General features: G+C 65.6%; 50 protein-coding genes, 1 tRNA gene, 1 pseudogene and 1 riboswitch (1 of these 53 cut by a window edge). Of the genes and pseudogenes, 37 read left to right on the top strand and 15 right to left on the bottom strand.

What is annotated here, in order from left to right; genetic code table 11:
• The 8 genes from J0L98_RS07360 to J0L98_RS07325 form a co-directional block, all read left to right on the top strand.
• Positions 1-864, top strand: the 3' portion of a protein-coding gene (locus J0L98_RS07360; protein WP_296410990.1) for a toll/interleukin-1 receptor domain-containing protein. Its footprint begins 33 nt before the window's first position; 864 of the gene's 897 nt are visible here — the last part of the coding sequence; its start codon lies off the left edge, out of view; it ends in the stop codon at positions 862-864.
• A gap of 26 nt (positions 865-890) precedes the next feature.
• Positions 891-1,583: an N-acetylmuramoyl-L-alanine amidase gene (locus J0L98_RS07355; RefSeq protein ID WP_296410989.1), complete on the top strand. Its 693-nt coding sequence runs from the start codon at positions 891-893 to the stop codon at positions 1,581-1,583.
• 58 nt (positions 1,584-1,641) lie between these two features.
• The gene (locus J0L98_RS07350; RefSeq protein ID WP_296410988.1) at positions 1,642-2,385 is read left to right on the top strand and encodes an EI24 domain-containing protein; all 744 of its coding nucleotides are present in this window, start codon (positions 1,642-1,644) and stop codon (positions 2,383-2,385) included.
• Positions 2,386-3,159 (top strand): molybdopterin-binding protein, encoded by a 774-nt coding sequence (locus J0L98_RS07345; RefSeq protein WP_296410987.1) that lies wholly within the window; start codon positions 2,386-2,388, stop codon positions 3,157-3,159.
• Entirely contained in the window at positions 3,160-3,540 is a 381-nt protein-coding gene (locus tag J0L98_RS07340; RefSeq protein WP_296410986.1) for a hypothetical protein, read from the top strand.
• A gap of 176 nt (positions 3,541-3,716) precedes the next feature.
• On the top strand, positions 3,717-4,223 hold the full coding sequence (locus J0L98_RS07335) for a hypothetical protein (RefSeq protein WP_296410985.1): 507 nt from the start codon (positions 3,717-3,719) through the stop codon (positions 4,221-4,223).
• A 288-nt stretch (positions 4,224-4,511) separates the two neighbouring features.
• Complete coding sequence (locus tag J0L98_RS07330; protein ID WP_296410984.1) at positions 4,512-5,489, top strand: TerC family protein; 978 nt, start codon at positions 4,512-4,514, stop codon at positions 5,487-5,489.
• Between the two features lie 67 nt (positions 5,490-5,556).
• A complete protein-coding gene (locus J0L98_RS07325) occupies positions 5,557-6,072 on the top strand; it encodes an N-acetyltransferase (protein ID WP_296410983.1) in 516 nt (171 codons plus the stop codon).
• Here the strand turns inward: J0L98_RS07325 and J0L98_RS07320 are convergent.
• From J0L98_RS07320 to J0L98_RS07305, 4 genes are all read right to left on the bottom strand, one after another.
• Entirely contained in the window at positions 6,069-6,968 is a 900-nt protein-coding gene (locus J0L98_RS07320) for a DMT family transporter (protein ID WP_296410982.1), read from the bottom strand. The two genes, J0L98_RS07325 and J0L98_RS07320, sit on opposite strands and share 4 nt — an antisense overlap.
• A gap of 214 nt (positions 6,969-7,182) precedes the next feature.
• Complete coding sequence (locus J0L98_RS07315) at positions 7,183-8,616, bottom strand: efflux transporter outer membrane subunit (RefSeq protein WP_296410981.1); 1,434 nt, start codon at positions 8,614-8,616, stop codon at positions 7,183-7,185.
• Positions 8,613-11,735: a multidrug efflux RND transporter permease subunit gene (locus tag J0L98_RS07310; protein WP_296410980.1), complete on the bottom strand. Its 3,123-nt coding sequence runs from the start codon at positions 11,733-11,735 to the stop codon at positions 8,613-8,615. Before J0L98_RS07310 ends, J0L98_RS07315 begins: the two co-directional genes overlap by 4 nt.
• 13 nt (positions 11,736-11,748) lie before the next feature.
• A complete protein-coding gene (locus J0L98_RS07305) occupies positions 11,749-12,969 on the bottom strand; it encodes an efflux RND transporter periplasmic adaptor subunit (RefSeq protein ID WP_296410979.1) in 1,221 nt (406 codons plus the stop codon).
• Positions 12,970-13,078: 109 nt separating this feature from the next.
• Here J0L98_RS07305 and J0L98_RS07300 point away from each other — a divergent pair, with 109 nt between their 5' ends.
• Positions 13,079-13,684 (top strand): TetR family transcriptional regulator, encoded by a 606-nt coding sequence (locus J0L98_RS07300; RefSeq protein ID WP_296410978.1) that lies wholly within the window; start codon positions 13,079-13,081, stop codon positions 13,682-13,684.
• A gap of 14 nt (positions 13,685-13,698) precedes the next feature.
• On the opposite strand, the gene J0L98_RS07295 is transcribed toward J0L98_RS07300, so the two are convergent.
• The 3 genes from J0L98_RS07295 to J0L98_RS07285 all read right to left on the bottom strand — a co-directional run bounded on the left by J0L98_RS07295 (position 13,699) and on the right by J0L98_RS07285 (position 17,620).
• On the bottom strand, positions 13,699-15,660 hold the full coding sequence (locus J0L98_RS07295) for a response regulator (protein WP_296410977.1): 1,962 nt from the start codon (positions 15,658-15,660) through the stop codon (positions 13,699-13,701).
• Positions 15,657-16,625, bottom strand: coding sequence for a TRAP transporter substrate-binding protein (locus tag J0L98_RS07290; RefSeq protein ID WP_296410975.1), 969 nt, complete (start codon positions 16,623-16,625; stop codon positions 15,657-15,659). Before J0L98_RS07290 ends, J0L98_RS07295 begins: the two co-directional genes overlap by 4 nt.
• Positions 16,626-16,771: 146 nt before the next feature.
• Positions 16,772-17,620 (bottom strand): 3-hydroxybutyryl-CoA dehydrogenase, encoded by an 849-nt coding sequence (locus J0L98_RS07285; RefSeq protein ID WP_296410974.1) that lies wholly within the window; start codon positions 17,618-17,620, stop codon positions 16,772-16,774.
• 249 nt (positions 17,621-17,869) lie between these two features.
• On the opposite strand from J0L98_RS07285, the gene J0L98_RS07280 reads away from it, so the two are divergent.
• The 6 genes from J0L98_RS07280 (at position 17,870) to chrA (ending at position 25,198) form a co-directional block, all read left to right on the top strand.
• Positions 17,870-17,946, top strand: a tRNA-Met gene (locus tag J0L98_RS07280).
• Positions 17,947-18,053: 107 nt separating this feature from the next.
• Positions 18,054-19,547, top strand: a complete 1,494-nt coding sequence (locus J0L98_RS07275) for a hypothetical protein (RefSeq protein WP_296410973.1) — start codon at positions 18,054-18,056, stop codon at positions 19,545-19,547.
• A gap of 335 nt (positions 19,548-19,882) precedes the next feature.
• On the top strand, positions 19,883-20,953 hold the full coding sequence (locus J0L98_RS07270; RefSeq protein WP_296410971.1) for a hypothetical protein: 1,071 nt from the start codon (positions 19,883-19,885) through the stop codon (positions 20,951-20,953).
• A 29-nt stretch (positions 20,954-20,982) separates the two neighbouring features.
• Entirely contained in the window at positions 20,983-21,498 is a 516-nt protein-coding gene (locus J0L98_RS07265) for a hypothetical protein (protein WP_296410969.1), read from the top strand.
• Between the two features lie 152 nt (positions 21,499-21,650).
• Positions 21,651-23,708, top strand: a complete 2,058-nt coding sequence (locus J0L98_RS07260; protein ID WP_296410968.1) for a bifunctional 2',3'-cyclic-nucleotide 2'-phosphodiesterase/3'-nucleotidase — start codon at positions 21,651-21,653, stop codon at positions 23,706-23,708.
• A gap of 119 nt (positions 23,709-23,827) precedes the next feature.
• Positions 23,828-25,198 (top strand): chromate efflux transporter, encoded by a 1,371-nt coding sequence (chrA, locus tag J0L98_RS07255; protein WP_296410966.1) that lies wholly within the window; start codon positions 23,828-23,830, stop codon positions 25,196-25,198.
• 184 nt (positions 25,199-25,382) lie between these two features.
• Here chrA and J0L98_RS07250 read toward each other — a convergent pair whose 3' ends face one another.
• Both J0L98_RS07250 and J0L98_RS07245 read right to left on the bottom strand, forming a co-directional pair.
• Positions 25,383-26,531: a glycerophosphodiester phosphodiesterase gene (locus tag J0L98_RS07250; protein WP_296410965.1), complete on the bottom strand. Its 1,149-nt coding sequence runs from the start codon at positions 26,529-26,531 to the stop codon at positions 25,383-25,385.
• 108 nt (positions 26,532-26,639) lie between these two features.
• Positions 26,640-27,530, bottom strand: a complete 891-nt coding sequence (locus J0L98_RS07245; protein WP_296410963.1) for a LysR substrate-binding domain-containing protein — start codon at positions 27,528-27,530, stop codon at positions 26,640-26,642.
• 260 nt (positions 27,531-27,790) lie between these two features.
• On the opposite strand from J0L98_RS07245, the gene J0L98_RS07240 reads away from it, so the two are divergent.
• The 6 genes from J0L98_RS07240 (at position 27,791) to J0L98_RS07215 (ending at position 37,336) form a co-directional block, all read left to right on the top strand.
• Positions 27,791-29,416, top strand: a complete 1,626-nt coding sequence (locus tag J0L98_RS07240; protein WP_296410995.1) for a DUF1302 domain-containing protein — start codon at positions 27,791-27,793, stop codon at positions 29,414-29,416.
• A gap of 29 nt (positions 29,417-29,445) precedes the next feature.
• Complete coding sequence (locus tag J0L98_RS07235; RefSeq protein ID WP_296410962.1) at positions 29,446-30,792, top strand: DUF1329 domain-containing protein; 1,347 nt, start codon at positions 29,446-29,448, stop codon at positions 30,790-30,792.
• 48 nt (positions 30,793-30,840) lie between these two features.
• Positions 30,841-31,959 (top strand): YCF48-related protein, encoded by a 1,119-nt coding sequence (locus tag J0L98_RS07230; RefSeq protein WP_296410960.1) that lies wholly within the window; start codon positions 30,841-30,843, stop codon positions 31,957-31,959.
• A complete protein-coding gene (locus J0L98_RS07225) occupies positions 31,956-34,340 on the top strand; it encodes an MMPL family transporter (RefSeq protein ID WP_296410959.1) in 2,385 nt (794 codons plus the stop codon). The genes J0L98_RS07230 and J0L98_RS07225 overlap by 4 nt, the downstream gene beginning before the upstream one ends.
• Before the next feature lie 118 nt (positions 34,341-34,458).
• The gene (locus tag J0L98_RS07220) at positions 34,459-35,475 is read left to right on the top strand and encodes a universal stress protein (RefSeq protein WP_296410958.1); all 1,017 of its coding nucleotides are present in this window, start codon (positions 34,459-34,461) and stop codon (positions 35,473-35,475) included.
• A 190-nt stretch (positions 35,476-35,665) separates the two neighbouring features.
• Positions 35,666-37,336 carry a sigma-54-dependent Fis family transcriptional regulator gene (locus J0L98_RS07215; protein ID WP_296410957.1) on the top strand — a complete coding sequence of 557 codons (1,671 nt, stop codon included), beginning with the start codon at positions 35,666-35,668 and terminating at the stop codon, positions 37,334-37,336.
• A gap of 257 nt (positions 37,337-37,593) precedes the next feature.
• On the opposite strand, the gene J0L98_RS07210 is transcribed toward J0L98_RS07215, so the two are convergent.
• Together J0L98_RS07210 and J0L98_RS07205 are read right to left on the bottom strand one after the other, a co-directional pair.
• On the bottom strand, positions 37,594-39,297 hold the full coding sequence (locus J0L98_RS07210; RefSeq protein WP_296410956.1) for a cation:proton antiporter: 1,704 nt from the start codon (positions 39,295-39,297) through the stop codon (positions 37,594-37,596).
• Positions 39,298-39,432: 135 nt separating this feature from the next.
• The gene (locus J0L98_RS07205) at positions 39,433-39,939 is read right to left on the bottom strand and encodes an NAD(P)H-dependent oxidoreductase (RefSeq protein WP_296410955.1); all 507 of its coding nucleotides are present in this window, start codon (positions 39,937-39,939) and stop codon (positions 39,433-39,435) included.
• 158 nt (positions 39,940-40,097) lie between these two features.
• Between J0L98_RS07205 and J0L98_RS07200 the strand changes: the two genes are divergently transcribed.
• From J0L98_RS07200 to J0L98_RS07190, 3 genes are all read left to right on the top strand, one after another.
• Positions 40,098-40,835 carry a hypothetical protein gene (locus J0L98_RS07200; protein ID WP_296410954.1) on the top strand — a complete coding sequence of 246 codons (738 nt, stop codon included), beginning with the start codon at positions 40,098-40,100 and terminating at the stop codon, positions 40,833-40,835.
• Between the two features lie 223 nt (positions 40,836-41,058).
• Positions 41,059-44,628: a pyruvate:ferredoxin (flavodoxin) oxidoreductase gene (gene nifJ / locus J0L98_RS07195; RefSeq protein ID WP_296410952.1), complete on the top strand. Its 3,570-nt coding sequence runs from the start codon at positions 41,059-41,061 to the stop codon at positions 44,626-44,628.
• Positions 44,629-44,637: 9 nt separating this feature from the next.
• On the top strand, positions 44,638-45,651 hold the full coding sequence (locus J0L98_RS07190; protein ID WP_296410951.1) for a dihydroorotate dehydrogenase-like protein: 1,014 nt from the start codon (positions 44,638-44,640) through the stop codon (positions 45,649-45,651).
• A 3-nt stretch (positions 45,652-45,654) separates the two neighbouring features.
• Here the strand turns inward: J0L98_RS07190 and J0L98_RS07185 are convergent, their stop codons facing one another.
• Positions 45,655-46,257, bottom strand: a complete 603-nt coding sequence (locus J0L98_RS07185; protein WP_296410950.1) for a DUF4189 domain-containing protein — start codon at positions 46,255-46,257, stop codon at positions 45,655-45,657.
• Positions 46,258-46,344: 87 nt separating this feature from the next.
• Positions 46,345-46,424: riboswitch (cyclic di-GMP riboswitch) on the bottom strand.
• Positions 46,425-46,705: 281 nt separating this feature from the next.
• Here J0L98_RS07185 and nifE point away from each other — a divergent pair.
• The 7 genes from nifE to J0L98_RS07150 all read left to right on the top strand — a co-directional run bounded on the left by nifE (position 46,706) and on the right by J0L98_RS07150 (position 51,629).
• Complete coding sequence (gene nifE, locus J0L98_RS07180; protein WP_296410948.1) at positions 46,706-48,112, top strand: nitrogenase iron-molybdenum cofactor biosynthesis protein NifE; 1,407 nt, start codon at positions 46,706-46,708, stop codon at positions 48,110-48,112.
• 1 nt (position 48,113) lies between these two features.
• On the top strand, positions 48,114-49,544 hold the full coding sequence (gene nifN, locus J0L98_RS07175) for a nitrogenase iron-molybdenum cofactor biosynthesis protein NifN (protein WP_296410947.1): 1,431 nt from the start codon (positions 48,114-48,116) through the stop codon (positions 49,542-49,544).
• 10 nt (positions 49,545-49,554) lie between these two features.
• The gene (gene nifX, locus J0L98_RS07170) at positions 49,555-49,956 is read left to right on the top strand and encodes a nitrogen fixation protein NifX (protein WP_296405121.1); all 402 of its coding nucleotides are present in this window, start codon (positions 49,555-49,557) and stop codon (positions 49,954-49,956) included.
• A 2-nt stretch (positions 49,957-49,958) separates the two neighbouring features.
• A complete protein-coding gene (locus J0L98_RS07165) occupies positions 49,959-50,426 on the top strand; it encodes a NifX-associated nitrogen fixation protein (RefSeq protein ID WP_296410946.1) in 468 nt (155 codons plus the stop codon).
• 13 nt (positions 50,427-50,439) lie between these two features.
• Entirely contained in the window at positions 50,440-50,640 is a 201-nt protein-coding gene (locus J0L98_RS07160; RefSeq protein ID WP_296405117.1) for a CCE_0567 family metalloprotein, read from the top strand.
• Positions 50,641-50,673: 33 nt separating this feature from the next.
• Positions 50,674-50,979 (top strand): ferredoxin III, nif-specific, encoded by a 306-nt coding sequence (fdxB, locus tag J0L98_RS07155; RefSeq protein WP_296405115.1) that lies wholly within the window; start codon positions 50,674-50,676, stop codon positions 50,977-50,979.
• 134 nt (positions 50,980-51,113) lie between these two features.
• Positions 51,114-51,629 (top strand): nitrogen fixation protein NifQ, encoded by a 516-nt coding sequence (locus J0L98_RS07150; RefSeq protein WP_296410944.1) that lies wholly within the window; start codon positions 51,114-51,116, stop codon positions 51,627-51,629.
• A gap of 374 nt (positions 51,630-52,003) precedes the next feature.
• Here J0L98_RS07150 and J0L98_RS07145 read toward each other — a convergent pair whose 3' ends face one another.
• From J0L98_RS07145 to J0L98_RS21575, 3 genes and pseudogenes are all read right to left on the bottom strand, one after another.
• Complete coding sequence (locus J0L98_RS07145) at positions 52,004-52,339, bottom strand: DUF535 family protein (protein ID WP_296410994.1); 336 nt, start codon at positions 52,337-52,339, stop codon at positions 52,004-52,006.
• 18 nt (positions 52,340-52,357) lie between these two features.
• Positions 52,358-52,663 (bottom strand): hypothetical protein, encoded by a 306-nt coding sequence (locus J0L98_RS07140; RefSeq protein ID WP_296410943.1) that lies wholly within the window; start codon positions 52,661-52,663, stop codon positions 52,358-52,360.
• Between the two features lie 182 nt (positions 52,664-52,845).
• A pseudogene (locus J0L98_RS21575) lies at positions 52,846-53,025 on the bottom strand (phage integrase N-terminal SAM-like domain-containing protein); the annotation flags it as partial.
• Between the two features lie 139 nt (positions 53,026-53,164).
• On the opposite strand from J0L98_RS21575, the gene J0L98_RS07135 reads away from it, so the two are divergent.
• The 6 genes from J0L98_RS07135 to J0L98_RS07110 all read left to right on the top strand — a co-directional run.
• On the top strand, positions 53,165-53,557 hold the full coding sequence (locus J0L98_RS07135) for a hypothetical protein (protein ID WP_296410942.1): 393 nt from the start codon (positions 53,165-53,167) through the stop codon (positions 53,555-53,557).
• 493 nt (positions 53,558-54,050) lie between these two features.
• The gene (locus J0L98_RS07130; protein WP_296410941.1) at positions 54,051-54,578 is read left to right on the top strand and encodes a hypothetical protein; all 528 of its coding nucleotides are present in this window, start codon (positions 54,051-54,053) and stop codon (positions 54,576-54,578) included.
• Between the two features lie 92 nt (positions 54,579-54,670).
• Positions 54,671-55,219: a superinfection exclusion B family protein gene (locus tag J0L98_RS07125; RefSeq protein WP_296410940.1), complete on the top strand. Its 549-nt coding sequence runs from the start codon at positions 54,671-54,673 to the stop codon at positions 55,217-55,219.
• A complete protein-coding gene (locus J0L98_RS07120; RefSeq protein ID WP_296410939.1) occupies positions 55,149-55,751 on the top strand; it encodes a hypothetical protein in 603 nt (200 codons plus the stop codon). The genes J0L98_RS07125 and J0L98_RS07120 overlap by 71 nt, the downstream gene beginning before the upstream one ends.
• Positions 55,752-55,851: 100 nt before the next feature.
• Positions 55,852-56,628 (top strand): ATP-grasp domain-containing protein, encoded by a 777-nt coding sequence (locus tag J0L98_RS07115; RefSeq protein ID WP_296410938.1) that lies wholly within the window; start codon positions 55,852-55,854, stop codon positions 56,626-56,628.
• Between the two features lie 166 nt (positions 56,629-56,794).
• Positions 56,795-57,109, top strand: a 315-nt coding sequence (locus J0L98_RS07110; protein WP_296410936.1) for a transposase, incomplete at its 3' end; no start/stop codon positions are given.

Genomic DNA, 57,109 nt, shown 5'->3' with positions numbered 1-57,109 from the left:
GACCGGGAGCAGGCCCGCCGATTTGCCGAGGCCTTCGCCGCCCGTGGCTGGTCGGTGTGGTGGGACCGGCACATCGTGCCCGGGGAGGCTTTCGACACCCGCATTGAGCAGGCACTGGACGCGGCGCAGTGCGTGGTGGTGCTGTGGTCGGCCTCGTCGGTGGCCTCGGAGTGGGTGAGGAACGAGGCTGCTGTGGGTGCCGAGCGGGGGGTTTTGGTGCCGGCGATGATCGAGCCGGTGAAGCTGCCCCTGGAGTTTCGCCGTAAGCAGACGGCCGACCTGTGTGCTTGGCGGGGCGATCCGGCTCATCCCGGGTTCGTGTCTCTGTGCAATGGGATAGCGCGGGCGCTTGGTGAGGCGGGGCGTCTGCCGCCTCCTGCCACCTCGGGTGGCGTACCGCGGCCGGAGCGCGACAGACCCGGCCCGGCACGCTTCACCTTGCTGGCAGGGACTTTGGCTGCGCTGGGGCTGCTGGCCTGGTGGTCGTGGGGGCAGCGGGCTGTCGATCCCGTCGATGTGCCCCCTGCGGCGCCGGCCAGACTCGAGCGACCGGCGGGCGGCGGGCCTGATGTATCCCTGGCGGCGCGCGTTGCCGGCACCTACTTCGGCGACGTGATCGCAGATTCGAAGGGCAGTTCGCGCAGTGACGTGAGCGTGACCTTGACGGCCACCGATGGGCGCAGTGTGCGGGTGAGCAGCGATTACCCCCGCATTCCCGTCGTCGATGTGCCACTCACCCGGGCCGGCGAGCAGGTCATCAGTGCGGCAGGGGATACCGCTCTGATGGTGGACCTTTCCAGGCATCCGCCCCAGCTGACCTACTCGCCCCGTGGTGAGCTGAGCTTCAGCGGAGTGCGCCAGTGAGGGGGTGGGGAAGCGTGGCGGTGGGCATGGGGTTGACGTTTTTCAGTGCCGTTGCGGCGGCGGGAACGGTGGCCATTGACGTGGGCCATTACCTGGAACGCCCCGGTGCCATCAGTGCCTATGGTGTGACGGAGTTTGAATACAACCACGCCCTGGCGGCAGTGTTGGCCGCCCGACTGGCATCGGAAGGTGTGCCGGTGCGCCTGATCGGCCATCGGGGCGAAATGGCCGACCTGCGGGCCCGCCCCCGGGAGGCCGAGGCGGCCGGGGCGGGCTTCTTCCTGTCCATCCACCATGACTCAGTGAAGGAGGAACACCTCCGGCCGTGGAACTGGAATGGCCGCGCCCTGCGTCACGCCGAGGGCTTCGCCGGTTTTTCACTGTTCGTGTCGCGGCTCAATCCGCGCCTGGACGAGAGCCGGGCCTGCGCCAGTGCCATTGGAGCGGCCCTGCGCCGGGCCGGCCTGGCGGTGGCGACCCATCACGGCGTTTCCTCGGCCGGTGTGGAACGCCCGTTGGCTGACGAGGCCAACGGGGTGTATTTCTACGACAACCTGGTGGTACTGAAGACCGCGACCGTGCCGGCCGTGCTGCTGGAGGCGGGTGTGATCGTGAATCGGGATGAGGAGCGTGATCTGGCCAGCGCTGCACGCCGTGCCCTGACCGCTGACGCCGTGTTGCAGGGGCTACAACAGTGCGGCGTGGCGATTGCCCCGTGACCGCGCCGATCAGATCGGCCAGAATGCCAAGCGCACGTCCAGACACTCGGGATCGACCATGAAGACTGTCCTGCTTTCCTACTTCTCTGCCGCCCGCAGCCTGACCCAGCGGGGTGTGCTATGGCATCTGATGTGGCCGACCCTGGCCGCCGCCATCGTATGGACCTCCCTGCTGGTGTCGAGCTGGAGCAGCCTGGTGGAGGTGGGCAACCGTTTGATTACCGGCATGCCCCTGGTGGGGGGCTGGCTGGCGGCCTCGGAAACCGCGTTGCTGGTGGCGTTGGTGATGTACAAGATCGGCCTTGTGGTGCTGGCCCTGCCCATCATCTACGTGACGGCGGCCTTTCTTGTCGCAGCGGTGGCCCTGCCGCTGATGGCCGAGAAGGTGGCCGGTATGGACTACGCCGACATTGCCCGTCGCCGGGGAGGGAGCCAGATGGGCAGCGTCTGGAATGCCCTGGTATCGGTACTGCAATTCCTGCTGCTGCTGGCGCTCAGCCTGCCCCTCTGGTTGATCCCGGGTGTCGGGCTGATTCTCTCGCTGGTGCTCACCGCATGGCTCAACCAGCGTGCCTTTCGCTACGATGCCCTGATGGCCCATGCGGATGCCTTCGAGATGAAGGATCTGCCCGCGCGCCATGCCAGCGGCCTGTTCGGGGTGGGGCTGCTGGGTGCGGTGATGGCCCACGTGCCCTTCATCAACCTGTTTGCGCCGGCACTCTCCGGGCTGGCCTTTGTCCATTACCTGCTGTCTGCCCTGCGGGTGAGTCGGCAAAGCGAGAACATCATCGAGGTGAAATGAATGGCTGATCACACTGCGCCGTCCTTCGGCGCCATCATCATTGGCGACGAACTGTTGTCTGGTCGTCGCGAAGACAAGCATCTGGGCAAGGTACTCGAACTGCTCAAGGCCCGCGGCCTGCGCCTGGCATCGGTGCGCTATGTGGGTGACGAACGCCCGCGTCTGGTCCAGACCCTGCGGGAGAGCTTTGCCGGCAGCGACATCGTGTTCAGCTTCGGCGGCATCGGTGCCACCCCGGACGACCACACCCGTCAGGCCGCCGCAGAGGCTCTGGCCCTGCCCCTGGCCCTGCACCCGGAGGCGGAGGCCGAGATCCGTGCCCGTTTTGGTGACGAGACCACTCATCAGCGTTTGCAGATGGGGGTGTATCCCGAGGGGAGCGAGATCATCCCCAATCCCTACAACCGCATTCCCGGCTTCTCCATCCGCAACCATTTCTTTGTACCGGGCTTTCCGGTAATGGCCTGGCCGATGGTGGAATGGGTGCTCGACACGCGCTTCGCCCACCTGCATCACCAGGCGGACTACGTGGAGCGCTCCATCATCGTGTGGGATGCCCTGGAGGGGCAGCTCATCGACTTCATGGAGCGCATCACCGCCGACTTTCCGGACGCAACACTGTTCAGCCTGCCCAGCGTCGGTGGGGAGGATGGACGGCGCCATATCGAGCTGGGGATGAAGGGACCGGCTGCGCGGGTGGCCGAAGCGATGGCCCTCATCACCGCGGAGATGACGCGCCGTGCCTACCATTGGGAGCCGACGGGAAACCCCTGAGTGGCCAAGGACGCCTCCGGTGCTTACCGAGATTTTCCCGGCCGGCGCTGGCTGGTGGTGGCCCTGCGCGCAGCGCACCTTGCCGGTGTAGTGGGGGTCGGGGCGGGCTTGCTGGCGCTACCGGGTGGGCCGCCGGTTGGCTTTGTGTACCTGATGGTGGCCTCGGGTGTCGCCATGGCGGCGCTGGATGCCTGGTCCAACCCGGTATGGCTGCGTGAGCTTGCCGGGCTTTCCCTGTTGCTCAAGTTTGCCCTGCTGGGATGGCTTGTGGCTGCCGATGAGGGGGTGCAGCGCCTGCTGTTCTGGGCCATCCTGGTGTTCTCGGTGATTTTTGCCCACGCTCCGGCGAGCTTTCGGCATCGCCGCGTGGGGCGTCACTAGGGCGGGCTCGTCCCTGCTTGGCGTGGGGAGGGACGGCTTCAGGCGTCCGTGGATACGGGCCACCGGTCTGTGCTCCTGCAATAGTCCGGCGGTGAGTGCATTCGATCGGGTGTCACTGTGTTGAATTATTCATACCGTACTCTCCCCCTCCGTTTCAGGAACACACGGAGGGCACCATGCAGAACGAGTGGATTCCGGGCAAGACAGCGGCCGGGGTGGAAGAGATCGCCACCCGTGCCAGGCGGCTTCCGCCACGCCTGCGAACCTTGTTGATCCTGGTCGATGGTCGGCGTGGCGGGCGTCAGCTCGCCGAGCTTGTGGGGGACATTTCCGTTGCTGAGGCGCTGGCTGAACTGGCCGGACTCGGTCTCGTCACGCCCATGCCTTCTGCCCCGCACCACCCGCCCAACGTGCTTGAGCCGGCCAGCCGGGCGTCGGCAGCCCGCGGGCCGGGTGGTGGGCGACGCTCTCTCGCCCTGGCCCGCTTCTACCTGCTGGATGCCATGGAGCAAAGCCTGCGTACCGGCGATGCGCCCGTGCGCGAGCACTTGCGCAAAGCCACCACCCGGGCCGAGTTGCTGGAGGCCTTCGAGATGTGCCGCACCATCGCGGCCGAGGTGGGGGTGGCCCATGTGGCCACCATCGAGACGCGCTTCATGGGCATGCTGCCCGATGAAGGCTGATCGCAATCAGTCCTTGAATCGGGCCGTGCGAGCCACTATAGTTCAGTCGTCCCAAGGGGGAGTAGCTCCACGTCGGCAGGCCGTCAATACGAAACATTCCGCAGGATCTGCGTGATGTCTCCGGCTTCCGGGCAGTTGCCAGGTTTTTAGGCGACTGTGAGCAAGACCTTTGCCGCGATGGCAAAGTATCTTCAGGCAAGCCGGCTCCCCTGCCGGACCAGCTCAAAGGCCTTTCGCCGTTGCCGGACGAAAGGCCTTTTTGTTTGGTTCCGATTTGGGAGAGATGTGATGGAGAGTATTGGTACCTGGTGGATGTGGGCGGGCTTTGCCGCCGTGGTGGTGGTCATGCTGGCCATCGACCTGTTCCTGGTGGGGGGGGGCAAGGAACACAAGGTGTCGGTCCGCGAGGCCGGCATCTGGACCGTGGTGTGGGTGAGTGTGGCCATGCTGTTTGCCGGCGCCCTGTGGTGGTATCTGGATGGGGCCGCGGGCCGCGAGGTCGCCAATGCCCGAACGCTCGAGTTTGTGACCGGCTATCTCATCGAGAAGGCGCTGGCCGTCGATAACGTCTTTGTCTGGCTGATGCTGTTCTCCTTCTTTGCCGTGCCGCCGGAGCTGCAGAAGCGGGTGCTGATCTACGGCGTGCTGGGTGCCATCGTGATGCGTACCGGCATGATTTTCGCGGGGGCCTGGCTGATCAGCCAGTTCCACTGGGTGCTGTATCTCTTCGGCGCCTTCCTGCTGGCCACCGGCGTGAAGATGATGTGGTTTGCCGGGCATGAGCAGAATTTGGAGAAGAACCCGCTGCTGCGCTGGCTGCGTGGGCACATGAAGATCACCAACGAGTTTCACCATGAGCGCTTCTTCGTGATGAAGGAGGAGGGCGGCAAGTGGGTGCGCTACGCCACGCCCCTGTTCCTGGCCCTGGTGCTGGTGGAGATCTCCGACCTGATCTTTGCGGTGGACTCGATCCCGGCGATCTTCGCCATCACCACCGACCCGTTCATCGTGCTCACCTCCAACGTGTTCGCCATTCTTGGTCTGCGCGCCATGTACTTCCTGCTGGCTGACTTTGCCGGGCGCTTCTCGCTGCTCAAGTATGGTCTGGCGGCGGTGCTGATGTTCATCGGGGGCAAGATGCTGCTGATCGACGTGGTGAAGATCCCGGTGGGCATCTCCCTGGGCGTGGTGGCGCTGCTGATCACCATCTCGGTGGTGCTGTCCCTGCGCAAGGACCGCCTGGAGAGCTCGGCTCAGCAGGGCTGATGCTGGACGGGGCCCGGCCGCGTGGTGCATGCTGCCTGGCCCCGATATTCCGAGACTGTCTGCTGTCGTGCTGATCCGCAATGAAACCCCGGCCGATGCTGCCGCCGTGCATGAACTGAATGTTGCTGCCTTTGAGGGCAGTACCGAAGCCGATATGGTGGACGCCCTGCGCGGTCACACCTTTCCCTATGTGTCCCTGGTGGCCGACGATAAGGGGGTGATCGCGGGGCACATCCTGTTCACCCCGGTGCATCTGCCCGGCCACCCCCGGGCGCGGCTGATGGCCCTGGCGCCCTTGGCCGTGCTGCAGGGTTACCAGCGCAGCGGGGTGGGCTCGGCCCTGGTGGAGGCTGGGCTGGCCCAGGCCCGCGAGGCCGGCGCCGGCGCGGTGGTGGTGCTGGGCCATCCCGGTTATTACCCGCGTTTCGGCTTCGTACCGGCGTCGCGCCACGGCATCCGCTGCACCTACATGGACGCCGACGAGGTGCCCGACGAGGCCTACATGATCATCGAGCTGCAGCCCGGCCACCTGGAGGGGCTGGCCGGCTGCGTCGAGTATCACACGGCCTTCTCGGCCGTCTAGCCGCTATTCCCCGCCAGGCGGCGCAGCAGCGGCCGCCACATCTCGCCCTGGTGCACTGCCAGGCCGAGCAGGATCAGCCCGGTGCCGGCCCACAGGCGCAGGCCGATCTCCTCGCCGTTGAGCAGATTCCCCAGCAGCAGGGCCAGCACGGGTGTGATCAGGGTGATCAGCGCCACCCGCGAGGCCTCCAGGTGCTTGATCACGTAGTAGTAGAGGGCAAAGCCCAGTACCGACCCGAAGACCCCGAGATAGACGATGGCGGCGCCGGCACGGGGTGGAATCGCCACCGGAATCCGCCCGTCGCTGAGCAGCCAGAGCAGGGCGAAGAAGGGCAGCGCGACGCTCAGCGTACCCACGGTGGTGGCGAGGGGCGGGCTGTCGTCACCGATGTGCTTGAGGGACACCAGGCTGCCCGAATACACCAGTACCGCCGCCAGCAAGGCCACCAGGCCCGCCAGGGCATGCTCGCCGCCCAGGCTGTCGCCATGCACGAAGATCACCCCCAGCCCGGCGGCCCCCAGCAGGGTGCCGGCGAGGCGTGCCGGAGTGAGAGCCCGCTCGCCCAGGAACAGGGCAGCCAGCACCGCCGCGAACAGGGGCGACAGGCCGAACAGCACCGCCACCAGCCCGGAGTTCACGTAGCGGGCGCCCCAATAAGTCAGTGCCATGGCCCCGAACAGGCCGACACCGCCCGACAGGTAGGCCCGTCGTGCCCGGGCGTGCAGCGGAAAGCCGACGCGCCCCACCAGCACCAGCAGTCCGGCCACCAGCGTCCCGATGGCCATGCGGGCGAGCACGGCGAAGGCGAAGCCTGCGCCCTCGGTGCTCCACTGGATGGCCAGGGGCGTGGTGGACCAGATCAGGATGATGCCGAGGTAGGCGGCGGGCAGGGACATGGGAGGCTCCTGAAAATGAAAAAGGCCGCGGAGGGAAATCCGCGGCCTGTCGTGAAATCGGTGCAACTACCCGATCAACCCGATCCCGGCCCCGGACGGACGGCCACGCGCCAGGCGCGCAGGGCGCGACGATGGAGGGCCAGGAGGGGGTAGGACGTGCAGGGCATGGGACCATTCTGGCTGCCAGCCCTGCGGCACGTCAAGCGGCACACCATCAGTGGGCCGCCGCCTGGGGGGCGTAGCTGTCTTTCCAGCCGCCACCGAGGGCCTTGAACAGATCCACCGAAGAGGACAGCCGGGCCTGGCGGTTCTGCACCCAGGCGAGGGTGGCGTCGTTGCTGGTGCGTTGGGCCGTGAGCACTTCCAGGTAGGGTGAGTAGCCGCTGTCGTAACGGGCCTGGGCGAGTTGCAGGCTGCGTTTCGCAGCCTGCATGGCCTGGCCGAGGGCGACTTCGCTGTCACCGTTCTGGCGGACGGTGATCAGGGCATCGTTCACCTCGCGGAAGGCGGTCTGCACCGATTTGCGATAGGCCTCGAGGCTCTGTTTCTGCTGGGCGCTGACCTGCTCCACCTGGGCGCGCAGACGGCCACCCTCGAAGATGGGTTGGGTCAGGCCGGCGCCGATGGACCACACTGCGGCGGCGGGGCTGAACAGATCCGACAGGTCGCGGCTTTCCCGGCCGAGGGAGCCGGTCAGGGTGATGCTCGGGAACAGGGCGGCCTTGGCCACCCCGATCTTCGCGTTGGCGGCAATCAGGTCGGTTTCGGCCTTGCGCACGTCGGGGCGGGCTTCGAGCAGGCTGGAGGGCAGACCGGCCGGGGGCGTCGGCGGCACCGGCAGGCTGCGCAGATCACCCGCGGCCACCTTCAGGCCGGGCTGGCCGACCAGCAGGCCGAGCAGGCTTTCGGCCAGGGCACGGTTTTTCTCCAACTGCACCTGGGCTGCGGTGTAGGTGGCCAGGGCGCCTTCGGCCTGCTGCACGTCCAGCTGCGACACGTAGCCGCCGTCGAAGCGCACGCGGGCAAGCTGGGTGCTCTTGGCCTGGCTGCTCACCGAGTCGCGATTCACCAGCAGTTGGGCGTCGAGGGCACGCAGGTTGAGATAGGCCTGGGTGACGCTGGCCGCGAGGCTCAAGGACACGGTCTCGCTGGTGTAGCGGGTGCCCAGGGCCTGGGCGCGGGCCGCCTCCGAGGCACGCCGCAGCTTGCCCCACACATCCAGCTCGAAGGACGTGGACAGGCCGATCTTGTTGGTGTTGCGCAGCAGCCCGGTGGGCTCGACGGCGTTGGGCAGGATGGTGCGGCTGCGCGAGATGCCGGCGTTGGCGTCGATCTGGGGCAGCAGGGCCGCATTTACCTGGCGCAGCACCGCGTCGGCTTCCTCGATGCGGGCGGCAGCGGTCAGGGCGTCCGGACTGCTGGTCAGGGCCTGGTCCACCAGGGCATCCAGTTGCGCGTCGCCGAACAGGGTCCACCAGCGGCTGGCGACCGCGGGCGTGGTGGTGGGGGCACCGGCCATGGGTTCGCCGGCGTAGCTGTCGGGCAGGGCCACCCGGGCGTCGGGACGCTGGTAGTCGGGGCCCAGGGCACAGCCGGCCAGGGCCAGGGGAATGGCGAGGGCCAGCAGGGTCAGACGGGGGCGGATCACGGCTTCACCTCCTGGGTGCCGGTGTGGGGCAGGTCGCCTGCGGGGTGGCGGGGCTTGTTGCGGCTCAGCCACTTGAAGAACAGGGGAATGAAGACGGTGGCGATGAAGGTGGCGGCGATCATGCCCCCCACCACCCCGGTACCCATCGAGCGCCGCGCGGCGGCACCGGCGCCCGACGAGATCGCCAGGGGCAGCACGCCAAGGATGAAGGCCAGGGAGGTCATCACGATGGGGCGGAAGCGCAGCCGGGCGGCCTCGACCGCCGCATCGATCACGCTCATGCCTTCGGCCTGCTTCTGGGCCGCAAACTCGACGATCAGGATCGCGTTCTTGGCCGCCAGGCCGATCAGCACCACCAGCCCGATCTGGAAGTAGATGTCGTTGGGCATGCCGCGCAGCAGCACGGCCACCAGGGCCCCGAACATGGCGAAGGGCACCGCCATGATCACCGCCAGGGGCAGGGACCACTTCTCGTACTGGGCCGCGAGGATCAGGAAGACCATGATGATGCCGAACACGAAGGCGATGATGGAGGCGCTGCCGGTGCGCTTTTCCTGGAAGGCCTGGCCGACCCACTCGGTGCGGTAGCCTTCCGGCAGGGTGGCGAGGGCCACTTCTTCGACGGCCTTGATGGCGTCGCCGGAGCTGTAGCCCGGGGCGGCGTTGCCCAGCACCTTGGCCGACACGAAGCCATTGAAGCGCTCCACCAGCTCGGCACCGGTGACCATGCTGACCTTGGCCACCGCCGACAGGGGCACCATGGCGCCGGTGGCGCTGCGCACATAGGGCTTGAGCAGGTCTTCGGGCTTCATCCGGTAGGCGGCGTCGGCCTGGACCTGGACCTTGTAGGTCTTGCCGCTGCGGTTGAAGTCGTTGACGTACAGCACGCCGGTGCTGGCCTGCAGGGTGGCGTAGATCGAGTCGAGGGGAATGCCCATGGACAAGGCCTTGGGTTCATCGACCTCCACGTAGAGCTGGGGCGCGGTCACGCGGAAGAAGGTGTTGAGGCCGGTCAGCTCGGGGCGCTGCTTGAGGGCTTCGACGAACTGCCCGGTGACTGCAGCGAGGTTGCGCGGATCGCCATCAGCCCGGTTCTGCACATACACCTCGAAGCCGCCTGCAGTACCGAGGCCCTGGATGGGGGGCGGGTTGAAGACCAGGCCCATGCCGTCGGGCAGGCTCATGCCGATGCCCATGAACTTGCCGGCCATCTCGCTCGTGGTGACGGTGCGCTGGTCCCAGGGCTTGAAGATGATGAAGGTGGTTGCCACGCTGGGCCGGTTGTTGCCTGTGATGAAGTCCACCCCGTTGATGAAGAAGATGTTCTCGATGTCATCGGACATGACGCGCTGACGCATCTGTTCGGCGGCGACGCCGGTGCGTTGCCCGGAAGCGCCATCGCTGAGGGTGACGAAGCCGAACAGGTAGCCCTGGTCTTCGGAGGGGACGAAGCTGCCCGGCACGACGCGCAGCAGCCAGGCCGCGGCGCCGATGGTCAGCAGGAACACCAGGGTGCCGACGATGCCGTGACGCAGGGTCAGGCCGACGGTGTTGGTGTAGCTGCGGGTAAAGCGCTCGAACAGGCGGTTGAAGGGCCGGAACAGGGGCTTCTCTTCATGGGTGGGCTTGAGCAGCAGGGCGCACAGGGCGGGGGTGAGGGTCAGGGCGACGATGCCCGAGATCACCACCGCCACCGCCACCGTCACGGCAAACTGCTTGTAGAGCATGCCGGCGATGCCGCCCAGGAAGGCCACGGGCACGAACACCGCGCACAGCACCAGCACGATGGCGATGACGGCGCCCGACACCTCCCGCATGGCCTCGATGGCCGCGTCCTTGGGGGACATCTTCTGCTCGTTCATCAGGCGCTCGACGTTCTCGAGCACCACGATGGCGTCATCCACGACGATGCCGATGGCCAGCACCATGGCGAACAGGGTCAGGGTGTTGATGGAGAAGCCGAACAGCCACATGCCGGCGAAGGTGCCGATCAGGGACACCGGCACCGCCACGATGGGGATCAGGGTGGCGCGCCAGTTCTGCAGGAACAGGTACACCACGGCGATCACCAGCAGTGCGGCTTCGACGAGGGTCTTGATGACCTCCTTGGCGGACTCCTGGATGAAGCGGGTGGTGTCGTAGGGCACGAAGTACTCCATGCCCTTGGGGAACTGCTTGGACATCTCGTCCAGGCGGGCGCGTACCAGCTTGGCGGTCTGCAGGGCGTTGGCGCCGGACTGCAGGTAGATGCCCATGCCGGACACCGGGGATCCGTTCACGCGGGCGCTGCGGTCGTAGTTGTCGGCACCCAGCTCGATGCGCGCCACATCCTTCAGGCGCACCAGGCCGTTGGGGCCTTCGGCGCGCAGCACGATGTTGCCGAAATCCTCAGGGGTCAGCAGGCGACCCTTGGCGGTGACGGTGTAGGTGAGCTGCTGGCCGTTGAGCACCGGCTCGGCGCCGATCTTGCCGGCGGCGTTCTGGGCATTCTGGACGCGGATGGCGGCGGCCACATCGGAGGTGGTGACCCCCAGCTTGGCCATCACGTCGGGCTTCAGCCACACGCGCATGGCGTAGATCGGGTCGAATAGCTGGGCGTCGCCCACGCCGGGGATGCGGCGGATCTCCTCGATCACGTTGAGGGACACGTAGTTCGACAGGTAGAGGGCGTCGAAGGTGTTGTCCGGGGAGCGCAGCGCCGCAAACATCAGGATGTTGTTGGAGCGCTTCTGCACCAGCACGCCAGTGCGTCTCACGTCATCGGGCAGGCGCGGCTCGGCCACCTTGACCCGGTTGTTCACGGCGATCAGCGCCGTGTCCGGGTTGGTGCCCACCTCGAAGGTGGCGGTGATGCTGACCGTGCCGTTGGAGGTGCTCTGGGAGTTGTAGTAGAGCAGGCCCTCGACACCCGATAGCTGCTCCTCGATGGGCGCAGCGACGGTCTTGGAGAGGGTCTCGGCGTTGGCGCCGGGGAAGGTGGCGGAGATGATCACCGTGGGCGGCGTGATCTCCGGATACTGGGCGACCGGCAGGGTGAGCGAGGCCATGAGGCCGGCGATCACGATGACGATGGAGATGACCGAGGCAAAGATCGGCCGGCTGATGAAGAAGCGTGACATGGATGGTGCTCCCTCAATCCTTCTTGGCCGGCGCCGCTGCAGGCGCGGGGGCTGCGCCTGCCTTGCCACCCGGCGCGCCCGGACCTTCACCCGGGGCATGGGGGGCAACCGAAGCACCCGGACGCAGCTTGATGATGTTGTCCACGATCACCTTGTCGCCGGCCTTCAGGCCATCCAGGATCACCCAGTCTTTACCCGTCCATTGGCCGGTCTTTACCGGGCGCGGGGCCACCTTGTTGTCGGCATCGGCGGTCATCACGATGGCGCCCCGGTCCGTCTGCACGACGGCGTTCTGCGGCACCTTGAAGACACCGCTGCGCTCGCCGGTGAGGAGTCGGGCACGCACGAACTGACCGGGCATCAGGCTGCCGTCCGGGTTGGCAAACTCGGCACGCAACTGCTGGGTGCCCAGGGTCGGGCTGAGCTGGCTGGCCGCAAAATTGAGTTTGCCCCGCACCGGATGGGTGGAGCCATCGGGCAGGATCAGCTCCACACCCCGCACGGTCCCGGGCTTGAAGCGACCGCCGGGGGAGGCGCTGGCAAGTTCGCTCTCGGAAACCGAGAAACGGACCCAGATGGGGTTGAGCTGGACCACAGTGGTGACCAGCCCGTTGGCGCTCACCAGGTTGCCTTCCGACACCGCCGCGCGACCGGTGACGCCAGACACGGGTGCCGTCACGGTGGACCAGGACAGGTTGAGTTCGGCCTGACGCACGGCCGCCTGGGCGGCCTGCACGGCAGCGAGGGCGGCGGCATTGTCGGACGTGGCGATGTCGTACTCGCGCTGGCTGATGGCCTGCTGGGCGAGCAGTCCCTTGAGGCGGCCGGCTTCGCGCAGGGTCTGGTCCGCACGGGCCTTGCTCTCGGCAAGTTGCGCACGGGCCTGGGCGGTGGCGACCTCGAAGGGAGCCTTGTCGAGTTCGAAGAGGGGCTGTCCGGCCTTCACCGCGCTGCCTTCTTCAAACAGCCGCTTCATCAGGATGCCGCCGACCCGCGCGCGGATCTCGACTTCCTTTGCCCCTTCGGTCTGGGCTACCGCTTCGATGCTGGTTTCCACGGTGGTCGGCTGCAGGGTCAGCACCGTTACCGGCAGGGCCGGCATGCCGCCGGGGGGCGGTCCCCCGGCAGGCTGCTCCTTGCCGGAGCAGGCGGTGAGAAGTGCCGCGCTCAGCGCCAGAGCGGGCAGGGTGTGGCGAAGGGTGCGAGGGGGGCGAGAAGCGGGGCGAACGGTCACGGTGACCTCCGGGGCTGGATTTTTGGGTGTTGTTGGAGCATAGTTTTATACATTCAAGAATGTATGTAAAGCGTTGAGCAAGCTCTTACCTTGATCACCGGAGGGTTGAATGGTTCGCAAGACCAAGGAAGAAGCGGAGATCACCCGTCGCCATATCATCGCGGCCGCCCGCCGGGTGTTCCTGGCATGGGGCGTTGGGCGCACGACCCTGGAGAGAATTGCCGCCGAGGCGGGGGTGACCCGCGGGGCCGTCTACTGGCACTTTCGCAACAAGACAGAGCTGTTCTTTGCCATGCGTGAACAGGCCATCCTGCCCTTTCTGGACAGGGTGGTCTTCAAGGAAGACGATGCCGACCCGCTGCAGGGCATTGAGATGGCCCTGCAGGAGATCTTCCATATCCTTCGCGATCAGGCCGAGGTGCGGGAGACCTTTGAGATCATCAGTTTCAAGTGTGAATACGTGAACGAATTCAGCGGCATGATGCAATGCACCGGGGGGCAGCTGGATTTCCTTGGCAAACTGACCGAGGCCTACCGGCGGGCCGAGGCGCGTGGTGCATTGCGCGCGGGCTCGGCGCCGGCCGATCTGGCCCACGATACCTTCCTGTTTGTCGGTGGCTTGATCAAGCATTGGCTGGCGGGGCGGCCGGACGAGCGCTTCCGCTCCGATCCCGCCGGCCTTATCCGAAACCATGTGGCCCTGCGCCGGGCTTGAGCCCGGCCGCGGCGTCACGATGGCGGACAGGTGGGCTCGGCTTGCCGGGTGGGTGGGGTGCCCCGTGCGAGCCAGTGCGCGAGGACGGCGTAAAGCCGCTCCGGGTCGACGGGCTTGGTGATGAAGTCGTTCATGCCGGCGTCCAGACATGCGGCCCGGTCATCGCCGAAAGCGTTGGCCGTCATGGCGATGATGGGAAGGATGTCGGCAGGGTGGTAAGCGCGAATCCGCCGGGTGGCTTCAAGCCCGTCCATCACCGGCATTTGCATGTCCATCAGTATCAGGGCGTAGTCATGCTCGGGCCCGCACAGGCGTTCGACGGCGGCCAGACCATTGCCGAGCACATCCAGATGCAATCCGACCTCCTCGATCAGTTCCCGGGCGACCTCCTGGTTCACCCGATCATCTTCCACCAAAAGTACCCGGGTGCCCGCGAACTCGCGACTCAGACGTGCTTCTGCCGCGCTTTCCGGGTCTGCGGGCGAGGGGGTATCCGTAACATTGGCGATGCGTCGCAGGCGGGCGGTGAACCAGAAGCGGCTGCCATGGCCGAGGCGGCTTTCGCCGTGGGCGTCGCCCCCCATCAGGCGGGCCAGGCGCCGGGTGATGGCAAGGCCGAGGCCTGTGCCCCCGTGGGTGCGCGTGGTGGAGCGGTCGCCCTGCCGGAAAGGATCGAACAGGCTGGAGAGAACGTCGGGTGCGATGCCCGCCCCCGTGTCGAGTACCTCGAAGCGTATCAGCAGGCTCTCGGCATCTTCAGTTTCGGGGACGATGCGCAGGGTCACGTTGCCCCGGGCGGTGAACTTGATCGCGTTGCCGGCGAGATTGAGAAAGGCCTGGGTGAGGCGGGTCAGGTCGCCGTGCAGGCGGGGCAGAGGTGGAGCCTCGGTGCGCAGCTCAATCCCCTTTTCGCGGGCCTGCTCGGCGAGCATGGAAACGATGTTTGCACAGAGGGCGTGCAGATCGAGTTCGCGCGCTTCCAGTGCCAGCTTGCCAGCCTCGATCTTGGAGAAGTCGAGGATGTCATTGATGACGGCCAGCAGGTGTCGGGCCGCATCGCTGATCATGGCCAGCTTTTCAAGCTGCACGGGATCGGTGCCTCGGCGCTGCAGGAGGTGGCTCAGGCCGACGATGGCGTTCAGCGGTGTGCGGATTTCGTGGCTCATGTTGGCCAGAAACTCGGATTTGGCCTGATTGGCCGCCGCCGCTGTCTGGTTGGCCGCTCGTAGTGCAAGCGTGCGTGCCTCGACCAACTGCTCCAGGTGGTCCCGATAGCGTTCCAGTTGGGCCTCCGCCTTGCGGCGCTCCTCGATCTCGATCTCGAGGGCTGCAAAGGCGCTTTCCCGCGCCCGGTCGTGCCCCACGATACTGCGTGAGGCCAGCATGCCCGCGATGATGACCCCCCCACTGGCCACGGCAGCAGCCAGCAGGAGGCCGATACGGTTGAGGTCAATCTGGTGGTTGATCTGCGCAGTGGCGGCTTCGGTGCGCCGGGCGTTGATGTCGGTGAGCTTACGCAGTGCCAGGGCCAGGAGTTTGTCGTTTTCCCCCTGAAGAGCGGCCTGGAGGGCCGTCGGGTCGGCCTGGCGGGTGGCACGCAGGGTGACGAGGCGTGCCATGTCGTCGCGATACAGCCGCACGTAGCGGTCGGCGCTGTCCAGGAGGGGGCGTTCGGTGTTGTCTGGCGTGCCAAGGGTGCGATAGGTGACAAGATTTGCAGCCACGTGGTCCATTTCTGCGCCAAAGCGGATGGCCGCATCGCCGCCCTCACGCAGGTAGTTGTTGAAGTGCTCGCTGGCGTAGCCAAGGCGCAGGGCGCTGTTCAGCATCACTTCGTGCCGGCCGGCAATCACGGTGGACATCTCGGTCCAGCTAGCGGCAAGCCGCGAAAGCATCAGAAAGGCCATCAGCACTACGCCCAGCACGGCCACCAGGGTGAAGCCAAAGCCAACCACCAGTGAGTGCCGGACCTTCATCGGGCGGCGGCCTCGACCACCTGGCGGACATAGGCGCCGGAGGGGCCGGAAAGCCATTTGTCATGGATCGGCCGGGTTGCCTTCACAAATGGCAGGCGGTTGACCGGCGTGAAATGGATTCCGGCAGCCATCAAGGCCTGCCTGGCCTCCTCCTCGGCACTGCGGGTGAGTGTACGTTGCAGACGGGTGGCCTCATCGGCCGCGCGCTGGACAATCTCCCGGTCGGTTCCGGAGAGGGCCTGCCATGCCCTGTGGCTCATCACGAAGGGGGTGATCTCATATTTGTGCGCGGTAAGGGAGATATGGGTCTGGACCTCGTGGAGACGGGCCGCCCAAATGTTGAGCAGCGGGTTCTCCTGGCCGTCCACCGTGCGCCGCTGCAGGGCTTGATAAAGGGCCGAAAAGCGGATCTCGACAGGCTGGGCGCCGAGGGCACGGACGATGTCCATTGCCACCGGGTCGGCCGGGGTGCGGAGCTTCAGCCCGGCAAAGTCGGCCGGCCTGAGAAGGGGGCGGACCGAATTGGAAAAGTGGCGGATGCCGTTGTCCCAGAATCCCAGGCATATGAAGCCGGCCTGTGCCATCCGCTGGGCCAGTTGCTGACCGAGGGGGCCGTCCAGCAGGCGCAGGGCCTGTTCCGGCCGGTCGAACAGGAAAGGCAGGCCAAAGGCGTTGATCTCGGGCACAAAGGCGGAAACCGGCCCCTGACTGTTGGCCGAGATATCCAGGCTGCCGTCCTGGAGGGCCTGGAGCATGGCCACGTCATCACCGAAGCTGGCGCCCCCCAGTATATTCACGGAAATACGCCCGCCACTCTGTGCCTTGAGCGTGTCCGCAAAGCGGCGGGACGCCTGCGCGCGCGGGTGGTCAGCCGTGACCGCATGGCCAAGGGTCAGCACAATCTCGGCCCGGGCCGGCAGGGACAGGAGGAGTACAGCGAAAAAGGACAGAAAAACGGCGTTCATGCTTCTTTTGTCGTCAATCTGACTGCCAAACCTGGGAAAGTCAGGTCTGGCAGTCAATATAGTCGACAAGCGAGGTCGCCGTGGTGTGACAAATTACCAAAGCATGGGCCGTGCCTCCCCCGACCAGAGCGGGGGAAGTTGGTGTATCAATACTGGTAGAAGCCCTGGCCGGTCTTGCGGCCCAGGTAACCCGCATCCACCATCTCCTTGAGCAGCGGGGCGGGGCGGTACTTGGGGTCATTGAAACCGTCGTAGAACACCTCCATCACCGCAAGCATGGTGTCCAGACCGATCAGGTCGGCCAGGGCCAGGGGGCCGATGGGGTGGTTGCAGCCCAGCTTCATGCCCTCGTCGATGTCCGCCGCCGAGGCCAGGCCCTCCTGAAGGGCGAAGATGGCTTCGTTGATCATCGGACACAGGATGCGATTGACCACGAACCCCGGGCTGTTCTTGACGGCGATGGGCGTCTTGCCGATGGCCGTGGCGAAGGCCTGCACCGCTGCGACGGTCTCGTCGGAGGTCTGCAGGCCGCGGATCAGCTCCACCAGCGCCATCAGCGGGACCGGATTGAAGAAGTGCATGCCGATGAAGCGTGAGGGGCTGGAGACGGATGCCGCCAGCTTGGTGATGGAGATCGACGAGGTGTTGGTGGCGATCACCGTGGTGGCCGGGACGATGCCATCGATCTCCTTGAGGATGCGCAGCTTGAGCCCCTCGTTCTCGGTGGCAGCCTCGATCACCAGGTCGGTGCCCGCCAGGTCGGCGTAGGCCGTGCTGCCCTTGATGCGGCCCAAGGCCGCAGCCTTGTCGGCTTCGGAGATCTTCTCCTTCTTGACCATGCGGTCCAGGCTCCCGGCCACCGTCTTGAGGCCGCGCTCGACCGCTTCGGTGGAGATGTCCACCATCACCACGCCCACACCCGCCAGGGCGCAGACCTGGGCAATGCCGTTACCCATGGTGCCGGCGCCGATCACGCCAATGTTCTGAATTGCCATGCTGTTGCTCCTTGTTGCGTTGAATTCTTGAAAGGCTGTTTTTGGATGCGCAGGGACGACGGAGCGCGCTGCCCTCCGCCGTTTGCTGCGCTGCGGGAGGATACCGGAGTCAGCCGGAGGGTGACTTGGGAACATGCCCGTACTACCCCGTCAGGGCGATGCCCCCCGCTCCCGGCACGGAAATTCATGATGCGCTGCAAAATAAATTTGACTCTCGCCGCGGGATCGTCTAATATCTCGTTTCTCTGACGCGGGGTGGAGCAGTCTGGCAGCTCGTCGGGCTCATAACCCGAAGGTCGCAGGTTCAAATCCTGCCCCCGCAACCAAACAAAAGCATCAAGGCTCAATCGCGCAGGCGATTGAGCCTTGATGCTTTTTCACGCCCGGCTTCCGCACGTCAGCCCCAATGGCGTGAATCTTGCTGCATTCCCGTATGCACACCGAATCCCGCGCTGACGTGTCGGCAAGCCGACAGATCCTCCACTATGTGCGGAGACGCGCCTGGTGTGAATGGGACGACTTCGACCTGTGGCCGGATCGGGTGCGTGCCGATCTGGCGCGGGCCGATGGGCCGGTGTGGCCGCCCTTCCTGCTGCTGGCCATGCCGGGCATCGACGCGGCCACCCAACGTAGCTGCGCGACCCGCTGGCTTGAGGCGCGGCTGGCCCGTTTTCAGGCTGAGGGGAGTCCGGGCGACGTCGCGACGGGCGCGGCAGTCCTTCCCCGGCCGGCCGGGCCGCTGAAGATCGGCTATCTGTCGGGGGATTTCCATCAGCACGCTACGGCCCTGCTGATGGTCGAGATGCTGGAAGCCCACCGGGCCGGGCATGTGGAGCTCTATGCCTACAGCCATGGCAAGAACGACGGCAAGGGCATGCGCGAGCGGCTGATGGCGGCGTTTCATCGCTTCAATGACATTGCCGGCCTGAGCGACCTGGAGGCGGCCGCGCTCATCCGCGACGATGGCGTGGACATCCTCGTGGACCTGAAAGGCTATACCGAGGGCAGCCGCACCATGTTGTTGGCCCATCGCGCGGCGCCGGTGCAGGTGAGCTTCCTGGGCTACCCGGGTACGTCCGGGCAGGGCTTTGTGGATTACCTGATCAGCGACCGCTTTGTGACGCCGGCCGCTGCCGCTGCCGACTACTCCGAGGCCTTGGCCTGCATGCCCCACAGCTACCAGCCCCATGGCCGGGTGGCGGATACGGACCATGCACTGCCCGACCGGGCCGGGTTGGGCCTGCCCGAAGGCGCCTTTGTGTTCGCGTGTTTCAACCAGGCCTGGAAGTTCACACCCCAGGTTTTCGATGTGTGGTGCAGCCTGCTCAACGAGGTGCCCGGCAGCGTGCTGTGGCTGCTGGATGACCCCCATGCCCGGGGCAACCTGCGCAACGAGGCCCTGGCCCGCGGCGTGCTGCCCGACCGGCTGATCTTCGCCCCGGGCCTGCCCCAGGCCGAGCATCTGGCCCGGCTGCCGGCCATCGATCTGATGTTGGACACCTGGCCCTACAACGCCCACACCACGGCCAGCGATGCCCTGTGGGCTGGTGTGCCGCTGGTCACCTGTGCCGGCAGCACCTTTGCTTCCCGCGTGGCGGGCGGGCTGCTGCTCGCCGCCGGCCTGCCGGAAGCCATCACCACCACGCCCGAGGCCTACCGGGTGCTGGCCTTGTCCCTGGCCCGGGACCCGTCCTGTCTCGCTGATCTGCGCACGCGCTTTGCCTCGAGCCGCCGTGCAGCGGCCCTGTTCAATGTGGTGGCCTACACCGGTGCGCTGGAGGCCATGTATGCCCGCATGTGGGCCCGCCATGAGTCTGGTCTTGCGCCCGAGGCCATCGACATGGCCGATGACGCCGGCTACGGTGCCACCGCCGTTTCGGGCGAGCCCTGGACCCTGAAACTGGCCTGGGGCGCGTCTGGCCACTGATCGCCGAGCTTGCGAACGAATCCTCTGCGCGGCTCGACTTCGCTCCTGCGGTGCGCACCGCACCCCGTGTGTGGCTGCGCTTCCCGGCGCGGCTTCCCACCGCTCGCCGCGATGTCTTCGCAAGCGCTCAGCGGGGCGGGCGTGTAACACATTTCCCGTTTCGCTTGGAGAATCCCGGGAGTGGCGCGGCCTGTTCCATCTTGCGCTGCAACAAATTTCTTTCTTCCGTCATCTCCGTGATGTAACTTGAATAGGCAGTCCGTCCGCCTTCGGGTGCCATCCAGCGGCACTCCGCATAACGTTTCCGTCGAATCCCCTAACCCCCGGGAGTTGCCATGTCGAACGAGAAATCTTCTGTTGCACCGCCACTGGGCGCCTTCAACGCCGATCTCAGTCAGAGTTCCGTTTCCGGGCTGTCGTCCGGGGCCTTCATGACGGTTCAGCTGCATCTGGCCCATTCGGCCACCTTCGTCGGGGCGGGCATCATTGCCGGTGGTCCCTTCCGCTGCGCCGAGTCCTACCGCGCGGCGGCCGCCATTGCCGAAGATGCCCTCACCCTCAATGCCCTCTACGTGTGCATGAATCCGCTCATTCCCCAGGCCGCACCCAATCCGGCCAAGCTCGCCGAAGTGGCGCGGGAAACGGCCGCGCAGGGCCTGATCGATGCGGTGGAGAACCTGGCCGGCCAGCGGGTCTACATCTTTACGGGTACCGAGGACAAGGTGGTGGATTCCAGTGTGGTGGACACCACCCGCCGCTTCTACGAGATGCTGGGCGTGGCTCCGGCCGCGATCCATTACGAGAACACCCTGCCCGCGGGGCACTCGATCATCACCGACAACCCGGAGGACAACCCCCTCGGCGTCAATCGTCCGCCCTACATCAACCAGGGTGGCTTCATGCAGTCGCGGGTCATCCTGGAGCACATCTACGGCCCCCTCAAGCCGCCCGCCGAGCGCCTGACCGGGCGTATCGTGCGCTTCGACCAGAGCGAGTTCTTCGCTGGCAATCCGCGGGCCAGCATGAGCGAGTTTGCCTATGCCTATGTGCCCAAGGCGGTGGAGGAGGGGGCGCCGTGCCGGGTGCATGTGGCGCTGCATGGCTGCAAGCAGGGCTACAACTACGTAAACTTCGTGAATGGTCAGCCCGACCTGGAAAACTGCCCGCCCTACGGCAATCGCTATTTCACGACCACCGGCTATAACGAGATGGCCGATGCCAACAACCTGATCATCCTTTACCCCCAGGCCGAGGGCACCGACAACGCCGTCAGCCAGAACCCGGAAGGGTGCTGGGACTGGTGGGGCTACACGGCGGAAGATCCCCAGAGCCCGGACTATTACTCGAAACAGGCCATCCAGATCCAGGCCATCCACGGCATGCTGCAACGCCTCGGCGGCCAATGAACCCGCGACATCGCGAGAAAGCTCCAGCCATGAACACCGCACTCTCGACCCTCGCGGAAGACGCCCTCCGCCAGATGCAACAACTTCACCAGGCCCACGTCCGCCTGCTCACCAGCCTTGCCCCCGCACCGGGTACCCTGCCTGCGCTGCCTTCGGCGCCACAGCTCGGCCATCTGGGCCAGTGGCAGGAGCTGATCACCCAGTCCGTCACCCGTCAGATGCAGAGTTGCCAGGCCATGATGCGCCTGGCCGCCCAGCCCCGCCTGGACGCCAGCCTGTTCACCGAGAGTCTGGCCATCCAGGCGGCGGTCATGCAGCGCCTGGCCACCCAGCAGACCCAGTGGCTGGAGGGGCTGCAGGCCATCGCCACCGAAGCCGCCAGCGTCAAGAAGGTCAATACCCTGTCCAAACTGATGGATCAGGAAAGTGACCTCTACGCCCGCTTCAACGCCCTCCTGGCGAGCCAGGCCACCGCCACCATGGAGCTGATCGAAAGCGTGCAGATCAGCGTCGGCTATCTGGTGGCCCAGAAAGAAGAGGAGTAAGGCAAGCGGCCGGCCGGGCCGGCGGGGTGAGGGGGCGTCGGCACGCAGGGGCCGTCCCCCGATTGTCGTCCAGGGAACATCACACGGCGCTCATCGTCGCGTCATGAAGCCTGGGTAGCGTTCGTGGTTTCTCAACTTCCACGATCCTCGCCATGTCTTTCCATTCCTTGCCATCCCGGTTTCGCCGTCGGGCCCTCGGGGCTGTCGTTTTTTCGTCCGCGCTGGTCCTGGCGGCCTGCGGAGGTGATGACGACAAAAGCAGCCGGCTGCCCGAGGCGGGCACTGCCCAGCTGGTGGTGCTGGAAACCACCGATCTCCATGCCAACCTCCTGAGCTATGACTACTTCAAGCTCGCTGAAGACAAGTCGGTCGGCTTCGAGCGCACCGCCACCCTGATCCGCCAGGCCCGTGCGGAGTTTCCGAACACGGTCCTGATCGACAACGGCGACACCATCCAGGGGACGGCCCTGGCCGACTATCAGGCGCTGGTGTCCCCGGTGTCGTGCTCCACCAAGCTCGCCACCTACAAGGCCATGGACGCCGTCGGCTACGACGCCGGCACCCTGGGCAATCATGAATTCAACTACGGCCTGCCGTATCTGGCCCAGGTTACGGGCACCCGCTTCAATGTGGAGGGCATGCCCGAACCTGCGGCGCAAACCCTGTGCAAGGGGCCGGACTTTCCTCTCGCCTTGGCCAACGTCACCAGCCGCAAGGACGGTCAGACCCTCTACAAGCCCTATGTGATGCTTGAGCGCAAGATCACCGGGGTGGACAAGGACGGCAAGACCTTCGAGGGCAAGATCAAGGTTGCGGTCATCGGCTTCACCCCGCCCCCCATCCTGTCCTGGGACAAGCGCTGGCTGGATGGCAAAGTGGATGTGCAGGGTGTTGTCGAAGCGGCCGGCAAATACGTGCCCATGGCCCGCGCCGAAGGGGCCGATCTGGTGATCGCCGCCTCCCACGGGGGCTTTGACAGCAGCGCGTACTCGGCGACGATGGAGAACGCCAACTACCACCTGGCCAAGCAGGCCGGCATCGACGGCATCCTGATGGGCCATTCCCATAGCGAGTTTCCCAATGCGGCCTGTAGCACCACCGACTGCAACGCCAGCGGGGTGGACAAGGTGAAGGGCACCCTCCATGGCGTGCCGGCCGTGATGCCCAGCTACTGGGGCAAGGCCATCGGGGTGATCAACTATTCCCTCGAAGTGAAGAACGGCAAATGGAGCGTCGTCCGCGACAAGACCCAGGTGAGCCTGCGCAAGGCCCTGCTCGATTCCGCCACCCGCACCTACGTGGTCACCGACCCCGCCATCTCCGCGGTCGTGCAGGCTGAGCATGCCTCGGCCATCGACTACGTGAAGACGCCCATCGGCCAGTCCGACTTCAATCTCAACACCTATTTCGCCGACGTGGGTGATGTGTCGGCGATCCAGGTGGTCAATGCGGCCCAGGCTGATTACGTGGCCCGCTACGTGGCCGCCAACCTGCCGGCCTACAAGAACCTGCCGGTGCTGTCGGTCAGCGCCCCCTTCAAGAGCGGTTTTGCCGGCGGTTCGGACTTCACCGACGTGAAGGCCGGCAACGTGGCCATCAACAACGCCGCCGACCTGTATCTCTTCCCCAACACCGTGTACGCGGTGAAGGTGACCGGGGCGGGCATCAAGGCCTGGCTGGAGAAGTCCGCCGAGCGTTTCAACCAGATCAACCCTGCGCTGACCACCGAGCAAGCCCTGGTGTCGAGCTTCCCCGGCTACAACTTCGACGTGTTCACCTCGGCCGACCTGAGCTACGAAATCGACGTCACTCAGCCCGTCGGCAGTCGCATCCGTAACCTCAAATACAAGGGCGCGGCCATCGACACCGTGGCCGAGTTCATCGTGGCCACCAACAACTACCGAGGTTCGGGCGGCGGCAGCTTCCCCGGCCTCAACGGCAGCAACGTGATCTACGCGTCCCCGGATGCCAACCGGGATGTGCTGATCGACTACATCAAGGCCCGCCGCAACCTCACCTTCGCCGCCGACGGTGCCACCCGTAGCTGGCGCTTCACGCCGGTGTCGGTGGCCGGCCCGGTGACCTTCAAGTCGGCCAGCGGCAAGCTCGGCGTGGCCACGGCCCTGGGGCTGGGCAACATCAGCGTGCTGCGTGACGACGATGGTTCGGGCAAGGGCCTGGGCGTGTACACCATTGACCTGGCGCACTGATCGGGTCGAGCGGGTCGCGCGGCCTTGCGGGGTGCGCGACCCGTATTTCCAGTTTTTTGTGTCCCTCCGGGGGCACCCGGTGGGCGAGGGGGCCCGGGTATGTCTGAGATAATGGGGTCATGAACGCACAGCCCCATCCTCTCCCCAGCACTGGGGGCGCCAATGGTGCGCCAGCGGCGGTCAGCCTGCGCGAGGCCTTCCTGTTCTGGCTCAAGCTGGGCTTCATCAGCTTTGGCGGGCCGGCCGGGCAGATCGCCCTGATGCACCAGGAGCTGGTCGAGAACCGGCGCTGGATCTCCGAACGGCGCTTCCTGCACGCCCTCAACTACTGCATGGTGCTGCCGGGGCCGGAGGCCCAGCAACTGGCCACCTATATCGGCTGGCTGATGCACCGTAGCTGGGGCGGCATCGTGGCCGGCACCCTGTTCGTGCTGCCCTCCCTGTTCATCCTGATCGGCCTGTCATGGGTCTATGTGGCCTTCGGCGAGATGCCGCTGGTGGCCGGGCTGTTTTATGGCATCAAGCCGGCGGTCACGGCCATCGTGCTGCAGGCGGCCTGGCGCATCGGCTCCCGGGCGTTGAAGAACGGCACCCTGTGGGCGATTGCGGCGGCGTCCTTCGTGGCCATCTTCGCCCTCAAGGTGCCCTTTCCGGCCATCGTTGCCCTTGCGGCCCTGGTGGGCTACGTGGGTGGGCGGCGCGTGCCCGACGCCTTCAAGACCGGAGGTGGTCACGCCACGGTCGGCATTTCGCCCCACGGCGGCGCACTCATCGACGACGACACGCCGACGCCCGCGCATGCGGTGTTCCGCTGGCGCAGGACGATGCAGGTGGTGCTCATCGGTGCCCTGCTGTGGGCGCTGCCCATGGGCCTGCTCACGGCGGGCCTGGGCTGGCAGCACACCCTGACGCAGATGGGGTGGTTCTTTACAAAGGCCGCGCTGCTGACCTTCGGCGGGGCCTATGCGGTGCTGCCCTATGTCTATCAGGGCGCCATCGTGACCTACGGCTGGCTCACCCCGCTGCAGATGATCGATGGCCTGGCCCTGGGCGAAACCACGCCGGGGCCGCTGATCATGGTGGTGGCCTTCGTCGGCTTCGTCGGCGGCTACGTCAAGGCGGTATTCGGCCCCGACAGTCTCTTCCTCGCCGGTGCCCTGGCCGCCACCTTGGTCACCTGGTTCACCTTCCTGCCGTCCTTTGTCTTCATCCTGGCCGGCGGGCCTTTCATCGAAACCACCCATGGTGATCTGAAATTCACCGCGCCCCTCACGGCCATTACCGCCGCCGTGGTTGGCGTCATCCTCAATCTTGCGCTGTTCTTTGGCTATCACGTGCTGTGGCCGGCGGGCTTTGCCGGGCGCTTCGACACGATGGCCGCGCTCATTGGGGTGCTGGCGGCCGTGGCCCTGTTCCGCTACAAGCGTAGCGTCCTGCATGTGATCGGCGCCTGCGCGCTGCTGGGTCTGTTGCTCAGGAGCCTGGCCTGAGCGGGTGTGAGTAGATCTACGGCACAGCCCGAGTTCGCCCCTGCGATGCTCACCGTACCCCTCACCGCAGCTTTATACGGCTGCGCTTCCCGGCGCGAACTCGAATCGTTCGCGACAATTTCTGCACACCCTCCGAGCCCCGCAGGGCACGGGGGCGTGCCCTGCGTCTTTGCAGGGGCCGGGCTTATTTGATTCCCTGGAGCGCCGCCACGCCGGTGGCCGGGAAGTCGGTGAACACCCCGTCGATGCCCAGGCGCATGTAGTACTGCATCTCGGCCTTCGGATCCTTGAAGCCGTAGCCGCTGGCGTCGTCGCGGAAGGTCCAGGTGTGCACCATCAGGCCCTTTTGGTGGGCCAGTTCGATGACGCCGGTGCTGCCGTCCACACGCCGGTCGTTGATGGTCAGGGTGGCGTCGCCGGTGCGCTCGACCTTGTCATTCACGGTCTTCACCAGATAGGGCTTCCACGGCCCCACAGCGTCGGCGTAGGTCTTGACGAAGTCCAGGCCCGACGAGGTCAGCAGATCGGCAAAGCTGCGGCCGTCGTTCTTGACCACGAAGTCATAGGGCTTGTGATAAGGCGCCACCAGCGACATGCTGCCATCGTCCTTCACATCGTCGGCGTCGATCAACTGCACCAGCTTGATGTTGGTCTTGGTGTTGAGGTACTGCAGGTTGCTGACCTCGAAGGACTGGATGAACACCGGAGCACTCGCCACGTTGCCGTAGGCGGTGTGCAGGGTGGTCAGCAGCTTGTCCTCGAACACATTGGCCCCGAAGCGCACCTCGTCGGCATGGAAGGTGGAGTGCTTGATCTCCGGGTAGATCCCCACGGTACGGCCGAGCCGCGTGCCTTCGGACTTGGCCAGGGCGATGACCTCATCGAGGGTCGGAATGCCGAACAGGCCGTTGTAGGCCTGGGAGCGGTCGGCGCGGGCCTGCACCGCGCGCAGGGTGCGGATCTCGGCCAGGGTGAAGTCACTCGCGAAGTAGGCCGTGGTGGGCACACCATCCAAATTGCGGGTGCTCTTGCGCGACTCCGGGAACTTGCTGGCCACATCGGTGGTGCCGTCCAGCACCGGCTCGTGACGGGCGATCATGACGCCGTCCTTGGTCAGCACCAGATCGGGTTCGATGTAGTCGGCGCCCTGTTCGATGGCGGACTTGTAGGACTCCAGAGTGTGCTCAGGCAGGGTGCCCGATGAACCCCGGTGGCCGATCACCAGCGGTGCGTTGCCGGACAGGGTCTTGAAGGCGGGGTTGTCGTCGTCGCTTCCGCCACAGGCCTGGAGGAGGGCGAGGGAGAGCAGCGGGACAAGGGACTTGATCTTCATGGGGCGGGGCTCCGTCGATGGATATTCCGGGATTCGTGTGCGGGTAGGACATGCCAATCTAGCCCCCCGCCGTTAAGATCCCGTGACCAAGCCCCCCAGGCCGCCGTTTCAGCTCTTGCCGTATTCCGCCACCGTCTGCAGAAATGCCGCCAGGATGGGTGAGGCATCGCCCTTGCGGTAGAGGCAGCTCAGGTCCACTTTGAAGTTGGGCGGTGTGTCCGAGAGGGGGGCGTAGACCACACCGGGAAATTGCAGCGTGGTGGCCGACTCGGGTACCAGGCACACCCCGAAACCCCCTGCCACAAGGGCCACCCCGGTCACCGCATCACCCACCTCCTGGGAGATCTTCGGCTGAAAGCCGCGCTCGCTGCACAGGCCGATCACCTTGTCGATGAAGCTTGGCCGGGCCCCGGTGGGGAAGAGCACCAGGGGGTGGTGCTGCAGCTCGGCAAAGGGAATGCTCTCCAGCCGGGCCAGCGGATGGTCCGCGCGCACGGCCAGCAGCAGTTTCTCGGTGGTGACCTGCCTGGTCTCCAGATCTTCGAGGGGCGCGAGCATGCGGTTGAAGCCCACCGAGATGCGGCGCTGACGCAGGGCCTCGATCTGCTCCGCCTTGGTCATGGTGTGCAGCACCACCTTCACGTCCGGGTGGTGGTTGCGGAAGGCCAGCAGCAACTTCGGGATGGCGTCCAGGATGGCGGAGCCGAAGATCGCCACGTCAATGCGTCCGAGCTTGCCCTGACCGGCCCGCTGGGTGCGCTCGGTGGCCTGCTCCACGAGCGCGCGGATGTTGCGCGCTTCATCCAGGAAGAGCTCGCCCGCCTGGGTCAGCGTCATGCCCCGGGGCGTGCGGGTGAACAGGGTGACGCCCAGCTCCTCTTCCAGTTGCTGGATTTGGCGGGTCAGGGGCGGCTGGGAGATATGCAGGCGCGCAGCAGCGCGGCCGATGTTCTCTTCCTCTGCCACGGCAACGAAATAGCGCAGGTGGCGCAAGTCCATTGGAATCTCCGGGTGCGTGCGCCGGCTGGCGCTGGGTTTGATCATACCCTGGAGGTATTGAGTGGGGGAAATAATGGTATTGGACGGTAATCCTTCGAGTCGATAACTTGCGCTTCAACCCGCTGCGCTCCAGGCGCAAGGCCCTCGCCAGACGGGTAACAAGACGCAAGACACATACGAAAGAGGAGGAAGACATGAACAAGCGTTTCTGCGGACAAGCTGCGCCCTGCCGTGCCAGCCAGCGCCGCGCGCCCGTCGCCATGACCGCCATTGCCGCCGCGGTGGCGGTCATGGCGAGCGGCACTGCGGCCGCATTCCAGATCGACTCGGGCACCTCCGATGTGGTCATGTCCTGGGACAACACCGTCAAGTACAGCAACGCCTTTCGTGTGCGCAGCGTCGACCCCAGGGTCGCCGACAACTCCCTCGGCCCCCAGGCCAACACCAACGATGGTGACCAGAATTTCGGCAAGGGCCTGATCTCCAACCGCCTCGATCTGCTCTCCGAATTCGAATTCCGTTATCGCAAGGATTTCGGCTTTCGTGTCAGCGGTGCCGCCTGGTACGACGACGTTTACAACCGCGGCAATGACAACCGGGGCGCCCTCGGTGGTGCGCTGGTCAACGCCCGCTCGGTGCCGGCGGGTGAATTCACCCGGGCCACCGAGCAGCTCCATGGCCGCAAGGCCGAGCTGATGGACGTCTTTGGCTACGCCAACCTCACCCCCGGCGATCTCAGCGTCAACCTCAAGGGCGGGCGCTTCACCCAGCTCTACGGCGAGAGCCTGTTCTTCGGCAACAACGGCATCGCCGGCGCCCAGACCCCGCTGGATCTGGTCAAGGCCCTGTCGGTGCCCAACTCCCAGTTCAAGGAGATCGCCCGCCCGGTGGGGCAGGTATCCACCCAGGTGCAGCTCAGCCCGACCCTGTCGGTGGGGGCCTACTACCAGTTGGAATGGCGCAAGTCGCGTCTGCCAGCGGCGGGCAGCTACTTCAGCTTTGCCGACTTCGTGGATGCGGGGGGTGAGTCCCTGATTCTCGGCCCGGGTGCGGTGCTTTACCGCGGCCAGGACATCGAGGCGCGCAACTCCGGCCAGGGGGGCTTCCAGGTCAAGCTCAAGTCCGGCGACACCGAATACGGCTTCTACGCCGCCCAGTTCCACGACAAGATGCCCCAGTTCTACGCCCGCCCCGGCGTCAATGTGAAGGCCGGCAGCGTGGGCGACTACGTGATGGTGTACGCCGAGAACATCCGCACCGTCGGCGCCAGCATCAGCACCCTGGTGGGTGAGACCAACGTGGCGGCGGAGCTGTCCTTCCGCGACAACATGCCCCTGGTGGCCTCCGGCAACGCGGTGATCACCGGCGCCGACTCCAACGGCAAGCGCCGTGCCGCCTTCCCGGTGGGCAAGACCCTGCACCTCAACGTGTCGGCCGTCAGCGTGCTGGGCGCCAGTGCCCTGTGGGAAGGTGCCTCCTTCCTGGGCGAGTTTGCCTACAACCGCCGCCTGTCCATCAGCGACAACCCCAACCAGCTCGACCCCCTGGCCACCAAGGACGCCAGCGCCCTGCAGTTCATCTTCCAGCCCGAGTACTTCCAGGTGCTGCCCGGCGTCGATCTGCAGGTGCCCATCGGCCTTTCCTACGGCATCAGCGGGCGCTCCTCGGTGAACGGCGCGCTGTTTCCGGCCGAGCAGGGCGGCAACTTCAGCCTGGGCGTGAAGGCGGACTACCAGAAGACCTGGCAGGCCGGCCTCAACTACACCCACTACTTCGGTTCGGCAGGTTCGGTGGTGCGCTACGGCACGGCCGTGCCCGAGCTGTCCTACCAGAACTTCCATGGCGACCGCGACTTCGTGTCCCTGTCGATCCAGCGCACCTTCTGATTCGAACAAGAACATTCCGGAGACTCCTCATGACCAAGACCACGATCATCGCTGCCGCCCTCATGGGCGTGCTGGCCGGCGCCGCCCACGCCGCCGTGACGGCCGAAGAGGCCGCCAAGCTCAAGACCACCCTCACGCCCCTGGGCGGCGAAAAGGCCGCCAACAAGGACGGCAGCATCCCGGCCTGGAACGGCGGCATCACCAAGGCCCTGCCGGGCAAGAAGCTGGGCGTCATCCCCACCCAGATCTTCACCGACGAGAAGCCCCTCTACCAGGTCACCGCCAAGAACGCCGCCCAGTACGCCGACCTGCTGTCGGACGGTAGCAAGGCCCTGCTGGCCAAGTACCCGGACAGCTTCCGCCTTGATGTGTACCCCAGCCACCGCACCGCCGCGGCGCCCCAGGAGGTGGTCGACAACGTCTTCAAGAACGCCACCCGCTGCAAGACCAAGGACGGCGGCTACTCCCTTGAAGGCTGCATCGGCGGCACTCCCTTCCCCATCCCCAAGGAAGGCGTCGAGGTGATGTGGAACTACCTGATGCGTCTCGAAGCCGAGTCCATCGAATATCGCTTCAAGAACATCGTCGGCAACGCCGACGGCACCAAGACCCTGGCCACCCGCAACGAGATCGCCTTCCAGTACCCCCAGTACTACAAGGACGCCACCCCCGAGAGCTGGTCCGGCGAGTACGCCATGCTCCGTTTCAACACCCTGGAGCCCCCGTTCAAGGCGGGTGAATCCCTGGTGATCCGCGACAGCATCGACATGAAGCAGTCGCGCCAGGCCTGGCAGTACCTGGTGGGCCAGCGCCGTGTGCGTCGTGCCCCCACCGTGTCCTATGACACCCCCGACTTCGTGGCCTCCGGCGCCAACTACTTCGACGAAGTGCAGGGCTTCTTCGGTGCCCTCGACCGCTTCCAGTGGAAGCTGGTGGGCAAGAAGGAAATGCTCATCCCCTACAACACCAACGGCTTCCTCGGCGTCAAGCTCGACGAGGCCATCGGCAAGCACCACCTCAACCCCGACCACGTGCGCTGGGAAAAGCACCGGGTGTGGGTGGTCGAGGCCACGGTGGCTTCCGGCAAGCGCCACGCCGTGCCCAAGCGCAAGTACTACCTGGACGAAGACACCTGGCTGATCAGCCTGATGGATGGCTTCGACGCCGAAGGCAAGCTGTGGCGCACCACCCAGGTCACCCCCTTCGTCGTCCCGGCGCTGCCCGGCACCATGATGAAGACCGCCACCGTCTTCAACCTGCAGGCCGGCACCATGAGCGTCATCCAGGCCCTCAACGAGGAAGACTTCAAGATCGTGCCGCGCAAGAAGGAAACCTACTTCACGGGTGACGCCGTGGCCGCCGAAGCCGCCCGCTGACGCGCGTCGAGTTCATATTTTCGGTAGCCCGGATTCAGGTATTCGACGATGCAAGCCTTTCTCTCCGGTCGCGGCCTGGCCGCGACCCTCTCCTGTGCCGCCCTGGCGGTGGCCACGGCCCTTGCCACGGGCGGTGACGCCGCCCGGGCAGTGCCCGATCTGCTGGCCCAGCCGGCCCAAGCCAATGTGCGTGCGGCCACGTCCCTGCAGCTCTCGGTGGCCCGGGCCGGCAAGCGCCTGGTGTCGGTGGGCGAGCGCGGCCTGGTGCTGCTCTCCGACGATGACGGCCGCAGTTGGCGGCAGGCCCGGACAGTCCCGGTCAGCGTGGCCCTGACCCAGGTCCGGTTTGTGTCCGACAAGCTCGGCTGGGCGGTGGGCCACAGCGGTGTGGTGCTGCACAGCGCTGACGGCGGCGACACCTGGCAGGTGCAGCTGGATGGGGTGAAGGCCGCCGCCCTGATCGCCGAGGCCGCCCGGGCCGCCGCCGCCAGCGGCGACGCTGCCGCGCTCAAGCATCAGCGCGAGGCCGAGGGCCTGGTGCAGGACGGGCCGGACAAGCCCTTCCTCAGCCTGCACTTCGCCGATGCCCAGCGCGGCTGGGTTGTCGGCGCCTACGGCCTGGCCCTCGCCACCAACGACGGCGGCAAGACCTGGGAGTCGCTGATGGGGCGCATCCCCAACCCGGGCGGCAAGCATCTCTACGCCGTTACCCTCGAGGCGGACCGGCTGCTGCTGGCCGGCGAGCAGGGCACCCTGATCCGCTCGACCGACGGGGGCGCCAGCTTCCAGCGCCTCACCACGCCCTACACCGGCACCTTTTTTGGTGCCCTTGAAGTGGCCGACGGCGGGCTCCTGGCCTACGGCCTGCGCGGCAACGTCTGGCGCAGCGCCGACCAGGGGGCCACCTGGACGCGCATCGAGCTGGCCCAGCCGGTGACCTTGAGCGCAGGCCTGCGCCTGGCCGACGGCAGCCTGCTGCTGGCCGACGAGAGCGGCCGCCTGCTGCGCGGCGATGCCGCCGCCACCCGGTTTGTTCCCCTCGCCACGCCCCTGCCCACCGGCCTGACCGGCATGGTGCAGGCCGCCGATGGTGCCCTGATCGTCTCCGGAGCCCGCGGCACGAACCGCGTCGAGCCTGCAACCCTCACCGCGGAAGCCAGCAAATGAGTCACGCCCATGACATCCCCGATGGCCTGGTGATCCGCAACCTGGCCGACTTCGACGCCCGCTCAGGCACGCTGCCCGAGCGCATCCTCTTCAACAACCGGCTGGTGATCGTGGTGTTGTGCGCGCTGATCAGTGTGGTGCTGGGCTACAAGGCCATGGGCCTGTCGCTCAATGCCGCCTTCGAGAAGATGATCCCGACGAAGCACCCCTACATCGTCAACTTCCTGGAGAACCGGGGCCAGCTGGCCGGCATGGGCAACAGCCTGCGCATCGCCGTCGAGGCGAAGGAGGGCGACATCTTCGACCCGGACTATCTGGAAACGGTGAAGAAGATCGCCGACGAGGTCTTCCTCTACCCCGGCGTGGACCGACCCTACATGAAGTCCCTGTGGGCGCCCTCGGTGCGCTGGACCGGCGTGACCGAGGACGGCCTGGACGGCGGCCCGGTGGTGCCCGACGACTACGACGGCTCCCCCGGGAGCCTGGCCCAGGTGCGCCTCAACGTGGAGCGGTCCGGCGAGATCGGCCAGCTCGTGGCCGCCAACTACAAGTCCAGCATCGTGCTGGTGCCCCTGCAGGACAAGGTGGCCGAGACCGGCGAGCGCATCGACTACCACGCCCTGTCCCAGCGCATCGAAGACCTGCGCGCCAGATATGAATCCGACAAGGTGGCCATTCACGTCACCGGCTTTGCCAAGGTGGTGGGCGACCTGATCGAAGGCCTGCAGCAGGTGTTGCTGTTCTTCGCCGGCGCCATCGCCATCTGCACGGCCGTGCTCTACTGGTACACCCGCTGCCTCCGCAGCACCCTGCTGGTGGTGCTGTGCTCGATGATCGCCGTGGTGTGGCTGCTCGGCCTCTTGCCCACCCTGGGCTACGAGCTGGACCCGTACTCGGTGCTGGTGCCCTTCCTGGTGTTTGCCATCGGCATGAGCCACGGCGCCCAGAAGATGAACGGCATCATGCAGGACATCGGCCGCGGCACCCACAAGCTGGTGGCGGCGCGCTACACCTTCCGTCGCCTCTTCCTGGCCGGCATGACGGCGCTCCTGGCCGACGCGGTGGGCTTTGCGGTGCTGATGGTCATCGACATCCAGGTGATCCAGGATCTGGCCGTCACCGCCAGCATCGGTGTGGCGGTGCTGATCTTCACCAACCTGGTGCTGCTGCCCATCCTGCTGTCCTACACCGGGGTCAGCCCGGTGGCGGCCCAGCGCAGCCTGCGCGACGAGATCGCCGACGGCGCCGATGCCAGCCACGTCAAGCACCCCTTCTGGGCCTTTCTCGATCTCTTTACCCAGCGCAAGTGGGCCACCATTGCAGTGGTGGTCGGCACGGCCATGGGCATCGCCGGCCTGGTGGTGAGCTTCCAGCTCAAGATCGGCGACACCGACCCCGGCGCCCCCGAGCTGCGCCCCGACTCCCGCTACAACCGGGACAACGCCTTTGTGGTGGCCAACTACGCGGCCAGCAGCGACGTGTATGTGGTGATGGTGAAGACGCCCCAGTACGCCTGCGCCCACTACACCACCCTCACCACCGTGGATGCCCTGGAGCGCGAGCTGCAGCAGCTACCCGGCGTCGAGGCCACCAGCTCCCTGGCGGGCCTGGCCAAGGTGGCCAACGCCGGCATGAACGAAGGCAGCCTCAAGTGGTACGAGATTCCCCGCTCCCAGGACAACCTCAACGCCATCATCACCCGCGCCCCGCGGGAGATGTTCAACCAGAACTGCGACTTGCTCACGGTGTACGCCTACCTCAAGGACCACAAGGCCGACACCCTGGACAGCGTGGTTAAGGTGGTGGAGGGCTTCGCCGCCCGCCACGGCAGCGATGAGCTGCGCATCCTCAACGCCGCCGGCAACGCCGGCATTGAGGCCGCCACCAACATCGTGGTGAAGAAGGCCAATGTGGAGATGCTGGGCCTGGTGTACCTGGCGGTGATCGTGCTGGCCTTCATCACCTTCCGCTCCTGGCGCGCGGTGATCTGCGCGGTGCTGCCGCTGATGCTCACCTCGGTGCTGTGCGAGGCCCTGATGGTGTGGCTCAACATCGGCGTCAAGGTGGCGACCCTGCCGGTGATCGCCCTGGGGGTGGGCATCGGCGTGGACTACGCGCTGTACATCATGACTGTCACCCTGGCCCGGCTGAAGGGCGGCATGAGCCTGTCCGAGGCCTACTACAAGGCGCTCACCTTCACCGGCAAGGTGGTGGTGCTCACCGGCGTCACCCTGGGCATCGCCGTCGCCACCTGGGCCTGGTCGCCCATCAAGTTCCAGGCCGACATGGGCATCCTGCTGGCCTTCATGTTCGTGTGGAACATGCTCGGTGCGCTGATCCTGCTGCCGGCGCTGGGGCATTTCCTGCTCAAGCCCCGCTAATTACGCAGGGGCGGCTTCAGCCGCCCACGGACCTTGAATCAGGGCATGCCGTTGATCGGCGTCCGCGGGCGGCTGAAGCCGCCCCTACACCATCCCATTCACCGAGGAGCTTCGCCGCATGTACTCGCACCTGCTCGTACCCCTGGACGGCTCGGCGCTGTCCATCGGCCTGGTCACCCAGGCCGTCGACTTCGCCCGCAGCCTGGGGGCCCGCATCACCTTCTTCACTGCCCGGGAAGACCTGGGTGCCAGCGGCGATGGCGCCCTGTTGCGCAGCCTCGAACCGCAGGACTATGCCGAAGCGGCTGCCGGCAGCGCGAGCGCCATCCTGGCCAAGGCGGTGGCTGCGGCCGGTGCCTTCGGCATCCCCTGCGAGGCCGTGGCCCGCACCGGCCCGCGCCCCTACGAGCTGATCCTCGACGTGGCGGCGGAGCAGGGCTGCGACCTGATCTTCATGGCCTCCCACGGGCGCAAGGGTCTCAAGGCCCTGGTGCTGGGCTCCCAGACCCACAAGGTGCTGGCCCACAGCACCTTGCCGGTACTGGTGGCCAGCGTCGAGAGCAACGCCACCGGCTCGGCCGCCGAGTCGGCCATTGGCATCATCAAGGACGAGCACCGGGCCATTGCCGCGGTGATCCGTGGCCTGCGCCAGGTGGCAGCCGAACTGCGCAGCACGGCACCTCTGCCGGATCTGGACTTTCCGGCGGGGCTGGTGGCCTACCTGAAGACCTTCCCCGAGGTGCTTCACCACCCCAAGGAAGAACAGTTCCTCTTTGCCCGCCTGGCCGCCCGCAGCACCGAGAGCGCCGAGCTGATCGCCCGGCTGGAGGCCGAGCACCGGCAAGGCAGCGCGCAGATCCAAGCGATCGAGGCCTGCCTGTCTGCCACCCGCGGCGACCCCACCCTGCGCGGCGACCTGGCCGACGCCATCGACCGCTTTGCCGAGGCCCAGTGGCAGCACCTCAGCGCCGAAGAGAAGCTCATCCTGCCTGCCGCCCGCCAGCAACTGGACGATACCGACTGGCAGGGCATCGCCAGCGCATTTCAGCAAAATGCCGGTGTGTGCGTGGGCAGCGAGCAGGACGAAGCCTTCAAGCGCATGTTCGTGAGGCTGATGAACCGCGCATCCGCCTAGCTGCGGCGCGAGCGCAGCCGACCGCGGACGCGGATCGAGGATTTCGTCGTGGGCCAAGCTCCGTGGGCGGCTGAAGCCGCCCCTACCCGTGCCCCGCGACCCCGCACCCCAAGCTGGCCGTGCAGGGTTAAAGTATGCGTCCACCCCGGCCCGCAGAGGCCGCGGGTCACATAAGGACAACGGGGACACGATGGCCGAGCAGAAGCTCATTGAACAGTTCAACCTGCGCTCACGCCTGCGCTTCAACGTGGACGAGGGCCAGATCTGGCTGGACGAGAACCGCATGCTGCTGCTCCATGCCCGGTCCATGGGCGCCCTGCGCCGCGAACTGTTCGACTCCCTCGGCGCCGAGCGGGCCAAGGGCCTGCTCATCCGCATGGGGTTTGCCTCGGGTCAGCAGGATGCCGAGCTGGCCAAGAAACTGCTCGGCGCCGGCGACCCCTACGATGTCTTCCGTATCGGCCCCGAACTCCACGCCTTCGAAGGCCTCGTCAAGGCCACCATCGTCCAGGCCGACCTGGACTGGGAGCGGGGCAGCTTTGCCGGCGAGGTGGACTGGCGCAACTCCTGGGAGGCCGATTCCCACCTGCAGCTCTTCGGCATCGGCGACGACCCGGCCTGCTGGACCATCGTCGGCTACGCCTCCGGTTATGTCACCCAGTTCTTCAACCGCCCGGTGATCTTCAAGGAAACGGCCTGCGTGGCCTGCGGCGATGCCCTCTGCCATATCGTCGGCAAGCCCCTGGAGGCCTGGGGCCACGACCCCTATCTGGACTACTTCAAGCCCGAAGATCTGCAGGGCCAGCTGGACGAGATGCGCGAAGAGATCTCGCGCCTGCGCAAGACCCTCTGTTCGGGGCGCACGGCGGGAAACCTGATCGGTGCCTCCAGTGGTTTTCGCGGCGCCTTCGATCTGGTCAGCAAGGCCGCTGCCAGCCCCATCACCGTGCTCCTGCTCGGTGAAACCGGCGTTGGCAAGGAGATGTTTGCCCGCTGGCTCCACGACCACGGCAACCGGGCCGAGCAGCCCTTTGTGGCGGTCAACTGTGCGGCCATTCCCCACGACCTGATCGAATCCGAACTCTTTGGCGTGCAGAAAGGCGCCTACACCGGCGCCCAGGCTTCCCGCGCGGGGCGCTTCGAGCGCGCCCACGGCGGCACCCTGTTCCTGGACGAAGTGGGCGACCTGTCACCGGCCGCCCAGGTCAAGCTGCTGCGGGTGCTGCAGACCGGTGAGGTGGAGCGCCTGGGCGACGACCAGACCCGCAAGATCGACGTGCGCCTGGTGGCCGCCACCAACGTCGATCTGCAGCAGGCCATCGCGGCCGGCCGCTTTCGTGCCGACCTGTATTACCGCCTCGCCACCTATCCGGTGGTGATCCCGCCCCTGCGCGAACGGCGCAGCGATATTCCCTTGCTGGCCGCGTCCCTGGTGGAGAAATACGAGGCCTCCTACCACAAGAAGCTCCAGGGCATCAGCGACCGGGCCATGCAGGCCCTGATGGCCTACCCCTGGCCCGGCAACGTGCGCGAGCTGCAAAACCTCGTCGAACGCGGCGTGCTGCTGGCCCCCAATGGCGGCCTCATCGAAATCGACCACCTCTTTGCCGGCGGCGCCCCGGCACAGGCCCCGGGCGCCGAAGTGGACCGGGCCGGCCAGGTCGGCAATGCCGGCGACGCCACCCGCCAGCAGCTCTATGAAGCCATCCTCCAGGACGGTTTCGACCTGGAGCAGCACGAGGCAAGGCTGCTGGAACTCGCCGTGCAGCGTGCCGGCGGCAACCTCACCCACGCCGCCAAGCTGCTGGGCATCACCCGACGGCAGCTGGCGTATCGCTTGAAGCAGGGCGTGGAGGGCTAGGGGGCGGGGATGATCACGCGCCAGGCGGAAGCAGGCGTCCTTCCCGTTCCAACCGGCGGCATGGCTGATGCCTGGCCGGGATGGCAAAGACCGGTCCCGTCTTCCATGACGACTTCCGGCCGCGTCGTCAGCCTGCCGGCTGTTGCATCAAAAGGTGTGAAGAAATCGTAGCCCGCGGTTCGGGTTCGCGCCGGGAAGCGCAACCGTCCAAGGGTAGGGCGAGCATCGCGAAGGCGAAATCGGGCCGCGCGGCGGACTTACTGACACCCAACCAGTCGCCCTGCCACATGGCGGGCCATGCTGGCGGCCAGTTCCTGTTCGGCGACGAAGACGGCGCCGATCTTCTCCTTGCGCAGCAGGGCGGCACCATCCTCCGTTTCCGAGCGCAGAACGGCCTCGATCCCCGGATTGAGCTTGCGCGCAATGTCCACCATCTTGCGGCTTGCCACGGGGTCGGGGATGGTCACCACCAGCATGGCGGCCTTGGTGATATGAGCCTGCACCAGCACGATCGGATCCGAGGCATCGCCCGTTACCGCGGCTTTGCCACGTTTGCGCAGGGCTTCCACCACTTCCCTGTTGCTGTCGGCCACGACATAGTGGATGCGTGAGCGGTCGAGGGTGTCGGCAATGTGCTTTCCGACCCGCCCATGGCCCACCAGGACAACCTGATCCGAGAGCAGCTTGCGATCGGTGGACATGGGCAGCGCAGCGAGGGGGTCATCCCGCAGATCAAGCTTGCGCGCCCAGGCCGAGCGGGCGCGGGCCCAGGTCTGGGCTGGGCCGATGGCCGCAAAAAGCAACGAATTGAGGGCGATGGAGATCAGTGCCCCGGCGAGGATCAGATTCTGCCCCTCGATGCTCAGCAGCCCCAGGCTCAGGCCCAGCCCCGCCAGGATGAAGGAGAACTCGCCGATCTGCGCCAGACTGGCCCCCACGGTGAGGGCCGTGTTGAGGGGGTAGCGGAAGGCCAGGACCAGGCCCACGGCGGCCACCGTTTTGCCGACCAGGATGATGACCACGACCGCCAGCACCTTCAGGGGCTCGTCGAGGAGCACCCGGGGGTCGAACAGCATGCCGACCGAGACGAAGAACAGCACCGAAAAGGCATCTCGCAGGGGGAGCGAGTCCTCGGCCGCGCGATGGCTGAACTCGGATTCCCGCATCATCATTCCGGCAAAGAACGCCCCCAGGGCGAAGGAAACATCAAACAGGACGGCCGACGCATAGGCCACCCCCACTGCGGCGGTGATCACGCACAGGGTGAACAGCTCGCGCGAGCCGGTACGGGCCACCAGCCAGAGCACGCGCGGGAAGGCCCGCCCGCCCACCACCAGCATCAGGGTGATGAAGGCGGCGACCTTGGCCAGGGTCAGGCCAATGGTCAGCGCCAGGGCCTTGAAGTCTCCACCGGAGGGCGGCGCATCGCTGCCACCGAGGAGGGGCGCGAGGGCGGGCAGCAGCACCAGCACCAGCACCATTGCCAGGTCTTCCACCACCAGCCACCCGACGGCGATGCGTCCGTTGGTCGAGTCGAGCAGACCCTTGGCTTCCAGGGCGCGCAGCAGCACGACCGTACTGGCGACCGACAGGGCCAGACCAAAGAGCACGGCCTCCCCCATGGGCCAGCCCCACCAGAGGGCTGTTCCGGCCCCCATGGCGGTTGCCGCGGCAATCTGCACGACGGCGCCCGGTACGGCGATCTTCCGGACGGCCAGCAGATCGTTCAGTGAAAAGTGCAGACCTACGCCGAACATCAGCAGCATCACGCCGATTTCAGCCAGCTGGCCAGCGAGCGCCAGGTCACCGACGAAGCCGGGTGTGCCCGGGCCAATGGCGACGCCGGCAAGCAGGTAGCCCACCAGTGGCGGAATGCGGAGGCGCGAAGCAATCAGGCCCAGCACCATGGCGAGGCCGAAGCCGGCGGCAATGAGGGCGATCAGGGAGACGTCATGGGGCATATAGGGAAATGTCAGAGTAGGGGCATCCGCCTGTTCGACGCCTATCGATCCGGTCGGTTCTCGCGGGATTCAAGCGTGTAACCCGGCTTGGCTGTGCCAGCGGCTGCGTCGCCCTGTCAGCCCGGGTTTCAAGGTTCAAAAGGCGCCCATGGCCACCCCGGCCGCCAGGGCGGCGCCAAGTTCCTCTCCCTGCAGCAGATCGGCCGGGGGGATCAGTTTCGGGGCGAGGATGGCTTCAGGTGTCTGGGCACGGGTGCACACGATCAGGGGCGGGGCGACATCCCGAAGCCGCCAGCCCGTGGCGATGCGCGCGATCTGTCGGGCGGCGTTGCTGCCGTCGCTGCCGGCGCAGACCAGCGTTGCGTAGGGTCGGCCGTTGATGCGGTCCAGTACCGGATAGTAACAGCGGTCGAAGAAGTCCTTCATCAGGCCGGCGATGGCGGCCAGGTTCTCGGGTGTGGCAAATACATAGGCATCGGCGCCCAGCACATCCTCGGGGCCGGCGTCCGTCGCCTTCAGAAGGCGCACGTGCACGCCGCCTTCGTCGGTGGCCCCGCGGGCCACCGCTTCGGCCATCTGGCGCGTGGCACCCGTGGTGGAGTGGTAAACGATGAGCAGGGTCTTGGGGGAAGGGGCGGACATGATCGGCACCGGGGTGGGCGAGACTGCCTGAGCCCGAGCCTAGGTCTGTCTCCGGCGCGGGTCAATGCCTTCCCGGGCGGCGGCGGCCGTGCTTGCCAGCGGGACGCGTTGCGGCGACCATCGCCCCGGCACTGCGCCACGCATCTTCTGGAGACGGGATGAACAATTCACGCCATTTTGCCCGTGTCATGGCCCCTCTTGCGGCCCGGGTTCGACCCTGGCATTTCGCCCTCGCCCTGGCGGCGGCCTTCGGCCAGTCAGCGGCTCCGGCCCATGCTGCCGAGCCCTGCGTCGGTGGCGTCGCCCCCCACCTGCAGGAGGCGGGCATCGCTGACATACGCGCCTTCGCCCGTGTTCAGGGCAAGCGCATCCTGAGCTTCGTCGGCTACTCGGCCGCCGGCTATGAGGACCCGGATGCCATGCTGGCGGAGGCGGGTCGGGTGCTGGACGTCCACTCTCCCGCCCGAACCCTGATCAACATCGGTGCCACTGCCGACGGGATAGGCGCGGTGTACGCCCTGGCCAGGTCCCGTGGTTTTGTGACCATCGGTATCGTCTCCTCCCTGGCGCGGGACGAAAAGCTGCCCTTGTCCCCCTGTGTTGACGAAGTCTTCTTCATCAAGGATGCGACCTGGGGCGGCCGTCTGCCGGGGAGTCGCCGTCTCTCTCCCACCTCGGCTGCGCTGGTGGCCGTCAGCCACCGTGTCGTCGGAATCGGCGGGGGCGAGGTGGCCCGCGACGAGATGCTTGCCGCGCGTGCCGCGGGTATCCCGGTCAGCTTCCTTGCGGCGGACATGAACCATGCGATCGCCAGGGACAAGGCCCGCAACAAGGGGCAGGCGGAGCCCGTCGACTTCCGCGGGGCTGCCCATGCGGCACTGGGCGTGGCGCGCTGAATCCCGCGTCGCCGCATCGGTACGACCTGGCTGAAGACGCCCGATCCACGGCGGCAGCGCATTCCTGCACACGCGGGCGGTACTTACGAAGGTCGCCTTTGCGCCATGTCAAGGGACTTGGCGGCCGGCCCGCTAAGATGACGCCGTTGGTGCACTGCACAGCCCCGCGTCAGACGGGGCCGGTGGATGGGGGAGACACCTCACCTTCCAGCAGGGAGCTGCAATGAGTACCTACCTCAACCTCGACGGCAATGAAGCCGCCGCACGCATGGCCTACCTCGGCAGCGAGGTGATCGCCATCTACCCGATCACGCCCTCGTCCAACATGGGCGAATGGGCCGACGAATGGGCAGCCCAGGGCAAGCCCAACCTGTGGGGCGTCGTACCGCGGATCATTGAAATGCAGTCGGAGGGCGGTGCCGCCGGTGCGCTCCACGGGGCGCTCACCTCCGGCGCACTGGGCACCAGCTTCACGGCCAGCCAGGGCCTGCTGCTGTTCGTTCCCAACCTCTACAAGATGGCCGGCGAGCTGACGCCCTTCGTGCTGCACGTGGCGGCCCGCGCCCTGGCCACCCATGCCCTGTCCATCTTCGGCGACCACTCCGACGTGATGGCCTGCCGGGCCACCGGCTGCGCGCTGCTGGCCAGCAACTCGGTGCAGGAAGCCCAGGACATGGCCCTGATCGCCCAGGCCGCCACCCTGGCCGGGCGCGTCCCGGTGATCCACTTTTTCGACGGCTTCCGCACCTCCCATGAAGTCGCCAAGATCGTCGCCGTGGAGCCGGACACCGTGCGCGCCATGATCGACGACACACTGGTCGCGGCCCACCGGGGCCGCGCCCTGTCGCCGGAGCATCCGGTGATCCGTGGTACGGCCCAGAATCCCGACGTGTTCTTCCAGAGCCGGGAGCGCATCAACCCCTGCTACGACGCCTTTCCGGCCATTGTCCAGGGCGCCATGGATCGCTTTGCTGCGCTCACCGGCCGTCACTACCGCCTCTTTGACTACGTGGGCGCAGCGGATGCCGAACGGCTCATCGTGGTCATGGGCTCCGCCGCGGAGACCGTGGAGGAGACCGTCGCCCATCTCACCGCCCGGGGTGAGAAGGTCGGCCTGCTCAAGCTGCGCCTGTTCCGCCCCCTGGCGGTGGATGCGCTTCTTGCCGCCATCCCGGCCAGCGTCACGCGCGTTGCCGTGCTCGATCGCTGCAAGGAACCCGGCGCCAGCGGCGAGCCCCTTTACAAGGACGTGATGACGGCCTTCGCCGAGGCCGCCGCCGACGGTTGCCGCCCGATGCCGCGCATCATCGGCGGGCGCTACGGGCTGGCCAGCAAGGAGTTCACCCCCGGCATGGTCCGGGCCGTTTTCGACGAGCTCCAGTCGGCCCAGCCCCGGCGGCAGTTCACCGTCGGCATCGTCGATGATGTGACCCACCTGTCCCTGGACTGGGACGCCGACTTCCGCACCGACGCCTCGCAGCGCCTGCAGCATGCGGTGTTCTGGGGCCTCGGAGCCGACGGCACCGTGTCGGCCAACAAGAACTCCATCAAGATCGTCGGTGAGGCCACCGCCCTGCATGCCCAGGGCTACTTCGTCTACGACTCGAAGAAATCCGGTGCGGTCACCGTGTCGCACCTGCGCTTCGGCCCCGACCCGATCCGCGCCGCCTACCTGGTGGAGGAGGGCATGGCCGGCTTTGTGGCCTGCCACCAGACGGTGTTCGTGGAGCGCTACGACCTCCTCGCCCACGCGGCGCCGGGGGGTGTCTTCCTGCTCAACACGCCGGTGGCCAAGGATGCCGTGTGGGCCAGCCTGCCGGCGGCCATGCGTGCCGGCATCCTGTCCCGGGGCCTGCGCCTGTGGGTGATCGACGCCTACGCCGTGGCCCAGCAGGCCGGCATGGGGCGGCGCATCAATACCATCATGCAGACCTGCTTCTTCGCCATCTCCGGCATCCTGCCCCGGGACGAAGCCCTGGCCGCCATCAAGAAGGCGGTGGACAAGACCTACGGCAAGAAGAGCAAGCGCCTGGCCGACCTCAACCACAAGGCCATCGACCTGACCCTCGCCGGGCTGCATGAAGTCGGCTTTCCCGGCTTGCTGGACCTGGGCGACGCGGCACCCGACAGCGCTGCGGCGGCCGACCTGCCGGCCTTCGTGCGCGACTTCACCCTGCCGGTGTACCGGGGCGACGGCAACCGCCTGCCGGTGTCCGCCATGCCCCTGGACGGCACCTTCCCCAGCGGCACGGCCCGCTACGAGAAGCGCAACATCGCCCTGGAGATCCCGGTGTGGGAGGCCGACCTATGCACCCAGTGCGGCAAGTGTGTGTTCGTCTGCCCCCATTCGGCCATCCGTGCCAGGGCCTTCCCGCTGGACGCCGCGGCCGACGCACCGCCCACCTTCAAGCACGTGCCGGCCCGGAGCAAGGACTTCCCCGTCGGCACCCGCATCAGCTACCAGGTGGCGCCGGAGGATTGCACCGGCTGCGGCGACTGCGTCGAGGCCTGCCCCATCCACGACAAGTCCAACATCAGCCGGCTGGCCGTCAACATGGCCCCGTTGGCACCCCTGCGCGATGCCGAGAAGGCCAATTTCGACTTCTTCCTGAATCTGCCGGAATACGACCGCAGCCAGCTCAAGCACGGCACCTTGCCCGGCGCCATGCTGCTCGACCCGCTGTTCGAGTTTTCCGGTGCCTGCGCCGGCTGTGGCGAAACCCCCTACATCCGGCTGGCCACCCAGCTCTTTGGGGACCGCATGCTGGTGGCCAACGCCACCGGCTGTTCATCCATCTACGGCGCCAACCTGCCCAGCACGCCCTACACGGTGAATGGCGCCGGGCGCGGGCCGGCCTGGTCCAACTCGCTCTTTGAAGACAACGCCGAATTCGGCCTGGGCATGCGCCTGGCGGCCGATCAACTCATGCTCTACGCGAAGATGTTGGTGAAGGAGATGGCGTCCGGCATCGGCGGTGACCTGGCGGAAGCCTTGATCACCGCCGACCAGCGTCCCGAAGCCGGCATCCGCGCCCAGCGCGAGCGGGTGGCCGGGCTGCGCAGTCGTCTGGCCGCTTGCGACCATCCCCGCGCGGCCGAGCTGGACAGCGTTGCCGAGTGGCTGATCCGCCGCTCCGTGTGGATCATCGGCGGTGACGGCTGGGCCTACGACATCGGTTATGGCGGGCTCGACCACGTGCTGGCCCTCAGTCACGACGTGAACATCCTGGTGCTCGACACCGAGGTGTATTCCAACACCGGCGGGCAGACCTCCAAGGCCACCCCCGTGGGGGCGGTGGCGCGCTTCTCGGCCGGCGGCAAGGCCACGGCCAAGAAGGATCTGGCCCGCATCGCCTCCGACTACGGCCACGTCTACGTGGCCACCGTGGCCTACGGTGCCAAGGACGTGCATACCCTCAAGGTCTTCCACGAGGCCGAGGCCTACGCCGGCCCGTCCCTGATCGTGGCCTACAGCCCCTGCATCGCCCACGGGGTGGACATGCTCTACAACCAGCGCCAGCAGGACATGGCGGTCAAGTCCGGGCACTGGCCCCTGTTCCGCCACGACCCGCGCCTCGAAGCTGCCGGCGCCAACCCCTTCAAGCTCGACTCGGCCGCCCCCAGCCAGCCCATGCAGGCCTTCATGGACAGCGAAACCCGCTTCGCCATGCTGGCGCGCAGCCACCCGGACGTCGCCCGCCAGCTTGCCGCCGAGGCCCAACGGGAAGCCGACCAACGCTATCGTGCATACGCCGAGCTGGCCGCCCGGCCTGCCGCCCCGAAACCGGAATAGGAGCCCGCCATGATCGACCTGAGCACCGATTACCTCGGCCTTCGGCTCAAGAATCCCTTGGTGCCTTCGGCCTCGCCCCTCTCCAAGTCCCTTGACTCCCTGTTGTTGCTGGAGGACGCCGGCGCCGCCGCGGTGGTGCTGCATTCCCTGTACGAAGAGGAACTCATCGCCGAAGACGCCATGACGGAGCGCTTCCTGCTCCATGGCGAACTCCATGACGCCGAGGCCACCGGCTTCCTGCCTGATCACGGCAATTTCCAGGGCGCCCTCGAGCGCTACCTGGAACACCTGCGCCTGGCCAAGGCGCGGCTGGAGATCCCGGTGATCGCCAGCCTCAACGGGGTGACGCCCTCCGGCTGGATCGACCTGGGCAAGGAACTGCAGATCGCCGGCGCCGATGCCCTCGAACTCAACGTCTACCATGTGGCTGCCGATCCGCTGGAAAGCGGTGACGCGGTGGAGGCCCGCTACGTGGCCCTGCTGACCGAGTTGCGCCGGGTGGTGGATATTCCGGTGGTGATGAAGCTGTCCCCCTTCTTCTCCTCGCTTCCCCATTTCGTCAGGCGTCTGGAGGCGGCAGGGGCGGCCGGCGTCGCGCTGTTCAACCGCTTCTTCCAGCCGGATATCGACCTGCAGACCCGCGAGATGGTTGAGCAGTTGCAGCTCTCCAGCCCGGAAGAGGCGCTTCTGCGCATCCGCTGGATTGCCATCCTGCGCAGCCACACGTCCATCACCCTGGCGGCCACCGGTGGCGTGTATGGACACGAGGAGGCCATGAAGCTGCTCCTCGCCGGGGCCGACGTGGTGCATCTGGCATCCTGCCTGCTCGCCCATGGCCCCGCCCATCTCGGGCACATCCTGCGGGGCATCGAAGCGTGGATGGAAGAAGGCGAATACGCCTCCGTCGCCCAGCTCAAGGCCAGCATGAGCCTGGGCCATCTGCGCGACCCGAGTGCCCTGGTGCGCCAGTCCTATATCCGGGTGCTGGACAGCTTCACCCCCAGGGCGGGGGTGTGGCGCTAGGGCTTACAGCCGGGTCGATGTCCGGGGGCGTACTTCCTGGGCGGCCTTGTGGCCGGTCGCGCGGTAGGTGTGGCCGCGATCGGCCAGCGGGGCAGGGGCGGGGCCGGCGTGTACAGCCCGGTTCACGGCCCCGGGTTCGGCCAGCCCGGCCGGGCCGCCATCCCAGAATACGTGCCCGGCATCTTCCTGGCAGTCCAGTCCGCCAAGGTCAACGCAGCGGCTGTGGGCCTGCCTGATGGCTTCCTGGCGGTCGTCAGCGAAGGCGTAGCCAAACCGTTGGTCGTCCTCGGTTCGGGCCAGCACGATGGCGATGAAGCCGGGACCGTCGTAGTGGGCCACCATCTCGCAACTGCCCTTGGCCTTGTTGTAGCGCAGGGTGCTGCGGCAGGTGCTCATGGCCGTTGCCACGGCGTCACCGGCCTTGCCGGCCCCGTAGGACCAGGCCAGGTTTACCCGCCCGCCATCGCTCCGGATGGCCACGATGGCACTGGCTGCCTGGCTTTCGGGGAGCGGAGACAGGGCCATGAGGCCGAGGACCAGCCCCATGCCCCTGAGAGCACGCGACCCTGCAGTCGGCCTGGCAAGGCGCTGGAAGAGAGGTTTCACGATGAAATCCTTTGTAATCAGTGAGCAACCAATTGCAAAGGCGGACGCAGGGATGCGCAGGCGCTGACCGGGCTGGAGATCCAGCATGCGGGCAACCCGGCTATCCCGTTCGTGCGGGACCCGTGGCTTTGCGTCCTGCAGTTGCCTGCAGTTTGCCTTTGACGTGTACAGGCTAGCACCTGGACTTGAAATGTGAACCAGTGTGAATTCCCGGGTGTGACGTGTGCCACGTGCAGTTGCTGTCAGGGCGCGGACGGTGATCGACGAACCGTGTGGCAGCTTCCGACAAAGCCGACAATGGCGCTGTAGGAAAGCCGCCAGAGGTGCTCACAGGGTTGTCGGGTGAAGACTGCAAGTGACTGTCTGATAAGGAGGTTTTTGGCGTTTTGGTGCTGCTGGCGCGGAACCTGCATGGGAAGGGCATCCCCACCCTTTTCTGGAGATTCCGATGGATGCCCGAGTGTCGGCGAAGATCCAGTCCGTGTTCGAGGAACCGGCCTGCGAGCACAACCAGAACAAGGACGAGAAGGCCCGCAAGAAGGGCTGTACCAAGCAGCTCTCGCCCGGTGCGGCGGCAGGCGGTTGCGCCTTCGACGGGGCCAAGATCGCCCTGCAGCCGATTGCCGATGTGGCCCATCTGGTTCATGGCCCCATCGCCTGTGAAGGCAACTCCTGGGACAACCGCAATTCCTCCACCAGCGGCCCGCAGCTCTACCGCACCGGTTTCACCACCGACATCGGCGAGCTGGACGTGATCTACGGAGGCGAGAAGCGCCTCTTCAAGTCGATCCGCGAAATCATCGAGAAGTACGACCCGCCGGCGGTCTTCGTATACCAGACCTGCGTCACCGCCCTGATCGGCGATGACATCGAGGCCGTCTGCAAGCGCGCCGCCGAGAAGTTCGGCAAACCGGTAGTGCCGGTCAACGCCCCGGGTTTCGTCGGGCCCAAGAACCTGGGCAACAAGCTCGGCGCCGAGGCCCTGCTCGACTACGTGATTGGCACCGAAGAGCCCGAGGTGACGACGCCCTACGACATCAACATCATCGGCGAGTACAACCTGGCCGGCGAGCTGTGGCAGATCCGCCCGCTCCTCGACGCCCTGGGCATCCGCATCCTGTCGTGCATCTCCGGTGACGGCCGCTACCACGAGGTGGCCCAGAGCCACCGGGCCAAGGCGGCGATGATGGTGTGCTCCAAGTCCATGATCAACGTGGCCCGCAAGATGGAGGACCGCTACGGCATCCCCTTCTTCGAAGGCTCTTTCTACGGCATCGAGGACATGAGCGACACCCTGCGCCAGCTGGCCCGGCTGCTGGTGCAGCGGGGCGCTCCGGCCGATCTGCTGGATCGCACCGAGGCCCTGATCGCCGTCGAAGAGAAGCGCGCCTGGGAGCGCATCGCCGCCTACCGTCCGCGCCTGGAAGGCAAGAAGGTGCTCCTGATCACCGGCGGCGTGAAGAGCTGGTCGGTGGTGGCGGCCCTGCAGGAGGCCGGCCTCGAAGTGGTGGGCACCAGCGTCAAGAAGTCCACCAAGGAAGACAAGGAAAAGATCAAGGAGATCATGGGCGAGGACGCCCACATGATCGACGACATGACCCCCCGGGAGATGTTCAAGATGCTGCGCGATGCCCGCGCCGACATCATGCTCTCCGGCGGGCGCAGCCAGTTTGTGGCCCTCAAGGCCAAGATGCCGTGGCTCGACATCAACCAGGAACGCCACTACGCCTACGCCGGCTACGAAGGCATGGTCGACCTGGTGCGGGAGATCTCCAAGACCCTGTTCAACCCGGTGTGGGAGCAGGTGCGGGCGCCGGCCCCGTGGGAGACGCCGGCCCTCGAGGAGGCGTGCTGAGATGGCCATCGTCCATGACAGCAAGAAGGCCTGCGCGGTCAATCCGCTGAAGATGAGCCAGCCCCTGGGGGCCTGCTACGCCTTCCTGGGCCTCGCCAGCACCATGCCGATGATGCATGGCTCCCAGGGCTGTACATCCTTCGGCCTGGTGCTGCTGGTGCGCCACTTCAAGGAAGCCATCCCGATGCAGACCACCGCCATGAACGAGGTCAGCACCATCCTCGGCGGCATGGACAACATCGAGCAGGCCGTGCTCAACATCAAGAAGCGCGCCAACCCGGCCCTCATCGCCATCGCCTCCACCGGCCTCACCGAGACCAAGGGCGATGACGTGGATGGCTACCTGCGCCTGATCCGCGCCAAGCATGCCGAGACCCTGGACGGTACCGAGATCGTCTATGTGTCCACGCCGGACTACGTGGGCGCCTTCCAGGACGGCTGGGCCGCGGCCATCAAGGCGCTCGTTGCCGCCTTCGTGACGCCGGCCGAAACCCGTGTGACCGGCCGTATCGGTGTGCTGCCGGGCGCCCATCTGACCCCGGCCGACCTGGAGGAGGTGCGCGAGCTCATCGAAGCTTTCGGGCTGGATGCGGTGCTGGTGCCGGATGTGTCCGGCTCCCTGGACGGGCACATTCCCGAAGACTTCACGCCCACCACCCTGGGCGGGGCGACCCTGGACGACATCCGTGGCCTGGGTGCCTGCGAGCACGTGATTGCCATCGGCGAGCAGATGCGCGGGGCTGTCGAGCGCCTGGAGGCCATCGGTGTGCCTTGCACCCTGTTCGACCGGCTCACCGGACTCACCGCCACCGATGCCCTCGTGGCCCTGCTCATGCGCCTGTCGGGCAAGCCGGCGCCGGCACGCCTGAAGCGTCAGCGCGGCCAGCTCCAGGACGCCATGCTCGATGGTCACTTCCACCTGGGCGGCAAGCGCGTCGCCATCGGTGCCGAACCCGATCTGCTGTTTGCCCTGTCTTCGCTGATCGCCGAGATGGGTGGTGAAGTGGCCGCGGCCGTCACCACCACCCACTCGCCGCTGCTGGTCCGGGTGCCCACGGAAGAAGTGCTGGTGGGTGACCTGGAAGACCTGGAAATGCGGGCGGTGGGCTGCGATCTGCTGATCACCCATGCCCACGGTCGCCAGGCCGCCACGCGTCTGGGCATCCCCCTGTTCCGTGCCGGCATCCCCCAGTTCGACCGCATCGGCACCGCCCATCAGCTGAGCGTCGGCTACCGGGGTACCCGCGACCTGATTTTCCAGCTTGCCAACATCTTCCTGGCCCACATGCATGCCCATGGCCCCGAAGACTGGCCCCTGCCCGCCGAGGCCGTGGCCGCTGCCCAGGGCCAATCCGCTGCCGGCTGCGGCTGTGCCAGCAGCAGTTGCAGCAGCGTTTCCGACGAAGTCGTCATCCCGATCATTCCCGCCTGAGGAGCCCGTCATGAAAATCGCATTCGCCACCCAGGACAAGGAGCGCGTTGACGCGCACTTCGGCTGGGCCAAGTACATCGCCATCTACGAGATCAACGCCGAGGGCTACCGCTACCTGGAGACCCACGACTTCGGCGGCGAGCTGGCCGAAGACGGCAACGAGGACAAGCTGGCGCCCAAGCTGGACGTCATCAAGGACTGCGCCATCGTTTACGTGGCTGCCATCGGCGGCTCCGCGGCCGCCCGCGTGGTGGCCACCAAGATCCACCCGGTCAAGGTGGCCGGGCCGGAACCCATCCTCGACATCCTCGACAAGCTGCAGGACGTGCTCAAGGGCACCCCGCCGCCGTGGCTGCGCAAGGCCCTCGCCAAGGGCGAGGAACGGACTTATGACTTTGAAGAAGAGGCCTGAAAATGACTGATGTAGCTGAAGCCCCCACCGACGTGATGCAGGACCCGTTCATCCGCGAACTGGTCAAGCAATGGCGCGCCCAGGACACCCACGGCGCCTGGGAAGGCAAGACCGACGCCATGCTCCTCGACCCCTACGTGCTGGACGCCGAGAAGCGCAAGGATCTGCCGATGATGGCCGATCCCGACCCGGAAACCCTGTGGCGCATGGAGCTGTACTACAACGCCATCGCCCTCTCCATCGAGCGCGAGACCAAGGTGATGGTCAGCCCCATGCTCAAGATGCACCACGAAGGCTTCGGCCGCCAGGTGCTCATCGCCGGGCGCCTGATCGTCTTCAACAAGCAGATCCGCGATGCCCACCGTTTCGGCTTCAACAGCCTCGAAAAGCTCTCGGCCGCCGGCACCAAGGCCGTCACCGAAGCCGTGGAGATGATCCGCAAGTTCCCCGAAGTGGCCAACTATTCCTGACCGGAGCCGCAGCATGGAAGACCTCGACACCCTCAAGGCCCGCGCGAAGAAACTCAACGCCCAGGCCACCCAGGCCAAGATGGACCTGCACGACCTGTCCGAAGACCTGCCCACCAACTGGGAGCAGATCCTGGAAGTCGCCCAGCGTGCCTACGATGCCCACAAAAACCTGATGGCCGCCCGCAAGGAACTGGCCGCCGCGAGCGCTGCCTGAGCGGCGCCACTCTAACCCCTCTGGAGAGTTGAAATGGCTGATTTTTCCGTGACCCTGCCGAGTGGCGAGCTCTGGACGCCCAAGTTCGTCGCCGAACTGAACCAGGAAAAGTGCATCGGCTGCGCCCGCTGCGTGCGGGTGTGCGCCCGTGACGTGCTGGCCCTGGTCGGCCTGACCGAGGACGGCGAACTCCTCGCCATCGACCCCGACGGCGACGAGGACGAAGAGTACGAGAAGAAGGTGATGACCATCGCCCACAAGGAAAACTGCGTGGGTTGCGAAGCCTGTTCCAAGGTTTGTCCCAAGAAGTGCTACACCCATGAGGCAGCCCAGGTCTGAGCGTGTGTGATCGAATCCGGCGCGCGGCCCGAATGGCATCCAGACGCTTTTTCCGGAGCCAACCCGGGACGCAGCCCGATTCATTCCTGCATTCTGAAACCTGATGGGTGACTTCCGCCGACGAGGAGCGCGTCATGAATGACCTGTCCCGCAGCTACCTTGCCGCCCGTGCCGCCCTGCCGCCGACGCGGCTGGTGCCGGCCTGGCTGGCCCTGGCCCTGGAGGCCGAGTTTGGCGATCAGGCCGCTGCCATCGCGACCCTGTGGGCCGCACGCCATCCGGCGGTGGTCCGCGAGGATGGCTCCACCGGCATCGATGATCGCCATGAAGAGTACGGCGACCTGCTTGAGCTGCTGCTCGAGAACGCCGCCACCGGCAGCACCCACACCATCTCCATCGCCCGCTGGATCGCCCTGTCGTGCTTCGGCCAGGATCACCTCTGGGAAGACCTCGGCCTGCCCGAACGCCCGGCCCTCGGCGCCCTCATCGCCCGCCACTTCCCGGTACTGCATGCCAAAAACGTGCACAACCTGCGCTGGAAGAAGTTCTTCTACAAACAGCTCTGCGACCGCGCCCAGGTGCGAGCCTGCCGGGCACCGAGCTGCGCCGAGTGTTCGGAGTATGCGGGGTGTTTTGAGGGGAGTGCGTGAGGGGGGCAGGATGTCAGCCGCCCGGCTGTGATTCTGTGGACGCGTTTCCCTCGGCTATCCTTCCTGAAGCAGACACAAACCCAATGCTGATGTGAGCCTGGGGGTTCCTTCGGCGAGATCACCCGATGGGTGAAGCTGAAGGGGGTTCAAGGGAGGCACTGAAGGCCGCTGGAGGGAATGTGGGGGCGACTTCAGTCGCCCGCGGACTCCGATCAAGGGCATGCGGGCGTTCTGCGCAGGATGGGCGACTGAAGTCGCCACTACTGGAGAGAGCCCAATGACCGTCAGATGACGCGTCAGAAATTTGGATGTATTCAACCCTTCGGGCTCTCCGGCCATCCGTGGAGCGGCATCACTCAAGGCCCACCGCCGAATCAAGGCCCTGGGCACCTCCGATTCACCTCTACTGAAACTCGAATAACGGCGGCGCGTTCTGCTTGTCCCCCCGTAGCCACATCGGCGGGTCGGGGGCGCAGGCCATGGCACTGCTTGGTCAGGGTGCGGATCGTCTCGCGGTTGCTGCCATCGGCGCGCTTGAGCCCCTGCAGCGAGGCGATGAGCAGGGTATCCGCGGCCGTGAAACCGAAGTTCAGGTTGAAGACGGGGCGCGCGTCGGCATCGTACAGGCACCGGGCCCAGTAACCTTCGATACGCGTGGGGACGTTGAGGGTCAGACCCACCGTGCAGCCGGGGGCCTGGGCTACCCGCAGGCTGCTCCCGCCGGCCAGCTACTTGCACAGCATGGGCCCGAAGTGGCCAGCCGCCGGGTCCAGATCGGCGATCCAGGTAGCGCCGATAGAACACGTAGAAGCTGCGCCGGTCGGCGTCCAGCAGGCGTGCCCAGGCAGGGTGGCGGTCCAGGGCCTGCAGCAGCAGGCGGCGCTCGGGCGTCGTGAACCACCTGAGCAGACGGTACTTGAGGCGATATGGAACACCCGCCGCGTGCGGGCCGGCCCCAGCACATCGGGCAGCGGCGGCCAGTTGGCGGCCGGGGTGGCAGGGGCGATGCGGGTGAAGGCATGAAGCGAGGACATGGCGGCACGAACGGAGTGAAGGGCTCTGGCGCCGACTGTACCGATGAAGCCTTAACGCGCACTTGCCTGGATCTTGCAATGGACTGACAGGCGGGGGCGGATGGGGTGGGACGAGGGTGCCGCCCTATCGGTGAGTTGCGCGGGGGCTGGATTGACGTGGTGCTACCTGCGTTGTGCGTCACCGCCCGTACGCCCAGAAACGCCTCCGCCTTGCCCATCTTTAAAGGGTGCCGCTTGTCATGAAAAGCGATGTGGCGTTTAATCCATCCCACATAAGCCTGCTTGGTTCGCAGATCGTAGTGCTTGAGCTGATCCGCTCTCAAACCCGATCCAGCAAGCCGGGCAACGAGGTAGGGCCGCATGAAGGGTAGACGACATCGTGACGGAAAGTCTTTTCGATAATTGTTTTATATACAAAGATTTAGTGAGTTATGGCAGCTTATGCGACAGTCGTGTAAGACGCCAGAGGCGACATTTGTCGTCTACTTCACGTTGGGCGTCATGAGCACTAGTCCTCAAGTCACCTTCACTTCTGACTTCTTCAAACCCATCGCAGGGGAGGAGGAGCAAACAAATCCGGGGCGCTATGGAAAGGCGTTGGCGCAGTGGCTTGCTGCGCAACTCAAGGCGCGCGGTGTTTCTGTAGAGGGCGTTATCCCTGAAGACTTTGGGTGGGTGGTTATGATTTCCCGTAAGCCCTTCATGCTTTGGCTTGGCTGCGGGAACACCGATGGCAGCACAACCGAATGGAACATATTTCCGGTTGCCGAGGTATCAACGATTCAGCGCTTATTCAAGCGCATCGATCCATCGTCCGAGATAGAAGAACTGCGAATTCATCTTGTCGAACTTGTCTTCGCCATTCCTGGAGTCGCCAATGTCGTCTGGAGCTAAATGCCGCCCAACCCTTCAATCCACCGGACCTGCGCAAAAAGCCGCGCAGTCCGGTGATTTCCCACGTTAGAGCGCATGCACCGGCCACTCCGATTTCATGAGCATGTTCTGTTGCTCGCGTTGTTTGGCGGGGTATTTTTATATCTACTGGAGGGGGCTATTGGAGGAGATCTGTTTATTCCCGGTCGCCGCGGCCCAGGCGTCGTGATGTCCGGCGTTCCGGCGTGGCTCTTGGTCACGGCGCCACTGTTTTTTTACATCGGCATTCTCGTGCGTCATCAGAACCTTCTAACGCAACTGTCACCCAAGTATCGAACGACAGTCGAGCTATCTCTCCTTTTGGCAGGTATTTGCACCATGCTTCTAGGCTTTCGCCTACACGCGGAGGGTTTCTGTGCGCTCTAACCCGGCGCTCAACCCCGTTCGCTTCGCTCTCTGGACGCTGCGCGATAACGCCGCGCAGCGCCGGTTAGCTCTACGTTAGGCATCAATCATGCGCACACCATCTCGGTTCATGCCTCAGTTTCCACAAGAAGGAGCAAATCCATTTCTCAAATGGGTGTTCGCTGTCGGATTCTTTGGTGTTTTTGCGGCACTCATCGTTGCTTGGCCGTTAGTTTGGGGCCCCCTCGTTGCAGCTATGGCCGTAGGTATCATCCTTGAAAAGCGGCGCCTGAGGCGTCTGGCCAATGCTCGTGAAGGTGAGTCCATCTGCACCTTTGCCCGTTCAATTGGCGCCAAGAAATTGGATACCCATGTCGTACGGGCCGTGTATGAAGAACTGGGAAAAATATTGGGTACATCTGGCTCAAAGTTCCCCCTGCGCCCAACGGATCAGCTTTACGAAACAAGTGGACTCAACCTTGATCCTGACGATCTAGATGAACTGCTTGTCGCCATTGCATTTCGTAGCCAGCGGTCGCTTGAAAACACAGAAAGTAACCCGTATTACGACAAAGTTAAGACCGTGGCTGATCTCGTCCAGTTTGTAATGGCCCAACCGGTAATGCCCAATGCCTAACACTGCGGTCAAGGCCGCTCCCTCCGGTCGCTGGGCGCTGCGCGATAAAGCGCCGCGCAGCGCCCCTTACCTACAACGTTGGGCCTCTCAATATGTTCGCTGAAGCCGCCAAGACATTTCTCGAGTTCCTGAAGCTCGCTCCACGCTATCTCATAGCGCTTGGTGTCATGGCTGCCTTTCTTCTCTTTGCCAACGAGGAGTTTCTCAAGTTCATCGGAGTATTTGAGCTTGCACAAAACAATCGCCCTATGCTGGGCCTTACCCTCGTTGTCACCGTCGGGCTTTTCGTGGTTTCCGTTATCGGCGACGGCATCGCTCTCGTAAAGCAATGGTGGTTCAGGAGGCGCCGCTATCGGCGTATCGAGGAGCGATTGCAGTGTCTGACCGAGGACGAAAAGCAAATTCTCCGGTACTACCTCGCGGAGAATACTCGCGCAAACACGCTCCGCATCGACGATGGCGTCGTGCAAGGTCTCAAAGCCAGCGGCATCATTCACTTGTCTGCTTCGATGGGCAACGCCCTCGAAGGGTTCGCGCACAATATCAACGAGTTTGCGTGGGACTATCTCCATGTACACCCGCATTTGCTCGAAGGAACTACCAATACTTACCGCACTGATAAACGGGGGTCGTATTGGTAACCCGAGGCCCAACCCTGCAATCCACCGGACGCTGCGCGATAAAGCCGCGCAGCGTCCGGTGATTTTGAACGTTAGAACGCAAATGATGCGCCTCGCTCTTGGTTTCGTCGCTGTGCTTTTCCCTTTACTCGCGTCCGCCTGCGCGGCGGACAAGGAATGCCAGGATTGGACCAAGCTAGCGGTCGAAAACCCAGCCGTGGGTTGCGAAGGTGCTTGCACGCAAGCAAAGCGCTTCGACAAGTACGACTATCACGCTGGTCTGATCGCCGCACAAAAGAGCCGTACTGGTTTAGAGAAGTTTTTTCGCTACACCGCCCGCTCCACAATCATGGGCGCTGGTTCAGATGAGTTAGCCTGCCACATGTACGCCCTGCTACTGCAATGGGGTGATGCTCAGTTCGCCAATACCCTTACCAAGTCCGGTGCAAAAGCCACGACCAGAGTCGTTGGCCTCTTGGACTATACGGCCGTTACGGACTTCAAGCGACGCTTCCCCAGAACATATGGCTTGGTCTCGCAGCATGAAGAGTAACGTTCTAACATGGCGCTCAACCTCGCTCCCTTCGGTCGCTGGACGCTGCGCGATAAAGCGCCGCGCAGCGCCGGTTTGTTCTACGTTAGCCATCCAAATCATGCGCCTACTCTACCCGTGCGATCCTTTCGAAAATAAGAAGCCTGATGAGGCATACGAAGAGGAGTTCAACGCTGCTCAAGCAGCGGGACTGGCCTGTTCGCTGTACTCCGCAGAGGATTTCGAACTTGGGGAATTCAAGCCGCGCCCGCCTTTGAATGAGGGAGAAGAGGTCGTGTATCGCGGCTGGATGCTTACGCCGGACAACTACGCCCGGCTTCAATCCGCTGTCGAGAGCAAGGGCGGGCAAATGCTCACGTCGCCCCAGCAATACCGCCATTGCCACTATTTACCTGAATGGTATTCCTTGTGTGAAGACCTCACTCCAAAAACCATCTTCCTCAAAAGAGATGCTGACTTTTCTTTGGAGCTTGCCAGCCAAGGTTGGCAAGCGTACTTCGTTAAAGACTATGTGAAGTCACTGACCACTTCTCGTGGCTCTGTCGCCAAGACCGTCGAAGAGGTCACAGAAATTGTTGCGCTCATAGAAAAATACCGAGGCCAAATAGAAGGCGGTGTTTGCATAAGAGAATTTGAAGCGCTAAGCCCCGAAACTGAAGAGCGCTACTTCATCTTCAATCGCAAAGCATTTTCCCGCGATGGCGTGGTTCCCGAAATCGTTGAGCGCATTGCTGCACGCATCGATAGCCCGTTTTTCTCGGTTGATATCGTGCTCTCTGCCAAGGGAGGGCCACGTTTAATTGAGCTCGGCGATGGCCAAGTTTCGGACCGAAAGAAATGGCCAGCATCTCGCTTCGTGGATATGCTTAATGGCTAACATTGCGGTCAAGGCCGCTCCGGCCTTCGGCCTCCGCTGGACGCTGCGCGATAAAGCGTCGCGCAGCGCCCCTTACCTACAACGTTGAGGCTGTAGAAAAACCCTTCCCCCACCGCCCACAGAATGCCTTCGGTATAATTGGACATCCCACCTCCGGAATTCCCCGATGCCCCGCTTCAAGACCCCCGATTACGGTTTGAAGATGATTCCGGTGGATTTCCAGCGCCAGGTTCTGCCCGGCTCCTTCGAGTTCGCCCTGTGCCATCTGGTCGATAAGGAACTCGATCTCTCCGCCCTGCGTTCGCGCTTTCGCAACGATGCGGGGGGTGCCCCCGCCTTCGATCCGGCCGTGCTCCTCAAGATCGTCCTGCTCGCCTATTCCCGGGGTCTCGTCAGTTCCCGCAGCATCGAGGCGGCCTGTCGCCACAACGTCCTCTTCATGGCCGTCTCAGGCGACTCCGGCCCGCACTTCACCACGCTG

Origin of the sequence: Zoogloea sp. (genome assembly GCF_017302315.1) — a bacterium.
Classification (GTDB): Bacteria; Pseudomonadota; Gammaproteobacteria; order Burkholderiales; family Rhodocyclaceae; genus Zoogloea.
The sequence above is the reverse complement of the archived record's forward strand: the minus strand, read 5'-3'. Positions and strand labels throughout refer to the sequence as shown.

Excerpts from the sequence above, each read along its gene's own strand:
- nifN (WP_296410947.1), top strand. The coding sequence starts at position 48,114 with ATGGCCATCGTCCATGACAGCAAGAAGGCCTGCGCGGTCAATCCGCTG.
- J0L98_RS07295 (WP_296410977.1), bottom strand. The coding sequence starts at position 15,660 with ATGAAGGTCCGGCACTCACTGGTGGTTGGCTTTGGCTTCACCCTGGTG.
- J0L98_RS07335 (WP_296410985.1), top strand. The coding sequence starts at position 3,717 with ATGCAGAACGAGTGGATTCCGGGCAAGACAGCGGCCGGGGTGGAAGAG.
- J0L98_RS07230 (WP_296410960.1), top strand. The coding sequence starts at position 30,841 with ATGCAAGCCTTTCTCTCCGGTCGCGGCCTGGCCGCGACCCTCTCCTGT.
- J0L98_RS07310 (WP_296410980.1), bottom strand. The coding sequence starts at position 11,735 with ATGTCACGCTTCTTCATCAGCCGGCCGATCTTTGCCTCGGTCATCTCC.
- J0L98_RS07190 (WP_296410951.1), top strand. The coding sequence starts at position 44,638 with ATGATCGACCTGAGCACCGATTACCTCGGCCTTCGGCTCAAGAATCCC.
- J0L98_RS07135 (WP_296410942.1), top strand. The coding sequence starts at position 53,165 with ATGAGCACTAGTCCTCAAGTCACCTTCACTTCTGACTTCTTCAAACCC.
- J0L98_RS07290 (WP_296410975.1), bottom strand. The coding sequence starts at position 16,625 with ATGAACGCCGTTTTTCTGTCCTTTTTCGCTGTACTCCTCCTGTCCCTG.
- J0L98_RS07210 (WP_296410956.1), bottom strand. The coding sequence starts at position 39,297 with ATGCCCCATGACGTCTCCCTGATCGCCCTCATTGCCGCCGGCTTCGGC.
- J0L98_RS07160 (WP_296405117.1), top strand. The coding sequence starts at position 50,440 with ATGGAAGACCTCGACACCCTCAAGGCCCGCGCGAAGAAACTCAACGCC.
- nifJ (WP_296410952.1), top strand. The coding sequence starts at position 41,059 with ATGAGTACCTACCTCAACCTCGACGGCAATGAAGCCGCCGCACGCATG.
- fdxB (WP_296405115.1), top strand. The coding sequence starts at position 50,674 with ATGGCTGATTTTTCCGTGACCCTGCCGAGTGGCGAGCTCTGGACGCCC.
- J0L98_RS07330 (WP_296410984.1), top strand. The coding sequence starts at position 4,512 with ATGGAGAGTATTGGTACCTGGTGGATGTGGGCGGGCTTTGCCGCCGTG.
- J0L98_RS07200 (WP_296410954.1), top strand. The coding sequence starts at position 40,098 with ATGAACAATTCACGCCATTTTGCCCGTGTCATGGCCCCTCTTGCGGCC.
- chrA (WP_296410966.1), top strand. The coding sequence starts at position 23,828 with ATGAACGCACAGCCCCATCCTCTCCCCAGCACTGGGGGCGCCAATGGT.
- J0L98_RS07245 (WP_296410963.1), bottom strand. The coding sequence starts at position 27,530 with ATGGACTTGCGCCACCTGCGCTATTTCGTTGCCGTGGCAGAGGAAGAG.
- J0L98_RS07125 (WP_296410940.1), top strand. The coding sequence starts at position 54,671 with ATGTTCGCTGAAGCCGCCAAGACATTTCTCGAGTTCCTGAAGCTCGCT.
- J0L98_RS07165 (WP_296410946.1), top strand. The coding sequence starts at position 49,959 with ATGACTGATGTAGCTGAAGCCCCCACCGACGTGATGCAGGACCCGTTC.
- J0L98_RS07260 (WP_296410968.1), top strand. The coding sequence starts at position 21,651 with ATGTCTTTCCATTCCTTGCCATCCCGGTTTCGCCGTCGGGCCCTCGGG.
- J0L98_RS07355 (WP_296410989.1), top strand. The coding sequence starts at position 891 with ATGGGGTTGACGTTTTTCAGTGCCGTTGCGGCGGCGGGAACGGTGGCC.
- J0L98_RS07270 (WP_296410971.1), top strand. The coding sequence starts at position 19,883 with ATGTCGAACGAGAAATCTTCTGTTGCACCGCCACTGGGCGCCTTCAAC.
- J0L98_RS07225 (WP_296410959.1), top strand. The coding sequence starts at position 31,956 with ATGAGTCACGCCCATGACATCCCCGATGGCCTGGTGATCCGCAACCTG.
- nifX (WP_296405121.1), top strand. The coding sequence starts at position 49,555 with ATGAAAATCGCATTCGCCACCCAGGACAAGGAGCGCGTTGACGCGCAC.
- J0L98_RS07320 (WP_296410982.1), bottom strand. The coding sequence starts at position 6,968 with ATGTCCCTGCCCGCCGCCTACCTCGGCATCATCCTGATCTGGTCCACC.
- J0L98_RS07285 (WP_296410974.1), bottom strand. The coding sequence starts at position 17,620 with ATGGCAATTCAGAACATTGGCGTGATCGGCGCCGGCACCATGGGTAAC.
- J0L98_RS07205 (WP_296410955.1), bottom strand. The coding sequence starts at position 39,939 with ATGTCCGCCCCTTCCCCCAAGACCCTGCTCATCGTTTACCACTCCACC.
- J0L98_RS07150 (WP_296410944.1), top strand. The coding sequence starts at position 51,114 with ATGAATGACCTGTCCCGCAGCTACCTTGCCGCCCGTGCCGCCCTGCCG.
- J0L98_RS07265 (WP_296410969.1), top strand. The coding sequence starts at position 20,983 with ATGAACACCGCACTCTCGACCCTCGCGGAAGACGCCCTCCGCCAGATG.
- J0L98_RS07220 (WP_296410958.1), top strand. The coding sequence starts at position 34,459 with ATGTACTCGCACCTGCTCGTACCCCTGGACGGCTCGGCGCTGTCCATC.
- nifE (WP_296410948.1), top strand. The coding sequence starts at position 46,706 with ATGGATGCCCGAGTGTCGGCGAAGATCCAGTCCGTGTTCGAGGAACCG.
- J0L98_RS07250 (WP_296410965.1), bottom strand. The coding sequence starts at position 26,531 with ATGAAGATCAAGTCCCTTGTCCCGCTGCTCTCCCTCGCCCTCCTCCAG.
- J0L98_RS07275 (WP_296410973.1), top strand. The coding sequence starts at position 18,054 with ATGCACACCGAATCCCGCGCTGACGTGTCGGCAAGCCGACAGATCCTC.
- J0L98_RS07120 (WP_296410939.1), top strand. The coding sequence starts at position 55,149 with ATGTACACCCGCATTTGCTCGAAGGAACTACCAATACTTACCGCACTG.
- J0L98_RS07240 (WP_296410995.1), top strand. The coding sequence starts at position 27,791 with ATGACCGCCATTGCCGCCGCGGTGGCGGTCATGGCGAGCGGCACTGCG.
- J0L98_RS07350 (WP_296410988.1), top strand. The coding sequence starts at position 1,642 with ATGAAGACTGTCCTGCTTTCCTACTTCTCTGCCGCCCGCAGCCTGACC.
- J0L98_RS07140 (WP_296410943.1), bottom strand. The coding sequence starts at position 52,663 with ATGTCCTCGCTTCATGCCTTCACCCGCATCGCCCCTGCCACCCCGGCC.
- J0L98_RS07215 (WP_296410957.1), top strand. The coding sequence starts at position 35,666 with ATGGCCGAGCAGAAGCTCATTGAACAGTTCAACCTGCGCTCACGCCTG.
- J0L98_RS07300 (WP_296410978.1), top strand. The coding sequence starts at position 13,079 with ATGGTTCGCAAGACCAAGGAAGAAGCGGAGATCACCCGTCGCCATATC.
- J0L98_RS07130 (WP_296410941.1), top strand. The coding sequence starts at position 54,051 with ATGCGCACACCATCTCGGTTCATGCCTCAGTTTCCACAAGAAGGAGCA.
- J0L98_RS07115 (WP_296410938.1), top strand. The coding sequence starts at position 55,852 with ATGCGCCTACTCTACCCGTGCGATCCTTTCGAAAATAAGAAGCCTGAT.
- J0L98_RS07345 (WP_296410987.1), top strand. The coding sequence starts at position 2,386 with ATGGCTGATCACACTGCGCCGTCCTTCGGCGCCATCATCATTGGCGAC.
- J0L98_RS07235 (WP_296410962.1), top strand. The coding sequence starts at position 29,446 with ATGACCAAGACCACGATCATCGCTGCCGCCCTCATGGGCGTGCTGGCC.